The organism is Paraburkholderia sp. BR10936, from assembly GCF_040965735.1.
Taxonomy (GTDB): domain Bacteria; phylum Pseudomonadota; class Gammaproteobacteria; order Burkholderiales; family Burkholderiaceae; genus Paraburkholderia; species Paraburkholderia nodosa_A.
The window spans coordinates 618,957-666,632 of sequence record NZ_JBFRCM010000002.1 but is presented as its reverse complement, the minus strand read 5'-3'; the positions used below and the strand labels follow the sequence as shown (position 1 = coordinate 666,632).

The 47,676-nt window shown below is 66.2% G+C and carries 46 protein-coding genes, 1 rRNA gene and 2 pseudogenes (1 of these 49 cut by a window edge); 27 read left to right on the top strand and 22 right to left on the bottom strand.

The features are described 5' to 3' along the window. From AB4Y36_RS06515 to AB4Y36_RS06480, 8 genes are all read right to left on the bottom strand, one after another. Positions 1 to 66 (bottom strand): 16S ribosomal RNA (locus AB4Y36_RS06515); the annotation flags it as partial. 511 nt (positions 67 to 577) lie between these two features. Beyond that, positions 578 to 1,132 carry a phosphonate degradation HD-domain oxygenase gene (locus AB4Y36_RS06510; protein ID WP_368682582.1) on the bottom strand — a complete coding sequence of 185 codons (555 nt, stop codon included), beginning with the start codon at positions 1,130 to 1,132 and terminating at the stop codon, positions 578 to 580. Positions 1,133 to 1,205: 73 nt separating this feature from the next. Beyond that, a complete protein-coding gene (locus tag AB4Y36_RS06505; RefSeq protein WP_368682581.1) occupies positions 1,206 to 1,889 on the bottom strand; it encodes a GntR family transcriptional regulator in 684 nt (227 codons plus the stop codon). A gap of 73 nt (positions 1,890 to 1,962) precedes the next feature. Continuing rightward, positions 1,963 to 2,838 carry a 2-aminoethylphosphonate ABC transport system, membrane component PhnV gene (gene phnV / locus AB4Y36_RS06500; RefSeq protein ID WP_069261818.1) on the bottom strand — a complete coding sequence of 292 codons (876 nt, stop codon included), beginning with the start codon at positions 2,836 to 2,838 and terminating at the stop codon, positions 1,963 to 1,965. Next, positions 2,828 to 3,742, bottom strand: a complete 915-nt coding sequence (locus AB4Y36_RS06495; RefSeq protein ID WP_069261817.1) for a 2-aminoethylphosphonate ABC transporter permease subunit — start codon at positions 3,740 to 3,742, stop codon at positions 2,828 to 2,830. Before AB4Y36_RS06495 ends, phnV begins: the two co-directional genes overlap by 11 nt. Beyond that, positions 3,720 to 4,838: a 2-aminoethylphosphonate ABC transport system ATP-binding subunit PhnT gene (gene phnT, locus AB4Y36_RS06490; protein ID WP_368682580.1), complete on the bottom strand. Its 1,119-nt coding sequence runs from the start codon at positions 4,836 to 4,838 to the stop codon at positions 3,720 to 3,722. Before phnT ends, AB4Y36_RS06495 begins: the two co-directional genes overlap by 23 nt. Before the next feature lie 218 nt (positions 4,839 to 5,056). After that, positions 5,057 to 6,139, bottom strand: a complete 1,083-nt coding sequence (gene phnS / locus AB4Y36_RS06485) for a 2-aminoethylphosphonate ABC transporter substrate-binding protein (protein ID WP_368682579.1) — start codon at positions 6,137 to 6,139, stop codon at positions 5,057 to 5,059. A gap of 427 nt (positions 6,140 to 6,566) precedes the next feature. Further along, entirely contained in the window at positions 6,567 to 7,322 is a 756-nt protein-coding gene (locus AB4Y36_RS06480) for a DeoR/GlpR family DNA-binding transcription regulator (protein WP_069261815.1), read from the bottom strand. Between the two features lie 179 nt (positions 7,323 to 7,501). Between AB4Y36_RS06480 and AB4Y36_RS06475 the strand changes: the two genes are divergently transcribed. Both AB4Y36_RS06475 and AB4Y36_RS06470 read left to right on the top strand, forming a co-directional pair. Next, complete coding sequence (locus tag AB4Y36_RS06475) at positions 7,502 to 9,076, top strand: ABC1 kinase family protein (protein ID WP_368682578.1); 1,575 nt, start codon at positions 7,502 to 7,504, stop codon at positions 9,074 to 9,076. Between the two features lie 203 nt (positions 9,077 to 9,279). After that, positions 9,280 to 10,194, top strand: coding sequence for a DMT family transporter (locus tag AB4Y36_RS06470; RefSeq protein WP_342947156.1), 915 nt, complete (start codon positions 9,280 to 9,282; stop codon positions 10,192 to 10,194). Positions 10,195 to 10,228: 34 nt separating this feature from the next. Here AB4Y36_RS06470 and AB4Y36_RS06465 read toward each other — a convergent pair whose 3' ends face one another. Next, positions 10,229 to 11,371 carry a L,D-transpeptidase gene (locus tag AB4Y36_RS06465; RefSeq protein ID WP_368682577.1) on the bottom strand — a complete coding sequence of 381 codons (1,143 nt, stop codon included), beginning with the start codon at positions 11,369 to 11,371 and terminating at the stop codon, positions 10,229 to 10,231. Between the two features lie 293 nt (positions 11,372 to 11,664). On the opposite strand from AB4Y36_RS06465, the gene nadE reads away from it, so the two are divergent. After that, entirely contained in the window at positions 11,665 to 12,543 is an 879-nt protein-coding gene (nadE, locus tag AB4Y36_RS06460; protein WP_368682576.1) for an ammonia-dependent NAD(+) synthetase, read from the top strand. A gap of 17 nt (positions 12,544 to 12,560) precedes the next feature. Here nadE and AB4Y36_RS06455 read toward each other — a convergent pair whose 3' ends face one another. Continuing rightward, positions 12,561 to 12,830, bottom strand: a complete 270-nt coding sequence (locus AB4Y36_RS06455) for an RNA-binding protein (RefSeq protein WP_069261810.1) — start codon at positions 12,828 to 12,830, stop codon at positions 12,561 to 12,563. Between the two features lie 352 nt (positions 12,831 to 13,182). Continuing rightward, a complete protein-coding gene (locus AB4Y36_RS06450) occupies positions 13,183 to 13,779 on the bottom strand; it encodes a hypothetical protein (RefSeq protein WP_368607022.1) in 597 nt (198 codons plus the stop codon). A gap of 351 nt (positions 13,780 to 14,130) precedes the next feature. Between AB4Y36_RS06450 and AB4Y36_RS06445 the strand changes: the two genes are divergently transcribed. Continuing rightward, a complete protein-coding gene (locus tag AB4Y36_RS06445) occupies positions 14,131 to 14,637 on the top strand; it encodes a DUF1993 family protein (protein WP_368616703.1) in 507 nt (168 codons plus the stop codon). An 89-nt stretch (positions 14,638 to 14,726) separates the two neighbouring features. Here AB4Y36_RS06445 and AB4Y36_RS06440 read toward each other — a convergent pair whose 3' ends face one another. Then, a complete protein-coding gene (locus tag AB4Y36_RS06440) occupies positions 14,727 to 15,353 on the bottom strand; it encodes a LysE family translocator (RefSeq protein ID WP_368682575.1) in 627 nt (208 codons plus the stop codon). 135 nt (positions 15,354 to 15,488) lie between these two features. Here AB4Y36_RS06440 and AB4Y36_RS06435 point away from each other — a divergent pair, with 135 nt between their 5' ends. Together AB4Y36_RS06435 and AB4Y36_RS06430 are read left to right on the top strand one after the other, a co-directional pair. Next, on the top strand, positions 15,489 to 15,953 hold the full coding sequence (locus tag AB4Y36_RS06435; RefSeq protein WP_069261807.1) for an Lrp/AsnC family transcriptional regulator: 465 nt from the start codon (positions 15,489 to 15,491) through the stop codon (positions 15,951 to 15,953). 37 nt (positions 15,954 to 15,990) lie between these two features. After that, entirely contained in the window at positions 15,991 to 16,224 is a 234-nt protein-coding gene (locus AB4Y36_RS06430; RefSeq protein WP_069261806.1) for a hypothetical protein, read from the top strand. A 38-nt stretch (positions 16,225 to 16,262) separates the two neighbouring features. On the opposite strand, the gene AB4Y36_RS06425 is transcribed toward AB4Y36_RS06430, so the two are convergent. Next, the gene (locus tag AB4Y36_RS06425) at positions 16,263 to 17,450 is read right to left on the bottom strand and encodes a pyridoxal phosphate-dependent aminotransferase (protein WP_368607023.1); all 1,188 of its coding nucleotides are present in this window, start codon (positions 17,448 to 17,450) and stop codon (positions 16,263 to 16,265) included. Between the two features lie 198 nt (positions 17,451 to 17,648). Between AB4Y36_RS06425 and AB4Y36_RS06420 the strand changes: the two genes are divergently transcribed. Further along, on the top strand, positions 17,649 to 18,395 hold the full coding sequence (locus AB4Y36_RS06420; RefSeq protein ID WP_069261804.1) for an IclR family transcriptional regulator: 747 nt from the start codon (positions 17,649 to 17,651) through the stop codon (positions 18,393 to 18,395). A gap of 35 nt (positions 18,396 to 18,430) precedes the next feature. Here the strand turns inward: AB4Y36_RS06420 and AB4Y36_RS06415 are convergent, their stop codons facing one another. After that, entirely contained in the window at positions 18,431 to 19,426 is a 996-nt protein-coding gene (locus AB4Y36_RS06415; protein WP_342946670.1) for a LacI family DNA-binding transcriptional regulator, read from the bottom strand. A gap of 301 nt (positions 19,427 to 19,727) precedes the next feature. On the opposite strand from AB4Y36_RS06415, the gene AB4Y36_RS06410 reads away from it, so the two are divergent. Further along, positions 19,728 to 20,561: an oxaloacetate decarboxylase gene (locus AB4Y36_RS06410; protein WP_368682574.1), complete on the top strand. Its 834-nt coding sequence runs from the start codon at positions 19,728 to 19,730 to the stop codon at positions 20,559 to 20,561. Positions 20,562 to 20,566: 5 nt separating this feature from the next. Here AB4Y36_RS06410 and AB4Y36_RS06405 read toward each other — a convergent pair whose 3' ends face one another. Beyond that, entirely contained in the window at positions 20,567 to 21,538 is a 972-nt protein-coding gene (locus tag AB4Y36_RS06405) for a LysR family transcriptional regulator (RefSeq protein ID WP_368682573.1), read from the bottom strand. A 103-nt stretch (positions 21,539 to 21,641) separates the two neighbouring features. On the opposite strand from AB4Y36_RS06405, the gene AB4Y36_RS06400 reads away from it, so the two are divergent. Next, positions 21,642 to 22,328, top strand: a complete 687-nt coding sequence (locus tag AB4Y36_RS06400; RefSeq protein ID WP_368682572.1) for an NADPH-dependent F420 reductase — start codon at positions 21,642 to 21,644, stop codon at positions 22,326 to 22,328. 202 nt (positions 22,329 to 22,530) lie between these two features. Here the strand turns inward: AB4Y36_RS06400 and AB4Y36_RS06395 are convergent, their stop codons facing one another. Next, complete coding sequence (locus AB4Y36_RS06395; RefSeq protein WP_069261799.1) at positions 22,531 to 22,965, bottom strand: hypothetical protein; 435 nt, start codon at positions 22,963 to 22,965, stop codon at positions 22,531 to 22,533. A gap of 144 nt (positions 22,966 to 23,109) precedes the next feature. After that, positions 23,110 to 24,591, bottom strand: a complete 1,482-nt coding sequence (locus AB4Y36_RS06390) for a methyl-accepting chemotaxis protein (RefSeq protein ID WP_083245010.1) — start codon at positions 24,589 to 24,591, stop codon at positions 23,110 to 23,112. A 263-nt stretch (positions 24,592 to 24,854) separates the two neighbouring features. Here AB4Y36_RS06390 and AB4Y36_RS06385 point away from each other — a divergent pair, with 263 nt between their 5' ends. Further along, entirely contained in the window at positions 24,855 to 25,436 is a 582-nt protein-coding gene (locus tag AB4Y36_RS06385) for a cytochrome b (protein ID WP_083245009.1), read from the top strand. Between the two features lie 12 nt (positions 25,437 to 25,448). Here the strand turns inward: AB4Y36_RS06385 and AB4Y36_RS06380 are convergent, their stop codons facing one another. Further along, complete coding sequence (locus AB4Y36_RS06380; RefSeq protein WP_368605706.1) at positions 25,449 to 26,348, bottom strand: LysR family transcriptional regulator; 900 nt, start codon at positions 26,346 to 26,348, stop codon at positions 25,449 to 25,451. A 145-nt stretch (positions 26,349 to 26,493) separates the two neighbouring features. Between AB4Y36_RS06380 and AB4Y36_RS06375 the strand changes: the two genes are divergently transcribed. From AB4Y36_RS06375 to AB4Y36_RS06350, 6 genes and pseudogenes are all read left to right on the top strand, one after another. Then, positions 26,494 to 27,948 carry a M20 family metallopeptidase gene (locus AB4Y36_RS06375; protein ID WP_368682571.1) on the top strand — a complete coding sequence of 485 codons (1,455 nt, stop codon included), beginning with the start codon at positions 26,494 to 26,496 and terminating at the stop codon, positions 27,946 to 27,948. 24 nt (positions 27,949 to 27,972) lie between these two features. Next, positions 27,973 to 29,253, top strand: coding sequence for an MFS transporter (locus tag AB4Y36_RS06370; RefSeq protein WP_368682570.1), 1,281 nt, complete (start codon positions 27,973 to 27,975; stop codon positions 29,251 to 29,253). Between the two features lie 232 nt (positions 29,254 to 29,485). Continuing rightward, the gene (locus AB4Y36_RS06365; protein WP_368682569.1) at positions 29,486 to 29,809 is read left to right on the top strand and encodes an ArsR/SmtB family transcription factor; all 324 of its coding nucleotides are present in this window, start codon (positions 29,486 to 29,488) and stop codon (positions 29,807 to 29,809) included. A gap of 100 nt (positions 29,810 to 29,909) precedes the next feature. Continuing rightward, on the top strand, positions 29,910 to 30,971 hold the full coding sequence (locus AB4Y36_RS06360; RefSeq protein WP_069261792.1) for an alkene reductase: 1,062 nt from the start codon (positions 29,910 to 29,912) through the stop codon (positions 30,969 to 30,971). Positions 30,972 to 31,240: 269 nt separating this feature from the next. Beyond that, the gene (locus tag AB4Y36_RS06355) at positions 31,241 to 31,441 is read left to right on the top strand and encodes a DUF3562 domain-containing protein (RefSeq protein WP_028202533.1); all 201 of its coding nucleotides are present in this window, start codon (positions 31,241 to 31,243) and stop codon (positions 31,439 to 31,441) included. 263 nt (positions 31,442 to 31,704) lie between these two features. After that, positions 31,705 to 31,935 (top strand): annotated as a pseudogene (locus tag AB4Y36_RS06350) (DUF2866 domain-containing protein); the annotation flags it as partial. A 189-nt stretch (positions 31,936 to 32,124) separates the two neighbouring features. Here AB4Y36_RS06350 and dapA read toward each other — a convergent pair. Together dapA and AB4Y36_RS06340 are read right to left on the bottom strand one after the other, a co-directional pair. Beyond that, a complete protein-coding gene (dapA, locus tag AB4Y36_RS06345; RefSeq protein ID WP_368682568.1) occupies positions 32,125 to 32,979 on the bottom strand; it encodes a 4-hydroxy-tetrahydrodipicolinate synthase in 855 nt (284 codons plus the stop codon). 137 nt (positions 32,980 to 33,116) lie between these two features. Further along, positions 33,117 to 33,242, bottom strand: a complete 126-nt coding sequence (locus AB4Y36_RS06340) for a hypothetical protein (RefSeq protein ID WP_256094458.1) — start codon at positions 33,240 to 33,242, stop codon at positions 33,117 to 33,119. A 189-nt stretch (positions 33,243 to 33,431) separates the two neighbouring features. Between AB4Y36_RS06340 and AB4Y36_RS06335 the strand changes: the two genes are divergently transcribed. Next, positions 33,432 to 34,727 carry an aspartate carbamoyltransferase gene (locus tag AB4Y36_RS06335; protein ID WP_069261789.1) on the top strand — a complete coding sequence of 432 codons (1,296 nt, stop codon included), beginning with the start codon at positions 33,432 to 33,434 and terminating at the stop codon, positions 34,725 to 34,727. A 74-nt stretch (positions 34,728 to 34,801) separates the two neighbouring features. Here the strand turns inward: AB4Y36_RS06335 and AB4Y36_RS06330 are convergent, their stop codons facing one another. Next, entirely contained in the window at positions 34,802 to 35,881 is a 1,080-nt protein-coding gene (locus AB4Y36_RS06330; RefSeq protein WP_368682567.1) for a zinc-binding dehydrogenase, read from the bottom strand. Positions 35,882 to 35,944: 63 nt separating this feature from the next. Here AB4Y36_RS06330 and AB4Y36_RS06325 point away from each other — a divergent pair, with 63 nt between their 5' ends. The 7 genes from AB4Y36_RS06325 (at position 35,945) to AB4Y36_RS06295 (ending at position 43,889) form a co-directional block, all read left to right on the top strand. Continuing rightward, entirely contained in the window at positions 35,945 to 36,913 is a 969-nt protein-coding gene (locus tag AB4Y36_RS06325) for a LysR family transcriptional regulator (RefSeq protein WP_368682566.1), read from the top strand. Between the two features lie 504 nt (positions 36,914 to 37,417). Further along, positions 37,418 to 38,134 carry a (2Fe-2S)-binding protein gene (locus AB4Y36_RS06320; protein WP_368682565.1) on the top strand — a complete coding sequence of 239 codons (717 nt, stop codon included), beginning with the start codon at positions 37,418 to 37,420 and terminating at the stop codon, positions 38,132 to 38,134. A gap of 16 nt (positions 38,135 to 38,150) precedes the next feature. Next, positions 38,151 to 39,167, top strand: a complete 1,017-nt coding sequence (locus AB4Y36_RS06315; protein WP_368682564.1) for a xanthine dehydrogenase family protein subunit M — start codon at positions 38,151 to 38,153, stop codon at positions 39,165 to 39,167. Beyond that, the gene (locus tag AB4Y36_RS06310; protein WP_368682563.1) at positions 39,164 to 41,395 is read left to right on the top strand and encodes a xanthine dehydrogenase family protein molybdopterin-binding subunit; all 2,232 of its coding nucleotides are present in this window, start codon (positions 39,164 to 39,166) and stop codon (positions 41,393 to 41,395) included. The genes AB4Y36_RS06315 and AB4Y36_RS06310 overlap by 4 nt, the downstream gene beginning before the upstream one ends. A 142-nt stretch (positions 41,396 to 41,537) precedes the next feature. Continuing rightward, entirely contained in the window at positions 41,538 to 42,125 is a 588-nt protein-coding gene (locus tag AB4Y36_RS06305; RefSeq protein ID WP_069261784.1) for an NTP transferase domain-containing protein, read from the top strand. Positions 42,126 to 42,246: 121 nt separating this feature from the next. Beyond that, positions 42,247 to 42,396 (top strand): hypothetical protein, encoded by a 150-nt coding sequence (locus AB4Y36_RS06300; RefSeq protein WP_176732810.1) that lies wholly within the window; start codon positions 42,247 to 42,249, stop codon positions 42,394 to 42,396. A 263-nt stretch (positions 42,397 to 42,659) separates the two neighbouring features. After that, positions 42,660 to 43,889, top strand: a complete 1,230-nt coding sequence (locus AB4Y36_RS06295; RefSeq protein ID WP_368682562.1) for a PepSY-associated TM helix domain-containing protein — start codon at positions 42,660 to 42,662, stop codon at positions 43,887 to 43,889. A 17-nt stretch (positions 43,890 to 43,906) separates the two neighbouring features. Here the strand turns inward: AB4Y36_RS06295 and AB4Y36_RS06290 are convergent, their stop codons facing one another. Then, positions 43,907 to 45,007, bottom strand: a complete 1,101-nt coding sequence (locus AB4Y36_RS06290) for a porin (protein WP_368682561.1) — start codon at positions 45,005 to 45,007, stop codon at positions 43,907 to 43,909. 441 nt (positions 45,008 to 45,448) lie between these two features. On the opposite strand from AB4Y36_RS06290, the gene AB4Y36_RS06285 reads away from it, so the two are divergent. From AB4Y36_RS06285 to AB4Y36_RS06275, 3 genes and pseudogenes are all read left to right on the top strand, one after another. Then, on the top strand, positions 45,449 to 46,336 hold the full coding sequence (locus tag AB4Y36_RS06285) for an N-formylglutamate amidohydrolase (protein ID WP_368682560.1): 888 nt from the start codon (positions 45,449 to 45,451) through the stop codon (positions 46,334 to 46,336). An 8-nt stretch (positions 46,337 to 46,344) separates the two neighbouring features. After that, positions 46,345 to 47,115 (top strand): IclR family transcriptional regulator, encoded by a 771-nt coding sequence (locus tag AB4Y36_RS06280; protein ID WP_069261780.1) that lies wholly within the window; start codon positions 46,345 to 46,347, stop codon positions 47,113 to 47,115. 23 nt (positions 47,116 to 47,138) lie between these two features. Continuing rightward, positions 47,139 to 47,676, top strand: a pseudogene (locus AB4Y36_RS06275) (SLC13 family permease) (it continues 920 nt past the right edge of the window).

Sequence of the window (47,676 nt, the reverse complement as noted above, 5' to 3'; positions counted from 1 at the left end):
TTCGACTTGCATGTGTAAGGCATGCCGCCAGCGTTCAATCTGAGCCAGGATCAAACTCTTCAGTTCAATACCTGTTACTGTTTTCGGTCTCTCTCGAGACCGGTCGCTCACTCAAAGCTGACAGGTTCTGAATAAATTCAAAAACCTGACTTACTTTAGTGTGAGACTCTTGATACTTTTGCCGCTCCCGATACCGCTCCGAAGAACACTATCGGGTCGCCACCGCATCAAGCGCCCACACTTATCGGCTGTAAATTTTTAAAGATCGATCGCGAAAGCGCCGTTAAAACTGCTCAACTACCGGCTTCTTTCTGCGTTGCTGCGTCAGCAGCAGAGAAACGAGATTATGAAGACTGTCTGGCGATCTGTCAACAGGTTTTTTTACTTCGTTCAACCTGCCGCTCAACTTCGAATCACCCGCAGACCCAGCCGCCACAAGGCTTTCGCCCCAGGCTTCCCGTCTCCCCGCGCCTTCATCGAAAGCGCGAAAGACCGGAATTCTAGTCACGCAGATGACATCTTGCAAGCGGTTTTTTGACTCGCGTGAAAATCGGAAAAGCGCGGGAGCGCAATCGCCTCAAACGTGGCGTTGCATGACGCGTTCGACGAGATGTAGATAGTGGTCGAGATCCGGCGTCGGTTTGCCCGCCACCTTCGCGAGATCGTCCCAGCGGCGCAGGCGCACCGCGTCTTCGGCGTGGGGGCGTGCAGCGAAATCGCGCGCCTCATCTTCATTGAAGATGCCACCCTGCAATTCGAGGCTGCGCACCGAGTCTGCGGAGAGGCAGCCGAAATACGCTTCATCGACGGCACAGAGGTAGCGCTTCGCATCCACATGCAGGCGGATAGGTTCCAGCACGCTATCGGGCAACACGGGCCGCAGGAACGGCAACGCATAGTACTGGTGCAGATCGTCGATGCCGCGTTCGGTCGGCGTTTCGCCCTGACGATTGAGCAGGTGACCCAGATCATGCAGGAACGCCGCGGCGGTCAGTTCTTCGGTCGCGCCATCTTCTTCTGCCAGCGCACCGCTTTGCAGCGCGTGTTCGAGTTGCGTGACCGGTTCGCCGCTATAGGCCAACGCACCATACGTCTCGAACAGCCCACGAATATCCGCGAGGCTCAGTGCCATCTTCTTCAACTCCTCTATGACGTGAATTCGGCGACGGCCCACACCTGAGCGCCGTCCATCGTTCCTTCCGCTCTCAGTCGCCGCAGGACTCGCGCATGCGCGTGGCCGATTCGTCGGCGTCGCGCGATGCGAGCGCGCTCAACAGCGCGCGATGCCCTGCATACGATGCATCCATTGCGCTGTGCGTCGGTGCTGCACGCTGCGAAGAGAGCCGCAATTCGCTCACGGTCCGCTCATAGGTCTCGCGCAGCCTGGCGTTGCCCGCCGCTGCCAAGAGCGACGCGCGAAACGCGTCGCGCGCTTGCAGAAACGCCTCACCCTTCTCGGCGACCACCGCGTCGCGCATCGCATTGAGATGCTCGCGCAACTCCGCGACCTGCGTCGCGTCGATGCGCGGCGCCAGCATCCGGCATGCCGCTTCGCGCAACGCTGCGCACACTACGCCCAGTTCCTGAGCCTCAGCCGCGCCGACACTGCGCACGAACACACCGCGATGTTTCTCGTTGCGCACGAGACCTGCCTGCTCCAGCGCGCGAAACGCTTCGCGCACCGGCCCGCGCGAGACGGCGAGGCGTGCCGCCCAGTCGGCTTCGTTGAGTTTGTCGCCGGGTGCGAGCACGCCCGCCGCGATGCGTCGCTCGATCTCGTCGCGCACCAGGGCAGTCAGCGAATGCTGGCGCACCATGGCAAGCGGCGTCATGTCGGACAATGCCTCAGGATCGCCCGCGTTGCCGCTACTCGCACGCTCATCGCTCATCGGATCTTGCATGCCCTGCCTTGGCCGTCTGTTGCGCGCCTGCGGCGCATCGAACCGCATGGCATCCATCCGCTCAGTCCGCTCGCCGGCGCGGCACACGCGCCGCGATCAGCAGCAGCGCCCCCAGCGAGACGAGCAACAAGACCAGTGATAGTGCCGATGCCGGCAGGTAATAACCACGCTCGACTGCGCCCACCACGACGATCGGCACCGTCGCAAACCCCGGCGGATACACCGTGAGCGTCGCGCCCAGTTCGCCCAGCGACAGCGCGAAGCCCAGCGCGAGACTCGCGCGGATGGCCGGCACGAGCTGCGGCAGCACCACGCGGCGCAGCACCATCGAAGGCGGCGCACCGAGACTCGCTGCCGCTTCGCGCAGCACGGTCAGCTCGGGACGCAGCGCGGCCGAAGCGCATCGATAGCAAAACGGCAGCACCAGAGCCAGCTGCACGAACACGACGATCGCAGCAGAACTCGACAGATCCACAGGCGCCTTGTGATAGGCGATCAACACTGCGAGGCCGAGCACCACGCTCGGCACGCCGTTGGGCACCATCGCGAGCGTGTCGACGACCGCGCCCAAACCGCGCCGGTCGCGTCCTTCGAGCGCGAGTGCGAGCCACAGACCCAGCGCGGTGCCGAGCACCGCCACGCCGAAGCCGACTTCGAGACTCGTTGCAAGCGCATCGAAGTCGGTAGAGCCGAGGCGCTCGAACCAGCGCGTGCTGAAACCGTCGGGCAAGATCGTGCCCGACCAGTGCGACGCGACGCTCGACAGCGCGACGACGATCACCGGCAACACGAAAAGCCAGAAGCACAGCAGCGCCGCGAAGCCAAGCAGTGTCGCGCTGGCAATGCGCGAGAAGAGGCTGCGCTCGACGGGCTGCGCGCGAAGATGCTTGGGCGGCAGCGCGATACGGTCGGAACCGGCGACGGGATTAGTTGACATTGCGCGCGCCTCCATGACTGCGTCGATTCACGCGCCGATACAGCGCATACAGGGAAAGCGACATCGCGAGCATGACCACGGCGCCTGCGGCGGCCGTCGGCAGATCGAGGTCGACCGTGGCCGAACTGTAGATCGCCACCGGCAGCGTGATGAGGTGCGCGCTGCCGAGCACGAGCAGAATGCCGAACTCGTTGAACGTCAGCAGAAAACACAGGATCGTGCCCGCCGCGATACCCGGCCACGCGAGCGGCAGGATCACGCGCAGGGCGACCATGCGGCTGTTCGCACCGAGACTGCGTGCGGCTTCGATCAGGCGCATGTCGAGCAGCGCGAACGCGGCGAGCGTCGGGCGCACGACGAACGGCGCGTAGAACACCACTTCCGCGAGCACTACCCCGCCGATGCCGAACAGGAAGTCGAGAGGCGGCGCCTGCAAATGAAAGAGCCGTTGCAGCCCGATGCTCACGGAGCCCTGCGAGCCGTACAGAAAGATCAGCGTGAACGCGACGAGAAACGACGGGAACGCCACGAACAGTTCCAGAAAACGCGTGACGAGCTGTGCGCCCGGAAACGGTTTGAAGAACAGCAGCGCGGCGAGCGCGACACCCAGCACGGAAGCCAGACCCGCACTCAGGAACAGGATCCACAGCGTCGTGGCGATCACGCCGCGCGAATCGGGATTGCCGAAGAACGTCTCGTACGCGTGGAAGCTCAAGCCATGCGCGCCAGAAAGACTCAGCAGCACGAGCCGCACGAGCGGATAGACGACCAGCGGCCCGAGCACGAACACGAGCAGAAACGCGATATGCCATTGCGCACGCCGTTCGCGGCGGCGCACGGCGGCCGCGTGCGCATCGGCGCCGGGCAGAGCCTGGGCGGAATCAGGGGTTGATAAGGACGACATCGTCAGCCTCGTAACGCAGGGACACACGCATGCCTTTCGCCGGCGTCATGCCGTGGCCGCGCTGCATGGTGACGAGCACCGGTTCGTTCGGCATCGCGTCGAGCAGCACCGGCACCGACAGCACCGAGCCATACCACTCGACCGATTCGATCGTGCCGTGCAGCGAGCCTTCGCCGAGCGGCACGATGCGCAGGCTTTCGGGACGCAGGCATGCGAGCTTGTCGCGCACGTCGTGACGCGCATCGCCCACCGGGAACGCGACGTTCGGTGGCAGCAGGTTCGCCGCGCCCAGATAACGGGCCACGTAGGCGTCGTTGGGCGTGTCGTAGAGTTCCTGCGGCGTGCCCAGCTGCGCGATGTGGCCATCGCGCATGAGCAGCGTACGGTCGGAGAGCACGAGCGCGTCGTCCTGATCGTGCGTCACACAGACGATCGTCAGGTCGGGCAGCCGCTCGTGCAGCGCCTTCAATTCGGAGCGCACCGAGGCGCGCAGATTGGCGTCGAGCGCCGAGAGCGGCTCGTCGAGCAGGAGCACGTCCGGCTCGATCACGAGCGCACGCGCGAGCGCCACGCGCTGCTGCATGCCGCCCGAGAGCTGCGCGGGCATGATGTGCCCCGCGTCGCCGAGCTGCACGAGCTTGAGCGCGTCGGCCACGCGCCGCGCGATGTCGCGCGACGGTACGCGGCGCGCCTTCAACCCGAACGCGACGTTCTCGAACACCGAGAGATGCGGAAAGAGCGCATAGCTTTGGAACAGCAAACCCAGGTTGCGCTGAAGCGGCGGCACATGGGTCAGATCGTGGCCCGCCACGGTGAGCGTGCCCGCGAGTCCGTCGGCTTCGATGAACCCCGCGATGAAACGCAGCAAGGTCGTCTTGCCGCAGCCGCTGCGGCCCAGCACGGTCAACAGTTCGCCGCGTCGGATCGTGAGCGACAGATCGTCGAGGACAGTACGCGCGCCGAAGCGCACGCTCAGGTGGTCGATCTGCACGCCCGCAGCGCCGGAGGCGTCCGTGGCGTCAGTCAGTCCGGACACATCCGGCAGCGCGCGGGCCATGCCGGCCGGCGCGAGGCTTGCGGTATTCACCGGGTTCATCTCCTATCGACCGGAGTGGGCGCTTTAACTGTCGACCAGAGTTGGCGCTTTAGCTGTCGACCAGAGTTGGCGCTTTAGCGCTTACTCTGGTCCCATGCAAAGCTCCTTACTCCGGTCCCATGCAAAGCGCCTGACTCTGGTCCTATGCAAAGCTGTCGATGGGACCTGGCGCGGAAGCACCAGGTCCCATCCCATACAAAATTACAAATTGCTGCTGCTTACTTCGGCTTCACGACTTCGAGCTGCTTGCCCGACGAGCCGATCACTTCGGTCTTCCAGCGCGTCGTCCAGTCGGCCTTCTTCGCCATCACCTGGTTCCAGTCCACCGGGATCAGCTTCACGCCCTGGATGGCCTGCTTGACGGCTTCGCCGTTCTTGCCCGTGAGCGCCACGTCGGTGCGGCCCGGAATACCGAAGATGTCCGGCACCTTCGACTGCACGTCCGTCGACATCAGGTAGTCGATCAGCTTCTTGCCTTCAGCCTGGTTCGGCCCGTTCTTGATCAGGCCGATAGCGTACGGCAGCTGGAACGTCGTGGGATGACCGCCAGCGTCGGCCGCGAGGAAAATCGGCTTGAGCGAGAGGCCGCCGTTGGCTGCGTCGTCGAGATCCATCTGCAGGTCGCCGTTGGCCACCGCGATTTCGTTGCGCGAGAGCAGCACGTCGAGGTAGCCCGTGCCCTTGGTGTGGAACTTCGCGCTCTGCTCGAGCTTCTTGAGGTAGTCGAACGCCTTGTCTTCGCCCATCAGCGAGGTCGTGAGGATGATCACGGCCATGCCGTCGCCAGCCGTGGCCGGGTTCGAGTACGCGACCTTGCCCGAGTAGTCCGGGTGCAGCAGGTCAGCAAACGTCTTCGGCTCGTTCTTCACGACATCGGGATTGATCGCGAACGAGAAGTAGTTGTTCACGAACGTCGCCCACGAACCGTCGGTCGCCTTCGCGATCGTCGGCACGTTCTTGTAGTTCACGCTCTGGTACGGCTGGAGCAGGCCGCTCTGCTGCGCCGTCTGGATGAACGGCGGCAGCGTGACGATCACGTCGGCCTTCGGCGAGTCCTTCTCGACGTTCGCGCGGTTCACCACTTCGCCGCTGCCCGCCGTGACGATGTTGACCTTGACGCCTTCCTTCTTCTCGAAGGCCGGCAGCACGTCCTTGTAGAGATTTTCGAGGCCGTCGGCCGTGTACAGCACGACGGCGTCGGCGGCATGCGCGCTCGCTGCAGCGCCCAGAAGCGCCGCGGCGGCCGCGATCGGCAGCAGCTTGCGTGCAAAACCCGCGCGATGGGAATTCGTGTGGTTCATGTCACTCTCCGAAGGCAAAACCAGGTGCTCGGGATACCCGATGCGTTTGTTGAATGGATCGAACTGAGCTGAACAATCCGAACTTCGGCGGACTGCGCCGCCTGTCATTGCCCGCCTCGCGGTGGTCTCGTATCGCGATTGCAGATTGTCTACAATCCGACACTTTCCACCTGAACCAGCCGGCCAAGCGAAGCCGCGGAATTGCCGCTCGCCTCGCTGACCGGCCCATCTGGACGGGCCCCGCAAGAATCACAGGTTTTGATGACACGCGCATGACGATTGTGGCGTTTGTCAAAAAATTCCACAATTCGCCAATATTCGACAAGCCACATAGGCGTGCTGATTCTGCCGGGAAGGTGCTGACGGCAGCCATGCAGGCGTGTAGACGGGCAAGCGCAGCGCGCGCCACGCCGCGCCGCAGGGAGAGTCAGGCGATGACGAGTTCGGGCCCACGCGCCGTAATCGCGCGCGCGATGCTCTTTTCGGGCGCAAGCTCGGTGATGACATAGCGTGCCTGCTCGAAGCCGTTGATGCGCACGGGCGTGACGCGCCCGAACTTCGAATGGTCGGCGACGACGATCGCGCAGGCCGTCGCCGCGAGCATGCGGCTGCGTACCTCGGCGACCATGCGCGAGTAGTCGGTGAGCCAGCCGTCGGCGGTGATGCCGCCCGCGCCGACGAACGCGAAATCGGCGTGGTATTGGGCAAGCTGCTGCACGGTGTCGAGGCCGAAGGTGGCTTCCTCGTGGTCGGACAGCTCGCCGCCCAGCAGCGTGACGCGGTTCTCGTTGCGGCGGCCGAGCAACAGCGCGATGCGCCAGTCGTTGGTATACACCGTGAGCCGATGGCGGTCCGTGAGCGCGCGCGCGAGCGCATGCGTGGTGCTGCCCGAATCGATGATGACCGAGGCGCCGTCGGGCACGAACTCCGCCGCACGTTCGCCGATTGCGCGCTTGGCGCTCGCGTTGGCGGCTTCGCGCACGTCGAGATCGGGCTCCCGGCGGTCGCTCGAGAGCGCGCCGCCGTGGGTCGTGACGAGCAGCCCTCGCTCTGCGAGCGTATTGAGGTCGCGCCGGATCGTCTCGCGCGAGACGCGCAGTTCGCGCACGAGATCCGCCACGGAAAGCGCGCCTGTCCGGTTCACTTGCGAGAGGATGTATTGGTGACGTTGTTCTGCGAGCATCTCGGTGGGCGCGGGGTAGTGCGTGGAAATAACGCTGGGAATGATGTGAGTCCGACGTGAATGCGGAAAAGCCGCCGTATTGTATTACGCATGCGCAGAACGAGACTGCCCTGCCATCGCATCCCCATCCCTGCTAATCTCGTGGGGACCGCGCGCTCACGCGATGACCCTTGAAATTCATGCGTTCACGACTTCGTCAATTGCGTCTGCTGTTTTGTGCACTGCGTTATGGCTTCAGGCTGATCTGGCTCGCCGCGCCCGAGCATCACAAGCTGCACTGGTTCCTCACGCTCGCCTCGAACCTGCACGGCGACCCGCGCCTTGCCTCGCGCCTGCACGGTTCGCTGCCGCGTCTCGCGCCGCTTGCCGCGGCCTTCGCGCAAACGCTCGCCACACGCCCCGAACTCGCGGGCGCGACCTTGCACGACGCGATCGACGCCATCGAGCATTTCGAAGAGCCCCTCGCGGGCGAGGCGCTCGATACCACGCTGCGCGCCGCGCTCGGCAAGCCGCCCCAAACGGTGTTCACGTGGATCGACCCCAAGCCGGCCCATAACGGCTGGTGCGAGCAGACGCACATCGCGCGGCTCGCGCTGCCGGTGAACGGCCACCAGACGATCACGCTGCGCGTGCTGCGCGCCAAACAGGTTCAGGAAGTCGACGACGACGCCGCGCTCCTGTGCGCCGTGGCCCGCTGGATAGAGCGCTTTTCGCGCGCCGCGCGCAAGCTGCAGTTGCACACGCTCGCGCAGGCGCTGCGCGACGACCTGCAGCACCGCTTCGACCTGCGCGCCCAGGCCGCGAACCTGAGCCAGAGCGGCCACCAGCTTGGCGACGATCCGCGCATCGTCGTGCCGGACGTGATCTGGGACCTCTGCACCCCCCAGACGATCGCGGTGCAGCACATCGACACCGTGCGCGCGACCGACATCGCCGGGCTTGCCGAACACCACATCAACGTCACGCAGGTGGCGGCCCATCTGATCGAAGTGGTCACGCGCCAGGCGTTCGAGCACGGGTTCTTCCATGCGGCCCTCGACGCCAGCCGGGTCGCGGTGAGCGTCGAACCCGAGACGCGCGGCCGCCTCGTGCTCGCGGGTGCGGCGCTGATGACGAGCCTTTCTTCGCCTGAACGCGAATTCTTCGTGCACGGTGCGACCGCGTTGTTCGAACAGGACTACGGCCGGCTCGCCACGCTGCATCACGTGGCCGGTCATGTGCCCACGCATGCACGCACCGAGCAGATCGAGGCCGAATTGCGCACGCGCAGCGAAGCGCATTTCGCGAGCGACACCGACGAGCGCAGCGCGGGTGCGCTGTTCCATCATCTGCTGCATTCGGTGCAGCCGTTCGGAGGTGAAGTCTCGCCGCGCCTCGTGGCGGCGCAGCGCGCGTTCGGCCAGGCCGAGCAGCTGGCCCGCTCGATTCATCCGGGCGTCGACGCGTGGGGCATCGCACGGCACACGCTCGCCGACATCGCGCGGCGAGATCTCGGCCACCAGGGCTGGATCCGGCGACTCTCGCAGGAGTTGCCCCATCTTGCGCAAATCGCCCCGCGCGTGCCGCAGATGGTGTTCCGCTTCCTCGAGCATCAAGCGAAGGGCGGACACGGTCCCGCCGCGGGACAGGCCGCGCAGCAGGCCGCCTTGCTCGATGCCTGGCGCCGCGAGCATCGGCGCACGCGCGCGCTGCTGCTCGCCTGCGCGCTCTGCGGCGGCTTGATCGGCGTGACCGCGGTATTGTTTGGAAGCTAGCGGCCGCTAGTGTTTCCGCCTTGACGTCGTTTGCATTGGCTGGCGCGGCACGGGCTAGGCAGTTAGTTGCATTCAACTCATCTAGCGGCGCCGGCCCGGACCAGTGCAGTCCTGAACAAGACCGCCACCCGCACGTTGCGCGATACTCCGAGCCTTTCGTGTTTCTCCGCGCGCGGCGTCAGCGCGCGTCCACTTCGACACCGATGCTCGCCACCTTCGCACCCACCCTTTTCGTCTTCCTGTGGTCGACGGGTTTCGTCGTCGCGCGCGCCATTGCGCCCTACGCCGATCCCAACCTGTTCCTGCTCGCGCGCTTCGCAGGCACGGCGGCGCTGTTCACGATCGTCGCGCTGGTCATGCGCGCGCCCTGGCCGCGCGGACGCGAAATCGGCAAGCATCTCTTCGCCGGCGCGCTCCTGCAGGGCGTCTATCTGGGCGCGGGCTACTGGGCGGTCGCGCAAGGTTTGAGCGCGGGCGTGATGGCGCTCCTCGGCGCGCTCCAGCCGCTCCTGACGGCCGCCATCGCGGCACGCACGTTCGGCGAGCGCCTGCCGCCGCTGCGCTGGACCGGCATGTCGCTCGGGCTCGCCGGCGTCGTGCTCGTGCTGAGCCCGAAGCTGTACGCCGCGATGCACGCAGGCGGCGGCGCGATCGCGGACGCCGCTGCCGCGACCGCGCCCATGCACGCTCATGCGAATCCGCTGCTCGTGGTGGTGGTCGCGGTGGTATCGGTCGGATCGATCACGGCGGGAACGCTCTATCAGAAGACGTCGCTCGCGCAAGCCGACATCCGCAGCGCGAGCGCCGTGCAGAATCTGGGCGCGGCGATCGTCGCCGCCGTGCTCGCGCTCGTGCTCGGCGAGACGCGCTGGATCGCCACGCCGACCCTGTGGTTCTCGCTGGCGTGGGGCATCGCGATGCTCTCGGGCGTGGGCGTGACGCTGCTCGTATGGATGGTGCGCCACGGCGACGCCGCCCGCGCCACGGCGCTGCTCTTTCTCGCGCCGCCGCTTGCGGCGCTCGAAAGCTGGCTGCTGTTCGGCGAAACGCTCACGCCCGTGCAAATGGCGGGCTTCGGCGTCGCGCTAGCGGGCGTGCTGCTCGCGCGGCGCGCGTAGCGCATGCGCTGGCGCGACCGCCCGGATGACACGCTTAGTCAGCGGTGTCGGCGCCGGCCGGCACCTTCGCACGCGCCTTGCCGCCGGGTGCGGGCGACCACGCCGGACGCGTCTTGCGCTCCGAATCGACCACGACGACGAAGCGTCCCGCCCACGGTGTGATCTCGCGGTCCGAGTGGAGCACCCAGAGCGACTTGCCCGCATCGACCAGCGCCTGGTATTCGGCGTCGATGATGCCGTAGTGGTCGATGAACGCGTTGAGCGTCGCGGGTATCCGCACGCAGCCCTTCGAGTGGCGGATGCCGAGCAGCGGCTCGAGGCGGTCGGGGTCGGTGGCGTGCATCTGGAAGCGCATCTGCGAATAACCGCCCTTGCCCCAGCCGCGTTCGCCGTCCACCCAGCCGAAGTCATAGATGCGCATGTCGCGCCGGCCATAGCCGCGGATGTTGTTCTGGTTCATGGTGCCTTCCGCGCGGAAGTCCATGTTCAGCGGCGTGTGCTCGAACACGCCGAGCGGCGTGAGGAAGTGGTCATACTCGCCGGGGCGTCCCGTCGCGACCGGCGACGCGCCGATCATGAGCCACGGCTCGTCGGGCATCGCGCGGAAGTAGATGAAGAGCGCCTGCACATTCGCGCTGCGATCGACGAGGATAACGAACTCGCCCGCCAGCGCGCCGAGGTTCTTCTCGTCGAGCGCAGCCTGCAGGCGCTGGCCGTAGGCGCGCTGCTCGGCCAGCGGCACATGCAGCCGCCGGTTGACGTCGCGCGCGAAGCGCTTGCGCATTTCGAGCGCGCCGCGGGTTTCCTCTGCGGCTTCCTCCGGCGTGAGCATCCGGTGAACGGGCAGCACCAGCGCGGGAGGCGCGGAAGCGGCCAACGCGGCCGAGGCCGCGGAAGCCGGCTGTGCCGACGAAGCGGCAGACGCACTCGAAACGCCCGAGGCCGCCGAAACAGGCTCGGGCGTGGAAGCAGCGGAAGCTGCCGACGCCGCTGTGGCAACCGGCCGAGCCGCCGGCGCGCCCGAAGCAGCCGATGCAACGGATGCGCCCGAAGCGGCCGGCTTCGACGCCGATTGCGCCGGCGCGCTGCGCACGGTGCCCGAGGTAACGTGAGCGCCGGAAGCCGTCTCGGCATCGGAGGCGTAAGCGGCGCTTGCCGCCCACGAAGCGCAAGACAAGGTGCAGAGTACGGTCGCTATTGCGCGGCGCGCCGGCGCGCCCAACCACCGCGTTCTATGATGGGGAAGTTTCGGGGCGTCGCCCCGGACGCCACCGCGTACGCGAGCGCCCATGCGCCGCGAAAAATTGTCGTTCATCGTGAGTCCGGCCGATTGTGCGTCTTGTCTGAAGTCGGATACGTCGGGCGCCGTGCCATGCGGCGTCGCTGACAGCGCCACGACCACCCGACATTAGACCAGACAACGCAGACTGCGCGCGTATGTCGCGTGCGCAGCCAATTGAGGAACCGCTCATGCTCCCCCAATCGGACGCCAACCCGGAAGCCGATCGCCTCGCCCGCCAGCACCGCATCATCGCCGAGCTGAACGTCGCCGCACACTTCGACGCACATGCCGAAATCGAGCAGCGCGTGCGCTTTCTCGGGCAGCGCCTCCTGGCGAGCGGGCTGCACACGCTCGTGCTGGGCATCAGCGGCGGCATCGACTCCGCGACGGCGGGGCGCCTCGCGCAACTGAGCGTGGAAAGGCTGCGCGCGCAGGGCCAGACGTCGGCACGTTTCATCGCGATGCGTCTGCCCTACGGCACCCAGCGCGACGAAGCGGACGCCGCCGCCGCGCTCGCCTTCATCGCGGCGGACGATATTCTGACCGTCGACATGCGCCCCGCCGCCGACGCGATGCTCGCCTCGCTCGCGGCAAGCGGCCTCGCCTTCGCCGACGGAAGCGAGCAGGACAAGCTCCACGGCAACATCAAGGCGCGCGAGCGGATGATCGCGCAGTACGCGGTGGCCGGCGCGCGAGCGGGACTGGTGATCGGCACGGATCACGCGGCGGAATCGCTAATGGGCTTTTTCACGAAGTTCGGCGACGGCGGCGCCGACGTGCTGCCCCTCGCGGGCCTGAACAAGCGCCGCGTGCGCGCGCTCGCGCGGGCGCTGGGCGTCCCGGCCACGCTGGTGGAGAAAACGCCAACTGCAGATCTGGAAACGTTGCGCCCGCTGCATCCTGACGAAGACGCCTACGGGATCGGCTACGACGAGATCGACGACTTTCTGGAAGGTAAGCCGGTGAGCGAACGCACGTACGAGACGATCTTTCGCTTTTACGAGTCGACGCGCCACAAGCGGGCGTTGCCCTATACACCGTACGACCGCGCCGACGACGGCCGCTGAAGCGCGGCGCGAACGGCTCAGTTGCGTTGCGGCGGCTCTTCGTCTTCGAACGGCGGCGCGCTCACCCTCAGCGCAACGCCTGCGAGGCGACGGGACTGAAGCTCGCGCGCCACGGCATCGGCCACGTAGGGCACTTCGGAATCGAGTTCGACGTCCGCGTGCGCGTTGGGCGTGCCCGCGTCATAAACGGTAATGCCCTTGGCGTACTTGCCGAGTTCGCGCTCGAAAAAGCTGCGCACGTCCTGCTCGCTGCAGGTTTCGGGAACATTCCAGACGGTCAGATGCATGACGGCCTACCTCGCGGGATTTTCGGACCCGACGTGCAGCGTTTAGCGGAACCGGCGCGGTTGCGTCGCGCGTACGCGCACGGGCTGCAGGCTCGCACGAGCGCGAGCACGGGTCCACGCCACCTGGCCCAGCACGGCAGCGACGCCAAGCAATAAAAGGCTGGACGTAAGCATTGTTGTGACTCCCTGTTGTTGATGAATGTCAGCATAGTCGCATTTGCTGAGCGGTGCGCTGCGGCATATTGTCTGGCGCCAGATGGCTAACCGTTGCCGCCCGATTGTCTGCTGCCCATGTGTGCTCTGGCCGCAATCAGCGTGCCCGAGGGAGGAAAAGTGCGCGCGAAACTGCGCTTCAGGACCCGTCGTCGCGGCTTGCCGAGGTCGTTTCGTCTGCCGACCCGCCGCACTCCATGCGGGTGAGGCGATCGTACTGGTGCACCCAGTTGCCGGTGATCGCGGCCTGCGCCTGGGCCAGGGTCATGCGCCCCGCGCACACGCAACGCTTCAGGCGCACCGTGAGCAGCGACTTGCGGCGCTCGCCGGCGTGGCCGCCCCATGGGATGAGGTCGAAGTTGGCGGTGGCGTCCGGCGACCCGCCGAGGACGATCGGCACGTGCCGGTCGAGCGCGTAGCCCACACCGTCGTCGGCGTCGATGCCGCGCGCCGCGAGCATGCGATCCTTCAGTGCCATGGTCTCGTCGAACGGCGGCGCCACGGTGTCGGCGTAGCCCGGACGGCAGATCGTGTCCGTCACCGATTCCTGTGTGACGCGCGTATCGAGTAGCCGAGGATCCTGCGCGAATGCGGACTGTGCCGCGCTGCCAGTCGCGAGCGCCAGCAGCGAAACACGCAACACTCGCGCGCGCCAGTGCGACGCGCCAGTGCGACAAACACTGCCTTCTGCCATGCGGCGCGCGATGCGGCGTATTGCTGCCTTTTCTGCGTTCATGGTTGATCGCATCGTGCAGCACGATGCGCAATGGATGGTTGGTGCCGGGCTATTAAACCACAATCAAATATTGTCAGGGCAATTGCGCACATCGGCCCGTGGGCATGCTGTTCCGCACATCGCGCGCCAGCCCCCAGCGCCTCGCCGCAAGCGCTCGCAACCTCGAGGTTTGACAAGGAATTTTTGCTCTGTAATCCCAGGTAATCCATGCGCCCGCCCAGATGCCTGGCCGTCGCGCTCATGCTGGCCATTTGGCCGATGGCAGCACGCGACGCGATAGCGCATAATGGGCCGCCCGGTCAGCTCCAAAGCGGAGCGTATCGCGCGCATTCGAAGAAACGAGGAAACCCCATGTCCATTTCCATGTATCAAGCATCGGTGCCCGTGCTCGTGCGCGGCCTCACCAATCTGCAAAACATCATCGGCAAGGCGCAGGCGCACGCGGCGGAAAAGCAGATCGACCCCTCCGTGCTGACGGGCGCGCGGCTCTTCCCCGACATGCTGCCGCTCATGCGTCAGATCCACATCGCCACCGACACCGCAAAGGGCTGCGCGGCGCGCCTCGCCGGTGTGGATGCCCCGAAATTCGAGGACGTCGAGGTCACCTTCGACGAATTGCACGCCCGTATCCAGAAGACCATCGAGTATCTGAACACGTTCAAGCCGGAGCAGATCGACGGCACGGAAGCGCGCAGCATTACGCTCAAGATGCGCAGTGGCCCGATCGAGTTCACGGGCCAGAGCTATCTGCTGGGCTTCGTGCTGCCCAACTTCTTCTTCCATGTCACCACGGCCTACGACATCCTGCGTCACAACGGCGTGGAACTCGGCAAGCTCGACTATCTTGGCGGGCGCTAACGCGCGCCGCGAAACACGAGCAATAAAAAAAGCGTGCGGCGCCTCGCGCGCCGCACGCCTTCTTGCAACCGCCTTTGCCGGCGGCGGCTTCAATCGAGCGAAAGCCGCAGCGCGAAGCCGATCAACGCGGACGAAAACGCCCACTTCTGGACCGTCTGCGCGAGCGGATTGCCGCGCAGCCACACCGCGATGCGCGCGGCGCCCAGCACATAGATCACGTCGAAGAGCGCGCACACGGCAACCAGCAGCACGCCCAGCACCGACACCTGCAGCCAGACCGAGCCCGCCTCCGGTCGGATGAACTGCGGCAGCAGCACCGAGCAGAACAGTAACGCCTTGGGGTTCAGCAGGTTCGTGAGCAGGCCCTTGGCGAAATCGGCGCGGCGCGGCCGCCCCACCGCCCCGCCCTCGTGTTCGGGCATCGCGAACGCCGGCGCGCGGAAGATCTGCACGGCGATCCACGTGAGATACGCTGCCCCCACGTAGCGCACGACTTCATAAAGCCACGGCGCGTTGCGCAGCAAGGCGGCGAGACCACAGGCCGACAGCGTCACGTGGGTCGCGCGCGCGAGCCCCAGGCCGCAGGCCGCCGCGAAGCCGCTGCGCGTGCCGCGGCTCATGCTGGTCTGCATCACGAGCGCCATGTCGGCGCCGGGCAGCGCGCAGACGATAATCAGCGCGACAATGAACATCAACAGCAGGTGGGCGGAAATCATGGTGGGCTCGCGTGAAAGAGGCTCTATCTTGCCGCTACACGCAGAGCGATTTCTGGCGATTTTCATACCACTTTCGCCAGATATTGGTGGAATGCGCTAAGATTTCGGAATCTGCACCAGAATTCCCCAGCCATCATGAGCGACCTCGACAAACTCGACCGGGCGATCCTCGGCGCGCTGCAAACCGATGGGCGCATGCCGAACGCACGCCTCGCCGAAACGGTGGGCCTGAGCGAAACGCCGTGCGCGCGGCGCCTCAAACGCCTCGAGCAGGAGGGCTATATCGAGCGTTACCGGGCCGTGCTGTCGCGCCGCGCGCTCGGCTATGGCGTGGTGGGATTCGTCTCGGTGCGCTTCGCCGTGCACGACCGCGCGCTCGCCGACCGCTTCGAGCGCGAGGTGCTGGCGATCGAACGCATTCTGTCGTGCCACAACGTATCCGGCACGGCGGACTATATTTTGCAGGTGGTGGCCCGCGATCTCGACGACTATGGCACCTTCATGCGCGACCAGCTGCGCAGCTTGCCCGGTGTCACCTCGGTCGAATCGGCGCTGTCGCTGCGCGAAGTGAAGGCCGAGGGCGGACTGCCCCTGCCCTGAACGCACCCAACCCATTCACGCAATAACGGAGCTTTCGATGACCCCAGAACAGGCACGAGCCGAAGAAGCCGCCGCCATGGAGCGCGTCCTGACCGCGACCCAGCGCGTCAAGTCGGCGTTCACCTCGCTGCAATCGCAGTTTCCGCCGGAAGGCGACGGCAAGCCGTCGCAGTTCGCACTGCAGACCTTCGACATGGCGCTCCAGGAACTGGAAGACGCCCAGGCCGCCTTCGACGAGATGCTCAACGATCTTTTCGACGGCGAACGCTGAGCTTGCCCGCGTTTGCTGCGCGCCCGGCGAAAGACCCGCTAGCGCGTCGCGGCTGCGGCACGCTCCCGGACAAACGCCGCGATCCGCTCGCAGGCCTCGACGAGCCTCGCTTCGTCCACGACGAAACCCAGCCGCACATAGCCGTTTGCGGTCTCTCCGAACGCGCTCGCGTCGAGCACGGAAACCTTCTGCGCTTCGAACAGCTGCCAGGTGAACGCGTGCGTGTCGAGGCCTGTGCCGCGGATGTCGATCATCATGAACATGCCCGCTTCCGGCAACAGGCACTCGAGCCCCGGCACGCCCGCCAGCCGCGAGTAGACGATGTCGCGCCGGCGGCGATAGATCTCGCGCATTTCGGCGACGATCTGCGCGCGGTTGTCGAGCGCCGTGATCGCCGCCTCCTGGATGAAACCGGGCAACCCGTAGAGCATGCAGAGCGCGAGCCGCGCCAGATGCGCAATCATCGTTTCCGGCGCGATCACCCAGCCGAGGCGCCAGCCCGGCATGGCATGCGACTTCGAGAGACTGCCGAGCGTGACCGTGCGCTCCGCCATGCCGTCGAGCGCGGCGATGCTGACGTGCTCGCGCTCGAACGTGAGGTCGGCGTAGACCTCGTCGGAGAGCACCCACAGGTCGTGCCGCTTCGCCAGTTGCGCGACGCGTTCGAGGTGCGCGCGCGGCATCACCGCGCCGGTGGGGTTGCACGGCGTCGCGAAGAAGATCGCGCGCGTGCGCGGCGTGACCGCTGCATCGAGCGCGTCACAGTCGAGATGAAAACCGTTTCCGGGATCGACGGGCACCGGCACGAGCGTTGCGCCCGAGGCGCGGATCGCGGCCTCGTAGGTCAGGTACATCGGCTCGGGCACGAGCACTTCGTCGCCGACCTCCAGCAAACAGAGCGACGATGCGAACAAGCCGTTCTGCGCGCCCGCGCAGAGAATCACGTTGTGCGCCCCGACCACGCGCCCGCTTTGCTGCGTATGCTCGCGAGCAATTGCTTCGCGCAGCGGCTCGCGGCCCATGATGGCCGAGTAGTGCGTATCGCCTTCGCGCAGCGCGGCCACGGCGCGCTCGACGATGGGCGCGGGCGTGCCGAAGTCCGGGTCGCCCACGCTCAGCACGATCACGTCCTCGCCACGCGCAGCGGCCTGCACCGCTGCGTGATGGATCTCCCACGCTGTCGTGCGACGGCCCTGCAACCGCTCGACCAGATTCGAATACTTCATCTTTCGCAACTCTCCCGAACATGCGGCGCGCCTCGCGCGCCATGGCGTTCAAACCGTTCCCGTTGATGCGTGTGTGCAACGATACCAAGGAACGATGCCGCTGAGAAATGTCGATGCGCTCGTGCGCGCATCCAACGTGGTGTTAGTATTTCCAGCCTGTTGGATGATCTTTTGCCGGCAAACCCGGCACGCAGCTCCATGTCCTCACCCTACGAAGTCCCGGCGCTCCGGCGCATACACGATATTCTCGACGTGCTGGCGCACGCTCAAGGCCCGATGCGCGCGGCGGCAATCGCGCAGGCCACCGGCCTCTCGCGCAGCACGCTCTACCTGATGCTCGACTCGCTCGAGCGCCGCCGCTGGATCGAAAAGCGCGCCGACGGCTATATCGTCGGTCTCACGTTGTTCGAGCTAGGCAGCGCTTACGTGCGGCACGATCGGCTCCAGGAAGTATTCCGCCAGGAAGCGACCGTTTTCGTCGCGACGCATAACGAAGTGGTTCAGCTTGCGGTGCTGGACGGCGCGGAGGTCGTGTATCTCGCGCGCGAGGACCCCGCGCGACCCGTGCGCCTCGTCTCCGATCTCGGCTCGCGGCTGCCCGCGCACTGCAGCGCGCTGGGCAAGGCGCTGCTCGCCAGTCTTTCCGATGATGAGGTCAACGCCATCCTGCCGCGCCAGCTGCCCGCTGTAACGGCCAACACCATCACGCGCAAACAGGACCTCATTGCGGCGCTCGCGGCGATACGGCGCTCGGGCCTCGCGCACGAGCGGGAAGAAGTGACGGCGGGCATCGCGTGCTTCGCGGCGTTCGTCGGCGTGACGGCGCTCGGCAAGCGTGTGGCGGTCAGCGCGAGCCTGCCGCTGGAGCGGCTGGACGCGCGGCGCGAAAAACGGCTCGCCATCGCGGTGGTCGAGATGGCGCAGCGCATCGCCAAGGGACTTTAACGACGCGAGCGCTTGAGCACGCTCGCGTCGCGTGCTCAAGCGCTCTCGCGCGGCATGACGGCGTACTGGATGCGTGTCTTCAAGGGATGCGACGCACTCGAGCCGTCCGCTGCCGCGAGGGCCGCGACGATCGCCTCGCCGGTGCGCTGACCAATGCCGTAGGCATCGACCGAGATCGTGGTGATCGCCGGATGGCAGCACGCCGCGATCTCGAAGTTACCGAAGCCGGCAACCGCCATATCGCGGGGCACGCTGAGGCCGCGCCGCTGGCACTCCATGATCGCGCCGAACGCCGACATGTCGCTCACGCACATCACGGCCTGGGTGTCGGGCCAGCGCTCGAGCAGTTCCGCCATGGCGGGTGCGCCGTGGCTCATCGTGACCGGCGAGTCGCCGAGTTGCACGACGCGGTGCCTTTCGAACCCGAGCGCCTTCATCTCCATCTGAAAGCCCTTGAGGCGGTCGAGGCCGCGCCGGTCCAGGTCGCCCGCGCCGCCAAGAAAGCCGATGCGGCGATGACCTTTGTCCGCGAGATAGCGCACCATCTCGCGCGCGGCGCTCACGTTGGAAAAGCCCACGGCCATGTCGATCGGCTCCGTCGGCAGGTCCCACATTTCGACGACCGGTACGCCCGAGCGCTGCAGCAGCGTGCGCGTGGCGTCCGTATGCTGCGCGCCCGTGAGCGCGATGCAGCGCGGCTGGTGGCGCAGCATCTGGCGCACGAGACGCTCCTCGCGATCGAGGAAGTAGTCGGTGTCGCCGATCAGCAGTTCGAGCCCTTGCGGTTCGAGCACGGCGGTCAGGCCGCTCACAGTGTCCGAGAAGTTGGAGCTGGAAAGCGACGGCACGAGCACGGCGACGAACGACGAGCGTCCCGAGGAAAGCGCGCCGGCGGCCGCGTCGGCCACGTAGCCCAACTCGTCGATGGCGCGCTGCACGCGCTCGCGGGTCGCCTCCGACGCGCTGCGCCCTGCCATCACGCGGGACACCGTCATCTTCGAAACGCCCGCGAGACGAGCGACATCGGACATGCGGGGCGGCGTGGGTTTCGGAGCGCTGGTTTTGGACATCGCGGCTGGGCGGCAAAATAAAAAGAACGCATATCATAACGGCTGCGCCCTTCTTTTCCTCGTTTCGCCCCTTTGCATGCCATCGCCTTCGTAGGCGTTCATTTAATTCGCCATCCTTATCTTCACCGAAATCGCGGCGCAGGCGAACGCCGTTCGATTCGGGAATCCAGGAATTCGGTCACAATCGGTGACGGGCGCCAGAGAATACGCACGCCTGCGCAGACACCCCGCCGCCCACCCACGAGCCAGGAGGAAACTTGCCATGTCAGGACCCGCCCGCACCATCGCCGAGAAACGCGCCGAGTTTCGTGCGCTGCACGCCGCCGGTTGCTTCGTGCTGCCGAACCCGTGGGACGTGGGCAGCGCGCGTTATCTCCAGAGTCTCGGCTTCAAGGCGCTCGCGACTACAAGTTCCGGGTTCGCCTGGTCGCGCGGCCACGCCGACAACACCTTGCCGCGCGACGCGATCCTCGCGCACCTGCGTGAGATCGTCGCGGCAACCGACCTGCCCGTGAACGCCGACTTCGAAAGCGGCTTTGGCGCCGATCCCGCAGGCGTCGAAGCAAGCGTCGGCCTCGCCGTCGAGACCGGCGTCGCCGGGCTTTCCGTGGAAGATTCAACTGGCGACGACGCAGCGCCGCTGCTGCCGATCGAGATCGCCGTCGAGCGCATGCGGGCGGCGCGGCGCGCCATCGACGCGCGTAGCGGCGACACCGTGCTCGTCGGCCGCGCGGAGAACTTCGTGGCGGGCGTGCCCGATCTCGACGACGCCATCGCTCGCCTGCGGGCGTACGCGCAGGCAGGCGCGGATTGCCTCTATGCGCCCGGCATCCAGACACGCGAGCAGATCGTGGCCGTCGTCACCGCTGTCGCGCCGAAGCCGGTGAACGTGCTGATCGGCGCGAAGTCGGCCTTCACGCTCGACGATCTCGCCGCGCTGGGCGTGCGCCGTGTGAGCGTGGGCGGCGCGCTCGCCCGCACCGCATGGGGCGGCTTCATGCACGCGGCGCAACGGCTCACCGAAGGGCGTTTCGACGGCTTCGAAGGCGCGGCCCCCGGCGCGACGCTCAATGCCGTCTTCCGTAGCGAGAGCTAATCACGCTATGTGCGTTCGGTGCGCGGCTTGCGCGCCGAACGACGAACGAGCGGGGACGCAGGCGCCCGCGCGCCGGCGACGCGGCCCGCTTCGCCAAAGCACGCCAGCGCCCACGCCACGAACGCGCGCTGCTTGGGAGCCTGCGCGCGGCGATCCGCGTAAAGCAGATGCATGGGCCGTACCGGCGCGGCATACGCCTCGAGCAGCGGCACGAGCCGCCCCGCCGCCACCGAAGGCGCGAGGTTCGGCTCGCCCGCCAGCACGATTCCCACTCCCGCCTCCGCCGCCGAGACCAACGCGCGGGTGTCGTTGCTGCGCAGCTGGCCGCGCGGCTCGACTTCGATCTGCGTGTCGCCGTCCTTGAAGATCCACGTTTGGGGCGCCGGAAAGCTGTCGAATGCGTAATCGAGGCACACGTGCTGCGCGAGTTCGCGCGGATGCGCCGGCGTTCCGTGCGCGGCGAGATAGGCCGGCGCGGCACACGGCACGAGCCGATAGGGCGCGAGCGGCCGCGCGACCAGTTGCGAGTCGGGCAGCGCGCCGATACGAAACGCGACATCGAAACCATCTTGCAAGAGGTCGAATTGCCGGTCGCTCAGCACGAGATCGACTTTCACGTCCGGGCAATCCGAGAGAAAAGCCTTGATTTCATGCGCAAGCCGGAAAGCGCCGAACGAGACGGGCGCCGTCACGCGCAGCGTGCCTTGCGGGTGGCCGGTCTGCGCGAGCGCGACGGCCTCCGCGGCGGCCGCCTCTTCGAGCACACGGCGGCAGGCTTCGAAATAGGCGCGGCCGGCCTCTGTGAGCGCGTGCTTGCGCGTCGAGCGCTGCAGCAGCCGCACGCCTAGCGTCTTTTCCAGCGCGTCGACATGCTTGCCCGCCATTTGCGGCGTCATCGCGAGCATGCGTGCCGCCGCCGTGAACGAACCGGATTCGGCGGTCTTCACGAACACGGTCATGCTGGTCAATTTGTCCACGATTGGAAATCTAACGTTTCAAGTGTTTCACCGGGGTGTCCGATTATCGCATGACAGTTTCGGCGCTACGCTGGAGGCTCCATTGCAAACCACGGGGCTTCCCATGAACGAACATCGATTGGCTGTCGGCATTCTCGGCGCGGGCGAGATCGGCTCGACGCTGGGCAAACTGCTCGCGCAGGCGGGGCATGAGGTGATGCTCTCGTCGCGTCATCCCGAGGCGCGCGCGGAAGAGGCGGCGGCGCTCGGCTGCAGGATCGGCACGCTGGAGCAAGCCGCGTCGTTCGGCGAGATCGTGATCGCGGCGCTGCCGCTGGCCGCGCTCGGCGAGATACCGGCCAAAACGCTCGCGGGCAAAGTCGTCATCGACACCATGAACTACTATCCGGCCCGCGACGGTGCCATTGCCGCGTTCGACGAACACCGCGAGGCGACGAGCGAACGCGTTGCGCAGCAGTTGAATGGCGCACGGGTGGTCAAGGCGTTCAGTGCGATTCTTGCGTACGACCTGCCGCGCGAAGAGCGGCCGCCTGTTGAAGGCGGACGGCGCGCGCTACCCGTCGCGGCAGACGACGAAGCGGCGAAGGCGCTCGTGGCCGCGCTGCACACACAGCTCGATTTCGATGTGCTCGACGCAGGTTCGCTTGCCGACAGCTGGCGTTTCGAGCGCGCGAAACCGGCCTATTGCATTCCGCTTAACCAGACGCAACTGCGCGCCGCGCTCACCGCGGCCGAGCGAGACAAGGAACTGCCACATGGCTCGTGGCGCCGCAAACCGCGACAGGATTGACGTTCACCGATACCGGGGAAATCGCCTGGCATACCGAATCAAACAGCACGAAGCCAACGCGGCCAGGCACCCGGATGCGGTCTAGCATAAGCAGGGAGGGAGTTGCGCGCGGGCCAGAACGGCCCGGCGAGCGCCGCGGGATACAGCGGCGCGAAATGACGAGGCGCAGCGGCGCTTAGCCGTTGCGCCCGGCAAGCTGTGCTTAGTCGTAGTGACGGTGCTTGTGGTGCTTGCCGTGATAGCCGCGCGAATAGTCGTCGGCGTACGAGTTCGATCGCGAGACATTGCCGCCGAGCGCCGAACCCGCGCCGCCGCCCACGGCCGCGCCGATCAGGCCGCCGGTGCGGCCGCCCATGGCATTGCCCGCGGCAGTGCCAGCGCCGCCGCCGAGCGCGCCGCCGATGATGGCGCCCGTGCGTTCGCGACGATTCGAGGTGACTGCGCCACCCGCGCCGCCGCCCACCGCGCCGCCGATCACCGCGCCGGTGCTGCCGCCCACGGCGCCGCCCAGAGCCGCGCCGGCGACGCCGCCCAGCGCGCCACCCAGTGCGTTGTTCATATCGCCGGCGAGCGCCGGCAGCGAGGCTGCAGCAGTCAGCGCAGCAACGGCAACCATCTGGATGATTTTCTTCGACATAGTTGTTCTCTTACGTTTTTGAGACGGAACCGAGTATAGCGGCCAACGTGAAAGGGCTTTGTAACGCCGGAGGCCAAGCGCCGTAAGAGGTGTAACAAAATGGTCTTCTTCGGGTCGCGCCCCGAAAACGCGTCGCGACGCCGCTCAATCCAGTCTGAACACCTTGACCGCGCTGGCGAGCAAGGCCGTCTGGCGATGCTGCTGCTCGACCTGCTCCACCGTGTCGGCGACATGCGCCGCGTTTTCTCGTATCGCCGCGTCGATGTGGGCGATGTTCTCGCCCAGCTGGTCGATGCCCGCGCGCTGCGCGCCGGTGGCCGTCGCCATTTCGTGAACGATGGCCGACAGACGCGTGACGCTTTCGAGCACCTCGCCCACCGTATTGCCCGCGCTTTCGACGAGACCGTTGCCCGTGCGTGCGCGCTCGACCGACTCCCCGATCAGCGCCCGGATCTCCTTCGCAGCCGAGGCGCTGCGCTGGGCCAGCGTGCGGACCTCCTCCGCCACCACGCCGAATCCCCGCCCCTGATCGCCCGCGCGCGCGGCCTCGACCGACGCGTTGAGCGCTAGAATGTTGGTCTGGAACGCGATGCCGTCGATCACGCCGATGATGTCGGTAATGCGTTCGCACGAACGATAAATGTCGCCCATCGTATCGATCACCGCCTTGATCGCCCCGCGCCCCTGGGTCGCGACTTCGCTCGCGGAGCCCGCCAGCTCGCTCGCCGCCATTGCGTGATCGACGCTCTCATGCACGCTTTGCTTGAGCTGCTCCATCGCCGCGACCATGCCTTCCAGAGAATGGCGCTGTTGCTCGGTCCGCTCGGAAAGGACGGCGTTACGCGCGCTGGTTCCTGCTACGGACTCCGAAACTTCACTCACGCTGTCGCGCACCTGCAGCAGCGTTTTACGCACGGCAGCGAGCGTGGCGTGGAATGCCCCGGCCACATCGCTCGCGGGCCGGCTCGTTTGCTCGCCCAGCGTGATGTAACCCGAGGCCTGGCCGATCCCCTCCGACATGGCCGCGAGTTCGCCCGCGATGTTTGCGTCGCGCTCCTGGCGCGCCGAAATCGCCGCGATGAACAAGGTTTGCAGCCAGAGAAACGCCCAGTGCTGCGCCACGACGTCGAAGCCCGTCTGCGAATAGACCCTGACCGGCCAGCCCCAAGCCTGAAAATAGTTGAACGCGAGTTGCTGGATGGAGATGAAGCCGGTAGCGAGCAGCACCACCTGCACGTCGCGATAGGCGAGCAGCAGCGAGAGCAGGATGAACACGACGAAGTGAAACTCGTCCTGCCCGCCTCCCACGTCGATCAGTAGGGCCGCGCCGCCCATGAAGGTGAGCGCGGAACCCATTCTGGTGATCTTGAGCCCCGGCAACGCAAGCGCGAGCGCCGTGGAAACGAGCGCTAGCGGCAACCCGACGACGAGCACGGGCGTGAGCGCGTCGAAGTGCAAGCCGATCCCCAAGGCGCCCGCCAGAAGAATCCAGTTGACCAGCGCGCAAGCCCTGTCGGCTCGTTTGCGCGCGTTCATGAGCGGGCTTTCGACGGCCGCTACCCGTCGAGCGGCATTGGCTGGGGCGTAGGCCTCGCCAAACGGGGCTTCTGCGAAATTGCTGGGCATGGAATTCTCGACTCCTGATTGACAATGCAACTTATGGCCAGAGTGAGGCAGACAGGCCGAATCACATTACGCAGTTATCGGCAGGCGTACCGGCAGCTAGATAAGGGAAATCCATTGAGGAATTATGGTTGACTTATCATCCAATGTCATTTTGACGCCAGCCGTTGTAACGGGACCTAACAAAACTGCATCGCCCGGGGATGTTCCGCAGTGCTGTTTTTGTGGCAGGCTAGGTCAATTCGATCGCGAAAAGGCCCTCTACCATGTCCCGAAGCCCGCAATCCGTTTCTGCGTTGTCGTTCGCACGTCCCACCTATGGCTTGACGCTGCGCGTGCTGCACTGGCTGAGCGCGCTATGCATGTTCGTAGTGATCCCGGTGGCGTGGTACATGACGACGATGGACCGTCATGACCCGTCGCACGGCAGCTGGGTGAATTTCCACAAATCGATTGGCCTGACCGTCCTGCTGCTCACGCTGATCCGCGTGGTGACGCGGCTTGCGGGCAATGCGCCGCCGCTGCCGCAACGCATTCCGGCGTTCGAGCAGAAGCTCGCGCATATCGGCCATGGCCTGCTGTATCTGATTCTCTTTGCCATGCCGATCAGTGGATATATCAACTCGTATGGCGGCGGCCATCCGGTGAACTGGTTCTGGCTGTATCAGGTCCCCGCCGTCGTGCCGGCAGACAAGGCGCTCGGCCATCTCGGCTCGAAGATCCACTATTGGCTGGCGTACCTGACGTACGTACTGATCGCCGGGCACGTGCTCGCGGTGATCTACCATCAACTGGTGCAGCGCGTGGACATCCTGGGACGCATGACGGGGCGCGCGGGCAAGCGCTGAGGCGCCGGTCCTTCACAACGCCCGTTCGATCGCACCGATCAGCGCCCTCAGCACCCCTTCGATGGGGCGTGAAAGCCGCCGGTCGCGCATCGTCATCACACACAGGTTGCGCTGGTTGAGCGTCGGTTCGTCGAAGCGCTTCGCCACCAGCGAAAGATCGTCCGCGAGTCCCGACAGCGAGAGCCGGCTGCCGAGCGTGATCGCGCCCGCCAGCGCAGCGAACGCGTGCAGCGCGCTCGAATTGTTGCTCGTGAGAATGGGTTCGAGCTTGATGCCGTGCCGCGCGCAGCATTCGTCGAATAGCTGGCGCGCCGTGTTGCCGCGTTCGAGCAGCGCGACGGGATAATCGCGCAGGTCCGCGAGCGTGAGCGAGCGGCGCTGCGCCAGCGGATGCCCCGGATCGAGCAGTGCGCAGACCGGCGCCTGTGCGCTGTACTGCACGTAGACCTTCGCGGGGTCTCCGCTCGAAAACGCCAGCCCCAGGTCCGCCTCGCCCGTGGCCACCCACTGCTCGACCTGCGAAGGCGTACCCGAGCGCAGATTGAAATGCACGTGCGGCGCGGCGGCGTGATGCTGCGCGAGCACGTGGGGCAGAAACGAGCGCGTAAAGCCCTCCGTGCAGCCGATTCGGACGATGCCGTGCCCGAGCGCCTTGGCCGTGGCGATTTCGGCGAGCACCGCGTCACCCTCCAGCAGCGCACGCCGCGCGTGCTCGGCCAGCCGCTCGCCCGATTCGGTCAGCACCATCCCACGCGGCATGCGCTCGAAGAGCGCCGTCCCCACGTCCTCCTCCAGCTTGCTGATCTGCCGGCTGATCGCCGAGACGGCGACGTGCAGGTTCTCCGAGGCCGCGGCTAGCGACCCGGTGCGCGCGACCTCGACGAAGTAGCGCAAGGCGATTCCATGAAGCATCGGCTTATCCGTTCAGTGGGCGCTCAGTGGGCGTTGTTTGTGTTGCCGTTTCGGCAATGCTATCCGCAAATTTTGAAATTGTTGCGAATTTTTGGCATTCCTAGACTGCTTTCATTCCCTGCACCCAGGCATGAGAGGAGCCCTTTTGAACGAGACCCGACAAACCGCCATCGACCGCGCCGTGCGCGTCTATGATTCCGGCGCTTTCTTCGCCGACCTCCAGCGCCGCGTGGGCTTTCGCACTGAAAGCCAGAATCCCGAGCAGGCCCGCGCGCTCGTCGCCTATCTCGCCGACGAGGTGATGCCCTCCCTCTCGTCGCTCGGCTTCACGTGCCGCGTGGTCGAGAATCCCGCAGGCGCGCGCGCGCCGTTTCTGATCGCCGAGCGCATCGAAGACCCCGCGCTTCCGAGTGTGCTGACCTACGGCCACGGCGACGTCGTGCGCGGCTACGACGAGCAGTGGCGCGAGGGTCTCGCGCCCTGGACCGTCACCGTGGAAGGCGACCGCTGGTATGGCCGCGGCACCGCCGACAACAAGGGCCAGCACTCCGTGAACTTCGCCGCGCTCGCCGCGGTGATGGACGCGCGCGGCGGCAAGCTCGGCTACAACATGAAGGTGATCTTCGAAACCGGCGAGGAAATCGGCTCGCCGGGCCTCGACGCCGTGTGCGCCGCCCATCGCGACACACTTGCGGCGGACGTGTTCATCGCCTCCGACGGCCCCCGCGTGCTGGCCGAACGCCCCACGTTGTTCCTCGGCTCGCGCGGCGGCGTGACGTTCGAACTGCTCGTCGATCTGCGCCGCGGTGCGCATCACTCGGGCAACTGGGGCGGCGCGCTGCGCAATCCAGCCATCGTGCTGTCGCACGCGATCGCGAGCCTCGTCGACCGGCGCGGCGCCATCGCCGTGGACGGGCTGCGTCCGCCGCCCGTGTCCGCAAGCGTGCGCGAGGCGCTTGGCGACATCGTGCTCGGCGGCGACGACGACGCCCCCGCGATCGATCCCGACTGGGGCGAGCCCGGCCTCACGCCCACCGAGCGCGTGATCGCCTGGAACACACTCGAAGTGCTCGCGTTCAAGACCGGCAACCCCGACGCGCCCGTCAACGCGATCCCGCCCACGGCCAAGGCCACTTGCCAGTTGCGCTTCGTGGTGGGCACGGACGCCGCGCGCGTGGGCGAGCATCTCGAAGCGCACTTCGCGCGGCTCGGCTTTGACGACGTGCAGGTGCGCGTCACGCAGACGTCCGCCGCGACGCGGCTCGACCCCGACGACGCCTGGGTGCACTGGGCGCTCGATTCGCTGCGCGCGTCGACCGGAAAGAAGCCGGCGCTGTTGCCGAACCTCGGCGGCACGGTGCCGAACGACGTATTCGCGTACACGCTCGGCCTGCCGACGCTCTGGGTTCCGCACTCGTATCCGGCCTGCGCGCAGCACGCGCCGAACGAACACCTGCTCGGCTCCGTCGCACGCGAGGCGCTCGCCGTGATGGCCGGACTCTGGTGGGACCTCGGCGACGACGCCGCGCGTCTCGCCGCAAGCCGCGCATCGGCGCAAGCGCAAGCACGCGCGACGCAACCCGCCGACGCCTTCGCCTGACGACCCAATAAGGTGCATGCCGCCATGTCCGCAAAACAACCCGTGAGCCTTGCGAGGCTCGTCATCGCCACCTCCGCCGGCAACGCGCTCGAATGGTTCGACATCGCCATTTACGGGTTCTTCGCGGTGTACATCGGCAAGCACTTCTTTCCGGCGGTCAACGAGACCGTTTCGATGCTGCTCACGTTCGGCACCTTCGGCGCATCGTATCTCGTGCGGCCGCTCGGCGGCGCGGTACTGGGCGCCTATGCCGACCGTAGCGGACGCAAGGCCGCGCTGATGCTCTCGGTCAGCCTCATGATGGTCGGCACAGCGATCATCGCGCTGATTCCCGACTACGCGACGATAGGCCTTGCCGCGCCGCTCGCGGTGTTCGCCGCGCGGCTCATCCAGGGCTTTTCGGCGGGCGGCGAGTTCGGTGCGTCCACGGCCATGCTGATCGAGCATGCGCCGCACCGTCGCGGTTTTCTCGCGAGCTGGCAGTTCGCGACGCAAGGCCTCGCCACGCTGCTCGCGGCCTCGTTCGGCTATGGACTCGCCCGCCTCATGGCGCCCGCCGATCTCGCCGCCTGGGGCTGGCGCCTGCCGTTTTTCTTCGGATTACTGATTGGTCCGGTGGGCCTCTATCTGCGCCGCTTCATTGAAGACGCCGAGGACTTCAAACGCAGCGCGCGTACCGAAACGCCCGTGCGCGAAGTGCTGGGCCAGCAAAAGCGGCTCGTGCTCACGGCGATCGGCCTGATGACTGTCTCGACGGCGGTCAACTATCTGCTGCAATACATTCCCACGTTCGCGATCCGCCAGTTGCATCTGCCTGCGGCAACCGGCTTCGCGGCGACGATGGCGGGCGGCGTGATCCTCACCGTCGTCACGCCGTTCGCGGGGCATCTGTCCGACCGCATCGGGCGGCGCACGCAGATGACTTGTGTCGCGCTGCTCTTCCTCGCGAGCGCGTACCCGGGCTTCGCCTGGGCAACCGGCCATACGAGTGCGGTTGCGCTCTTCGTGCTGATTGCGTGGCTCGCGCTGCTGAAGTCGATCTATTTCGGCGCCCTGCCCGCGCTCATGGCCGAGATCTTCCCGGCCGCGACGCGCGCCACCGGCATGTCGATCGGCTACAACATCGGCGTGACCGTGTTCGGCGGCTTTACCCCAGCCATCGTCACGTGGATGCTGAGCGCCACCGGCGACAAGAGCGCGCCGAGTTACTGGCTGATTGCGACCGCCATGATCAGTTTGTCCGCGCTGGCGTATGTGAGCCGCGTGCGCGTCACGACCAGGGTTGCGCAGCAGGCGACGGCTTGAATCGAATGCGTGCGGGTCGCTGCTAACGCAGCGGTGATCCACGCGATGCAATGGGCTCGGGCCGGCGAATTTACCGACTGCCAGGCGTTGTTTCCCGGTGTTGTGCATCGCGCTAGACCACGCGAAAGCGGGGAGCGAACGCGAGATGTACCGACAACCCTATTGAAATCAGTGCCATCGCCCATATCGTAGAAATCCGATATATGATTCGGACAGTTACGATGCAGCCTCGATGAAGAATTCCCCTTCCACTCCCGCTCTAGACGTCGACGCGATCTGCAAGGCGCTCTCCAATCCGGTGCGCCGCGAGATTCTTGCGTGCCTGCGCGAGCCGCAGGTGCACTTTGGCGACCAGGAGCTGCCGCTCGAAAACGGCGTTTGCGCGGGCAAGATCGACGCGCATTGCGAGCTTTCGCAATCGACGGTGTCCGCGCATCTGGCCGTTTTGCAGAAGGCGGGACTCGTCACGTCCAAACGCGTGGGGCAGTGGGTGTTCTTCAAGCGCAACGAGCCGGTCATCGAGGCGTTTATCGCCCATATGAACGCGCAGTTGTGATGCTTCAGCGACGAAACATCTGCTGAATACGCATCGTCCGTTTCGATTCCTGTATCGCTTTTCAGCCCGCGGGCCGCGCCCGCAGACAAGGTGACCCTACATGGCAACGCTTTTCGACCCCATCCAGATCGGCGACCTCACGCTGCCGAACCGCATCATCATGGCCCCGCTCACGCGTCAACGCGCCGGTGAAGTGCGCGTGCCCAACGAACTCATGGCGAAGTACTACGCCGAACGCGCCACGGCCGGCCTCATCATCAGCGAGGCGACCTCGGTGACGCCGCAAGGCGTCGGCTATGCCGAAACGCCGGGCATCTGGTCGCAGGAGCAAGTGGAAGGCTGGAAGATCGTGACCGATGCGGTGCATGCCGCGGGCGGCCGCATCTTCTTGCAACTGTGGCACGTCGGTCGCGTGTCCGACCCTGTGTTCCTGAACGGCGAACTGCCGGTGGCGCCCAGCGCCATTGCGCCGCAAGGCAACGTGAGCCTCGTGCGTCCGCAACGCGGCTTCGTCACGCCGCGCGCGCTCGCAACCGAAGAGATCGCCGGCGTGATCGCCGCGTTCCGCCAGGGCGCGATCAACGCGAAAGCGGCCGGTTTCGACGGCGTGGAAATTCACGGCGCGAACGGCTACCTGCTCGACCAGTTCCTGCAGGACACCACCAACCAGCGCACGGACGCCTATGGCGGCTCGATCGAAAATCGCGCGCGCCTGCTGCTTGAAATCACCGACGCGTGTATCGATGTGTGGGGCGCGGATCGCGTAGGCATGCACATCGCACCGCGCGGCGACGCTCACACGATGGGCGATTCGAATCCGGCGGCGACGTTCGGGTATGTGGCGCGCGAGCTTGGCAAGCGCAAGATCGCGTTCCTGTTCGCGCGCGAATCGCTTGGCGACAACCGTCTCGGGCCGCAGCTGAAGGCCGAATTCGGTGGTCCGTTCATCGCGAACGAAAAGTTCTCGCTCGAATCGGCGCAAGCGGTGCTCGCGGCAGGCGAAGCCGACGCGGTCGCGTGGGGGCAGCTCTTCATCGCCAACCCCGACCTGCCGCGCCGTTTCGAATTGAACGCGCCGCTCAACGCGCCGAATCCGTCGACGTATTACGCGCGCGGCGAAACGGGCTACACGGACTACCCGTCGCTCGAAACCGCGGCGTAAGGTGACATAAGCAGAGCGCGTGCGGCCCATGGCCGCATGCCATCAGGCGGCCACGGCGCAGACATTCTGGCTCGCCGTGGCCGTTTTTGCGCTGGAAGCCCCGAAAATACAGGGCTCGCGCGAGCAAGCGTCAATGCTCAGACAGTTCACGCTTGTGATGCGCGTATGGCGGTTTTGCGCGATAGGTGGATTCAATTGGTATCCCGCGTCCGGATGTCCTTGAATTGAAACCCGCCTGCCAACCCCACCTCGCTGACCGGAGCCAAGTCATGCCGAAGACCGCCGATGCTTCCGAGATCGTCCATACCATCGCCGAAGAAACCAACACGCCGGAGGAAACGGTCGCGCGCATCTACGCCGACACGCTCAATGAATATCGAGCGCAAGCGCGCATCCAGGACTATCTGCCGCTTTTCGCCGCCCGCAAGACGCGTGCGACGCTGCGGCAAAATGGCACGAAACCGCACTAATCGCCGTCTGTCAGCTTGTCTTTGCGCCGGCCACACGCAGGCCGGCCGCTCCGCCCCACAGCATTTTTCTGGCTGGTGCGCGCCCGCATAGGGCTCGCGCCGGCGCCGCCATCGGCCGTGCCGGTCACACTCGGGCTGCCGGCGCCCAAGCCCTCTCTTAAGGTTGGTTTAATTCTTTGCTGCAAACATAGGCTCAACCCCTGTTGAGCCGCCGGAACATCGGCGGCGTTTTTTTGCGCGGCAAGCTTAGGAGGAGCGAGGTCATGGTTGAAGACGATGTACTAGTGCACCTGCAGTCCCTGCTGCGCGACGGCGCCGCTTCGACGGTCGCGTCGTGCCGGGTGTCCACGCCGCTCCAGCATCCGTGGGGCCGCGCTTACCGGCTCGTCGAATGGACGACGCCGCTCGATGACAGCGCCCGCCGTCAGGTCGTGCCCGCCGAGAGCACGGCGCTCGATATCGCCCGCCTCGTTGCGCAGCACGTGCCCGGCCGCCGCATTCTGCTGAACGGCGAACCCGCTGCAGTCGAACGCCCTCGCTCGCGCCGCCGCCGCGCGTCCGGCGCCGCGAGCGCACGCGCGGCGCGCTAGACGCGCCGCTTCCGGGCGGCGCACAAGAACCGGCGCACGCCGCACCTGCCCCAGCATCTCATCCCACCACGCACCCTTCCCGCACGGGCAGCGTCAAACCACGAGGCGCACCAGCGACGCCTCCAGCTCATCGCTCACACGCGTCATCGGCGCGCGCAGTTCATTGCGGATACGCCCGCACGCAGCGAGCCCCGCCTTCACCGGGCCCGGATTCGGCTCCGCGAACGCCGCACGCACGAGCGGCACGAGTGTGTGCCAGATCGCGCGCGCATCGGCGAGACGCCCTTCCTGCAACGCGCGCGCCATCCCCACGAAACGCTCCGGCCGCCAATGCGCCGACGCCGCAATTGCCCCGCTCGCGCCCGCGCACATCGCGCCGAACATGTCGATGTCCTCGCCGCAGAGCACCTGCAAACGGCCGTCGAGAATCAGCGCGAGCGTCTTGTCGAGCGAGCCGCCGCAGTCCTTCACCGCGACGATGCGCTCGTGCGCCGCGAGTTCGAGCAGGCTCGGCAACTCGATGCGCACGCCCGTGCGCGCGGGAATGTCGTAGACGATCAGGGGCTTGCGGCTTGCATCGGCGAGCGCCGCGAAGTGGCCGATCACACCCGCCTGCGATGGGCGGATGTAGTAAGGCGCGGCCGCCAGCACGCCCGCGATGGGCTGCTCGTTGAGCGCCGCGATCCGCTCGCAGACGGCCGCCGTGTGATTGCCGCTCACGCCCGCCACGACTGGCAGGCCGCCCGCCGACGCCAGCACGGTGGCGAGCACGTCGTCCGCTTCCGCGTCGCTCAGCGCGGCGGGCTCGCCGGTCGTGCCGAGCGCGACGAAGCCGGCCACCCCGGCCTCGACGTAGTGGCGCACGAGCGCGTCGAGCGCAACGTGATCGACTGCACCGGCGTTGAACGGCGTGATGAGCGGAATCCAGATACCCGAAAACTCAGACATGACTTTCCCTTGAACTCGACCGTATGGAAGGTCCGTTCAGCGGTGCGCAGGAGGGAAGCAAGCCGTGAGTGAGGCGGAAGGCAGGGCGCCTTCGACTGGCTATTCCGTCGCACATCTGACGGAACAGCAGACTCCGGTCAGATGAGCGGCTGTTTTTTGGCTTTGGCTTTCACCCACACCGAAGTGGCCTGCGCGAGCGACGACACCGCGCGCGTGGCGGCGGTGAGATTCGGCAGGTCGTGGCGGAGCGGGTTACGTAGCATGTCGCGCAGTTTAACCCGAGATCGCGCAGTTGCGGGCGGGTGCCAGCAAGCGGCGGGCTGCGCGAGCGGCACGGTCTCACGCGCGCAGAACGGTTTCTCGAGCGCTCCTCCGACAAAAGAACTTGACTTCTCACACCGCCGAACTAATATACGCACCGCGTACATTAACCAGAAATCACGGGTGCCAGCATGAGCGTTCCGCAACAAGCCTTCCTCCGTGACGCCATGCGGCGTCTGAACATGACCCGCGACGCATTTGCGAGCCGCATCGGCGTGTCGCGTCGCGCGCTCGACACGTGGCTGCTGCCCGAGGAGTCGCAGGAATCGCGCGCCATGCCGGAGATCGTCGAGCGCTTCGTTTCGGAAATCGTCGGCAACGGCGAGCCGCGCGAAGACTATACGCAAAGCGTAGACTCGGCGCGTTCGCTCGCCAGCCAAATGCAGTTCGAGGGCAAGCCGCAACTGCTTTCCGTGGACCAGTTCTCGCGCGACTCCGTCGAGGCCCTGTTCCGCGTGGCCGACATCATGCAGCCCATCGCGCGCCGCCGGAAAATCTCGCGCGTGCTCGAAGGCGCGGTGCTCGGCAACCTGTTCTTCGAAGCCAGCACGCGTACACGCGTGAGCTTTGGCGCAGCGTTCTGCCGTCTGGGCGGTTCGGTGTGCGACACGACCGGCTTCACGTTCTCCTCGATGGCCAAGGGCGAATCGATCTACGACACGAGCCGCGTGATGGCCGGCTACGTGGATGCGATGGTGATTCGGCATCCTGATCAAGGCTCGGTAGCCGAATTCGCGCGCGCCGTGAACATCCCCGTGATCAATGGCGGCGACGGTCCCGGCGAGCACCCGAGCCAGGCGCTGCTCGATCTCTACACGATCCAGCGCGAGTTCTCGCGTCTGGGCAAGATCGTCGACGGCGCGCATATCGCGCTCGTGGGCGACCTCAAGTACGGCCGCACGGTGCACTCGCTCGTGAAGCTGCTCGCGCTGTATCGCGGCATCAAGTTCACGCTCATTTCGCCGCCGCAGCTCGAAATGCCGGCGTACATCGTCGACAAGATCTCGACCAACGGCCATGTGGTCGAGCAGACGCACGACCTGCGCGCGGGTCTGCGCGGTGCGGATGTGGTGTACGCCACCCGCATCCAGAAGGAGCGCTTCGCCGACGAGTCGTTCGAAGGCTACACGCCCGAATTCCAGATCAACCAGGCAACGATGGACGAGTGCTGCAGCGCTGAAACGCTCGTGATGCACCCGCTGCCGCGCGATAGCCGCCCGGGCGCCAACGATCTCTCGACCGATCTGAACCACGATCCGCGCCTCGCGATCTTCCGCCAGACCGACAACGGCATTCCGGTGCGCATGGCGATCTTCGCGGTGCTGCTGGGCGTGGAAAATCTCGTGCAGCACTCGATGCGCGACGCTGTCTGGCGTCCGCCTGCCTACCTCGGCCCGGACGACGCCGTGTTCCACGGCATCGACTGAACCTCGCTGCACTCGCAACGTCATCGGCCCGCAAGCGTCAATCGCGCTTGCGGGCCGATTTGTTTATGGCGCGCTCAAGCGCCTTGCGAGGTGCAGACCGTCACGCAGGTCAGCCCTTCCGCCTTTTCCGCCGCGTCGATCGCGGTCTCCAGCGCATCGAACGGGTGACGTTGGACTTCGATCGCATCGAGCGGCAGTTGCCCGGACTGCACGAGCGCGATCAGCGCACGGTAGTCCGCACCGCTGTACATGAAGTGGCCCATCAACTCCCAGTTGTTGATGAGCATCTCGCCATACTTGATCGGCAGATCCACCTCCATGCTGCCCATCAGCACCATGCGGCCGTTGCGGCGCAGGCTGCGCAGCGCAGCGAGCGTAGCGCCCGGGTCGGTGGCGTGGCCCACCATGTCGAAGGCGAGATCGGCGCCGCCGTTCGCGGCCGCACGGATGGCCTCCACGTCGCGCGCCATCTCACCGCTGAGCGCGACGGTGACCACACGCCCGCCGCCGAGCTTCGCGAGCGGCGCCAGCGCCGCCGCGCGCCGTCCGAGCGCCACCACACGGCCTGCGCCGAGTGCGAGCGCATCGAGCACGGCCGCCGAGCCGAACGCGCCGGCCGCGCCGTTCACCACCACAGTTTCGCCTGCCGCGAGCCGGCCGCGCCGCAGGCCGCCGAACGGCACCACGAGCTTGCCGAGCGCCGCGAGCTGCGCCGAAGGAACATGTTCGAGGCCATCGAGCGGAAATACCGTCGAGGCCGGAAACTCGACCGCCTCGCGCAGCGTGCCGTGCGGATAATCGCCGAGCATCGGCCCGCTGTCCGGGCTGATCGCCGTGAGCCCGAGCAGCGCCTGGGCGGGCTCGCGCAGCGCTTCGTCGGCGATCCAGTAGGGGCTCAGCGCGACGCGCTGGCCGACGCGATAGCCGTACACGCCTTCACCGACCGCTAGCACCCGACCGATGCCGTTGGTCCCCGGCGAAAACGGCCCCTGCGGGTAGCCGTAGGGCAGCTTGCCCTGCACGTACTGGCGCGTATAGCTCAGGAGCGGCACGGCCTCCACGCGCACCAGCAGCGCGCCGCGGCGCGGTTCGGGTTGCGGCACGTCGCGCAGTGCGAGCGGTTGACCGGGTTGATCGAGCATCCAGGCTTTCATGGCTTCTCCTAGTGGAAAGGTGTTCATCTGACGGATTGAACTCTAGGCGAGCGAGACGTATTCTTGAAATCAATTGCCGACATTCCACCCATCACCGTGATTGATCTCTCCGGTATCGACCTCAACCTGCTCGTGTCACTCGACGCCCTGCTCGCCGAGTTGAACGTGACGCACGCCGCCGCGCGCTTGAATCTCACGCAGCCGGCTGTTTCGGCGCAGCTTGCCCGGCTGCGCCAACTCTTCGACGATCCGCTGCTCCTTCCCGCCGCCAATGGCCGCGGCATGACCCCCACGGCGCGCGCGCTCGAACTGATGGAGCCGCTGCATGCGGCGCTCAAGACGCTCGAAACGGTGGTGCGCCGCGAGAGCGCCTTCGATCCGTTCACGGGTACACGGCGCTTCGTGGTCGCCGCGAGCGACCAGTGCGTGGCCGTGCTCGGCCTGCCGCTGATGATCGCGTGGCCGCGTCTGGCTGGGCCCGGCCTGCAGTTGGCGTTCATCGCGATTGAATCCGGCTCGCTCGCCGAGCGCTTCGAGCGCGGCGAAATCGATTTGCTGCTCGGCTCCGCGCAACAGGTGCCGCCAACACTCAAGGCCAGAAAGCTCTACGACGAACACTTCGTCGTGGCGCAGCGCAAAGGGCACCCGCGCGGCGCAGCCCCGTTCGACCTGGACAGCTATTGCGCGCTCGAGCACGTGCTCGTTTCGACCAGCGGCGCGAGCTTCTTCGGCTTCATGGACGAACATCTCGAAGCGCTCGGCCGACGCCGCCGCGTGGCGCACTCAGTACAGCACTTCACGCTCGTGCCCGAGGTGCTCACTCGCACAGACTATGTGGCAACGCTGCCTTATCGGCTCGCCGCACGCTACCAGGACCGCGTGGATCTGTTCGAGCTGCCGTTCGAGGCACGCGGCTTTTCGATGCATGCGGCATGGCACCCACGCAATCACGCCGATCCGGCGCTCGTGTGGCTGCGCGAGGCCGTGGCTGCGCTGAGCACCGCCGGCATGGTTAGCGATCCTCTCGATTGACTCGTGCGCAATTCCTCAGTCGATCGATAAGGCGAATGTCTGCAAGCGCACCGCCGCTGCGGTCTACGGCGTGTCGGAAGGACTCCGTACCATTGTGGTCGAGCGTGAAGCACCAGATAGCCAGGCCGACACCTCAACTTTCAGGAAGACCGCGCATAGCGTAGGCGTTGCGCGGAACGACTCGTCGCGCAATCATCTTTCAATACCCTTTTCCCGCCTGCGGCATTGCATTTCTGTCCATGGCGCCAGCTTCGCGCCGGAATGGCGCCAGCCATGCGACAGCGTTGCGCCATCAAGCAATATGCAGCGAAAAATTCACACGTAAGCGCTTTACTTTCGTGTTCGAGAAGTGCACTTTGCAGTTCTGCAGTGCCCGGCCGAGCCACCGCGGCATCGGAATTGCTTCACGAAAGAGGCGCGCCGCTGCGCGACGAAGCCCCCGCGCGGCCAGCGCTTGAAGTCCCGGTTTATGTACTGTCTTCATCCTGGAGTCCGCAGATCGCCATGTCCAACGAACGTCCCCTCGATGCGCCGTGCGATTGCGACGACGCCTCCCAAGTTTCCCCCTCCCGCGCGCCCGCCGACGTCACCCGCCGCCGCTTCCTGCAATCGGCGGCTGCCGCTGCCGCGTTGAGCGCGACGCCTCATCTGCATGCCCAGAATGCACCGCCGGCCAGCGCCCCAACCGAAGCGCCGCCGCCCGCGCCCGCGCAACCGGTCAGGCTCGACATCAACGGCCGCGCCTACACGCTGCATATCGAACCGCGCGTCACGCTGCTCGATGCGCTGCGCGACTACGCGGGACTCACCGGCACGAAGAAGGGCTGCGATCGCGGCCAGTGCGGCGCTTGCACGGTGCTCGTCGAAGGACGGCGCATCAACAGTTGCCTCACGCTCGCGGTAATGCACGAAGGCCAGCGCATCACCACGGTCGAAGGGCTCGCGGGCGTGGCCACGCTCAGTCCCGTGCAGCGTGCGTTTATCGAGCACGACGCCTTCCAGTGCGGCTTCTGTACGCCAGGCCAATTGTGTTCGGCCACGGCATGCCTGAGCGAATTCGCGGCAGGCGCAGCGAGCGCCGCTACGCCCGACGTGCGCACGCGCCCCGCCCAACTGAGCGATGCCGAAATACGCGAGCGCATGAGCGGCAACATCTGCCGCTGCGGCGCCTATGTCAACATCGTGGCCGCCGTGCGCGACGCGCACACGGCCGGCGCCTGAGCACGGAGGCACACAAATGGATGCCATCTCGTACCAGCGCGCCGCCGATGTGAACGGCGCGATTGCCGCCGCGCAGCGTCCCGGTGCGGCGTTCATCGGCGGCGGCACGAATCTGCTCGATCTCATGAAAGGCGGCATCGCGCATCCGGTGACGCTCATCGATATCACGCGCATCGAGGCGCTCGATCAAGTTCAAACGCTGCCCAACGGCGGCCTGCGCATCGGCGCGCTCGTGAGCAACAGCGACGCGGCCAATCACACGCTCGTGCGCACGCGTTACCCGCTGCTCTCGCAGGCGCTGCTCGCCGGCGCGTCGCCGCAGCTGCGCAACATGGCCACCGTGGGCGGCAATCTCATGCAACGCACACGCTGCCCGTACTTTTACGACACCGCGTTCACCCAATGCAACAAGCGTGCGCCCGGCAGCGGCTGTGCAGCGATTGAGGGCTTTAACCGCATGCATGCGATCCTCGGCGCAAGCGCACAATGCGTGGCCGTCAATCCGTCCGATATGAGCGTTGCGCTCGCGGCGCTCGACGCCACCGTGCAAGTGAGCGGAACGAGCGGCGCACGCACCATCCCGTTTGCCTCGTTTCATCGCCTGCCCGGCGACAGGCCCGATCTCGACACGACACTTCAATCAGGTGAACTGATTACCTCGGTCGACCTGCCGCCGCCGTTGTTCAGCGAGCACGCGCACTACCTCAAGATCCGCGACCGCGCGAGCTACGCGTTCGCGCTCGTTTCGGTCGCGAGCGCGCTGCAACTCGACGGCCACCGCATCCGAGCGGCGTGCATCGCGCTGGGCGGCGTGGCGCATCGGCCCTGGCGCGCGAGCGTGGCGGAACAGCATCTCGCCGGAAAGACGCTCAGCGCGTCGACGCTACGCGAGGCCGCCGCGGCGGAACTCGCGCAGGCGAAGCCGCTGAGCGGCAATGCGTTCAAGGTCGGACTCGCGCAACGCGCGATCATCCGCTCGACGCTGCTCGCCGCCACCGGCACGCAAGGCAACAACACCGGAGATTTCGCATGAGCACGCTGACCGGACAACCGATGGACCGCATCGACGGCATGCTCAAAGTCACGGGCGGCGCCCTCTACGCGAGCGATTTCCCCGAAACGCGGCTCGCCCATGCCGTGCTCGTGACCAGCACGATTGCGAGCGGCACGATCACGTCGATCGACTCGAGCCGCGCGCAGTCCATGCCCGGCGTGCTGCTGATCATGACGTACCAGAGCGCGATGCGGCTGCCCAACGGCGGCCGCTCGCCGCTCAAACCACCAGCGGGACGGCACCTCACGCTGCTACAGGACAACGTCGTGCGCTACAGCAACGAGCCCGTTGCAGTCGTGGTTGCCGACACGCTGGAACACGCCACCGATGCCGCGCGTCACGTCGACATCGCCTACGCGCCGACGCAGGCCACGCTCGACTTCAATCGCGCGAAAGGCGACGCGCACGCGCCGCCCAGCCCAATGGGGCGCCCGGTCGAATCGACGCGCGGCAATGTCGAAGCCGGGTTGCATGAAGGCGCCGTGCGCTTCGATGCCGTCTACACCACGCCCACGCAATTCCATAACCCGATGGAGCCGCACGCGACGATGGCGCACTGGGACGGCCCGGATCTCACGCTCTACGACGCCACCCAGGGCGTGAGCGGCGCGCGGGACGCGGTGGCGGCCGTGTTCGGCATCGCGCCGGACAACGTGCGCGTGATCTCGCCGTTCCTCGGCGGCGGCTTCGGCTGCAAGGGTTCGTCGTGGTCGCACGTGAGCCTGTGCGCAATGGCCGCGAAGCAGACGGGACGCCCCGTGAGGCTCGCGCTCGCGCGGCCGCAGATGTTCGGCCCCGTCGGCTCGCGCCCGCACACGGAGCAGCATCTGTCGCTCGCCGCGCGCCCGGACGGCACGCTCACGGGCCTGCGCCACGACACGCTGGCCCACACATCCACGTTCGAAGACTGGCTCGAGATGTGCGGCCTCGTCACGCGCGTGATGTACGCGGTGCCCAATTGCAGCACGAGCCATCGTGTCGTACCCCTGAATGTCGGCACACCGACCTTCATGCGCGCGCCCGGTGAAACCACCGGCTCGTTCGCGCTCGAGTCGGCCATGGACGAGCTGGCGTGGCAACTGAAAATGGACCCGGTTGCGCTGCGCCTGAAAAACTATGCGGAAAGCGAGCCGCAGGACGGCAAGCCGTGGTCGTCGAAAGCGCTGCGCCAGTGTTACGAGGCGGGCGCGCAACGCTTCAACTGGTCACGGCGCATCGCCACGCCGCGCGCCATGCGCAACGGGAACACGCTCATCGGCCTCGGCATGGCGAGCGCGACCTATCCCGCGAACCGCAGCGAAGCCGCCGCCGTGGCGCGCATCCTGCCCGACGGCAACGCCATAGTCGCGTCGGGCACCCAGGACATCGGCACCGGCACCTACACGGTGATGACCCAGGTGGCCGCCGACGCGCTGGGCTTCCCGCCCAACCGCATCCGCTTCGCGCTGGGCGATTCGACCTTGCCGATCGCGCCGGTTTCGGGCGGCTCGCAGTCGGCGGCGAGTGTCTCGCCCGCCGTGCAGGCCGCGTGCATGGCCGTACGCGACAGGCTCATTGCGCTCGCGCGCGCCGATCGCGGCTCGCCCGTCTACGGACTCGCTGCCGACGACGTGACCGTGCAGGACGGCTGGGTCGTAAGCCGCAGCGACAGCTCGCGACGCGACCCGGCCGCCGCCGTCATCGCACGCGCGGGCGGCCAGCCGCTCGAGGCGCAGGTCGCGACGAAGCCAGGCGCCGAGAAGCAGCAGTATGCGTTTCACTCATTCGGCGCGGTATTCGCCGAAGTGCACGTCGATGCCGATACCGGCACGATGCGCGTGGCGCACATCGTCGGCGCGTACGACGTGGGACGCGTGCTCAACGAAAAAACGGCACGCAGCCAGTTGATGGGCGGCATGGTATGGGGCGTGGGCACGGCCCTGCACGAAGAGGGCCTCTTCGACACGCGCATGGGCCGCATTGCGAATAACAATCTCGCGGAATATCACGTGCCCGTGAACGCGGACATCGGCGAGCTGGACGTGCTGTTCGTCGGCGAACCCGATCTGCGCTTCAATCCGCTTGGCGTGCGCGGCATCGGCGAGATCGGCATTACCGGCGTGCCGGCGGCGATTGCGAATGCCGTGTATCACGCCACGGGCGTGCGCGTACGCGATTTGCCGATCACGCTCGACAAGGTCGTTCCACAGATGAATTCGCTTGCGTGACCGGCACCGGTCTGCACCCGCATAGTGCATGCGCAGTCGGCAAACGCAGGACAGAGCAAGGCCTATGCCGCGCGCGGGGCTTGCCTCACGCGCGCTTGCGCCGCACAATCACTGCTCACCCTCTTCGCGGCGTATCACACCCATGGCCTATGCTTCGTTCGCCACCGGCGTGTTGCTCGCCGCCGGCACCGGTTCGCGCTTCGATCCCAACGGACTGCGCAACAAGCTCCTCGCTCCCCTCCCTGAAGGCACGTGCGTCGCGCGCGAATCCGCGCAACGGCTGCTACGCGTCGTACCCAAAGTGATCGCCGTTGTCCGTCCCGGGGCGGAAACACTCGCGCATGTGCTCAACGACGCGGGCTGCGAGGTGGTGTTCGCCCCCGACGCCGCGCGCGGCATGGGCGCGAGCCTCGCTGCGGGCGTGGAAACCGATCATGAAGCGGAAAGCTGGATCGTCGCGCTGGCCGACATGCCCTGCATTGCCGTCGAATCGATCGAAGCCGTGGCGCGCACACTGGATGGCGGCGCGTCGCTCGTCGCGCCGTTCTATCGCGGGCAGCGCGGACATCCGGTGGGCTTCGGCTACGCGCATCGCGCAGCGCTCGTCGCGCTCGACGGCGACGCGGGCGCACGCGCCCTGCTGAGCACCCACCCGCTCACACGCATCGAAGTCGACGATCCGGGCATTCTGCGCGACGTCGACACGCCGGCCGACCTCGACGGGCTCTGATTCGCACGCACTCGCGCGCGGCGATTGTTCAATTGCGAGTGCCAGGCATGCAATCGATCGCCTACGCTATAGGGTGACGCGCACCACACGTCCGCACGCTTTAGCGCAAGAGGACCTCGCGATGATCTGCTCGCACACGAATCCGCTTCCCGATCCACTCGCCGATCCGACACGGGACCCCGAACGCGACCCGCTCACCCCACCGGCACCGGGCCATCACAAGGACGAACCGCAGCAGCCCGAGGGGCCGCCGGACAAGGACCCCGTGTGATCGCACGCCCGGTCGCCGCGGCCGGGCATCGTGTCTCATGGTCGTAGCGGCGCTCGCGACGACATCTCGCAAGCGCCGCGTCCGCTTCTGCGCGCTCCGCGCTTCTTCCGCCCCCATATCCTCGCCTTTCGCAAAGCTTGCGCCTTCGACGGTCGATCCGTAGAATGCAAACGATTCCTATTTGCAGTGTTTTTCAAGATTGCCGTGAGCCCGATCGTGATTGCGTTCGCCCCCGCGCGCCGGCCGGCGAGCCGAGGTTTTGCATGAGACCGATGCTGGTCCGCCTGCACCGCTGGTTCGGTCTTGGCACCGCAGCCTTCCTGTTCCTCGCCGGACTGACCGGCGCGGTGATCGCGTGGGACCACGAACTCGACGCGCTGCTCAATCCAACGTTCTTCCGTAGCGCGACGCCGGGCACCCCGCTGCCTGCGCTCGAACTCGCGAAGCGTCTCGAGGCCGAAGAACCGCATGCGGTCGTAACCTTCATGCCGCTTTCCGTCGAGCCTGGCCATACCTGGATCGCGCAAGTCGCGCCGCGCCTGAACCCCGCGAGCCAGGCGCCCTACGCGCTCGACTTCAACCAGGTCGCGCTCGACCCCGTCACGGGCGAGGAGCAAGGCCGCCGCATGTGGGGCAAGGCTTCGCTTGCGCGCCAGAACCTGATCCCCTTCCTCTACCAACTCCACTACACGCTATTCATGCCGACGAAGATGGGCATCGACTTCGGCGTGTGGACGATGGGCGTGGTGGGGATGGTATGGCTGCTCGACGGCTTCATCGCGATCGTCCTCGCGTTCCCGAACCTGAAAAGCTGGCGCAAGTCGCTCGCCTTTCGCGTGAAGCGCGGCGGGTATGCGCTCACGTTCGATCTGCACCGCTCGGGCGGCGTGTGGCTCTGGGGACTCCTGATCGTGGTGGCCGTGACATCGATTTCGATGAACCTCGGCACGCAGGTCGTGCGCCCCGTGGTGTCGGTGTTCTCGACGCTCGCGCCGGACCCGTTCCGCATCGTCGCGCCGGGCCCCGCGCTCACGCCCGCTGAAGCCACCGCCGCGCGCGAACGCATCGTGGCGGAAGCCGCCGGGATGGGCCGCCGGGAAGGCATCACAGCGCCGCCGGGGGGACTCTTCGGGCTGCCCACCTCCGGCGTGTATGGCGTGGGCTACTTCGAGGCGGGCAACGATCACGGTGACGCGGGCCTCGGCAATGCCTGGCTCATCATGAACGCGCGCACGGGCCAGGTGCTCGGCAGGCAGATTCCGGGCCGCGGCAGCGCAGGCGATATCTTCATGCAGGCGCAGTTTCCGTTGCACTCGGGCCGCATTGCCGGGCTGCCGGGACGTATCGCCATCAGCATTACCGGCGTTGTCGTCGCGATGCTCAGCGTGACCGGCGTGCTCATCTGGCTCAAGAAAGCGAGTGCGCGGCGCAAGCCCGCGAAGCAGGCGAAGGCGGCCAGCACGATCGGCACGCGCGAGCGCGCCGCGAACTGACCGCCCGGGTCAGCCACTCAGAACTTGTGGCGGATGCCCGTCACCGCGAGGAACTGGTTGCCGTTGCTCGATGCGCCAGACGTCCCTTCGATCTGCGCCACGGCGTTCGTTGCGCGCTGATAGATGAGGTCGAGATAGACATCCGTGCGCTTCGAGAGGAAGTATTGCAGCGCGCTGGTCGTCTGCCAGTAGTGCCAGCTATCCTTCTGGCCGTTCGCATTCACGCCCGTCCAGGTTTCGCCGATCGCGGCATGAATGGACGGCGTGATCGCATAGCGCAGGCTGACTTCCGCGTTCTGATAGTGCTGGTATTGACTTTGCGGCGTCAGCTCGAACGCGACGTTCGTGTACATCGCACCCACGCCGAGATTGCCGAAGGTGTACACACCTCCCGCGCCCCAGATGCGCTGCTGCGTAATGCCCTTCAGGAACGTGAAGTAGTTGTCCGAAGGAATCGCGCCGGTCGTGTCCGTGGCCGGATGATCGAGCTGTACATACGCTGCGCCGAACTGCAGCGGCCCGCCCGCATAGCTCGCGCCTACGCTCCATGAACGGTTCGTCCCGAAGTTGCCCGCGTTGTTGCTGAAGCCGTACATCGAGTTGATCGTCAGGCCGTGGAACTTGGGCGTGACGTACTTGACCGAGTTGTCGGTGCGGAACGTGTTGTTCAGGTCGTCGGTATCGAACGGGTGCGTACCGTATTGCGACGTCTCCACGGCCATCTGCAGCGGTTCGAGCGAGTCCTGCGCCGCGTTGTACTGGCGCCCGAACGTGAGCGAGCCCCAGCGGTCGCTCGCGAGGCCCACCCACGCCTGGCGGCCGAAGATGCGACCGTTCGCACTCGCGGTGCCGGTCTGCAGGTTGAAGCCGTTCTCGAGGCGGAAGATCGCGCGATTGCCGCCGCCCAGATCTTCGCTGCCGAGCAGGCCCCAGCGCGAGCCCTGCTCGCTGCCGGCCGTCGCCTGGAAGTTCGACTTGCCGCCCTGGTTGCTCGTGTAGGTGAAGCCGCCGTCGGCGATGCCGTAGAGCGTGACACTCGACTGCGCGTTAGCGTGCGAGGCCGCGAGACCGAGACCGCCGATGACGAGTGCGAGGGTGTGCCGGGATGCGTGAAACATGCGTTTTTCTCCTTCTGGCATTCGATGTGCCGTGAATTGACGTTGATCTCCAGATGCGCGCCGCGAGGTGCGATCTATCTTTTGCAGTCCTGATGAAACGGCATCGCTGTGCAGCGCAGAGCGACGGTTGCCTGCTCGTAGTCCCCGTTAGCGATGCTTGCCCCACCCGCTTGTTTTATTGTTTAAAACAGCGTATTATTAATTATTCGGGCCGGCTTTCCGTCCCGTCAAGAAGCTGTCAAAAACCCGCGACACGACCCAAGGCGTCGCGGCGTCCGCCAAAATCGCTGTAATCCTTTACAGTTGGTTCGTTTCACCGTTTTTACCGAGCCATTCCAGGGGAAACCCCAATCGGCCCAATTTTTACCGCGCGCTACGCTGTCTCTTGAAATTAAAACGCTGTTTTATTCATTAAAACACGCGACAAGTGACTGACTAGCGATGACGAACACCAGCCTTCTTTCCCCCCAGGCAGACGAACACGCGCCCTGCTTCACCGTTGCGGCACAGGCTGCGCCGCTGCCTATCGTGTTCGACTCCCCGCATAGCGGCATTACGCTGCCGGACGACTTCGGCACCGTCGCGCCGCGCGAGGCGATCCTCACCTCGTGGGACGCGTTCGTCGACGAACTGTGGGGCGGCGTTCCCGCGCGCGGCGGCGTGCTGATCGGCGCACGCTTTCCGCGCGCCTATATCGACCCGAACCGCGCCATCACCGACATCGACGCCGAACTGCTCGCCGAGCCCTGGCCCGAGCCGCTCGCGCCCGAGCCGTACACGCGACGCGGCATGGGACTGATCCGCCGCTACGCGCTGCCCGGCATGCCGCTCTACGATCGCAAGCTTTCTGTCGATGAAGTCCGGCACCGCATCGACGCGTATTACCGCCCCTACCGCGCGGCGCTCGCGCAGGCGGCCGAAACGGCTTACGCACAGCACGGCGCGCTATGGCACGTGGATTGTCACTCCATGAAATCGCGCGGCAACGAAATGAACGTCGACTCGGGCGAGGCGCGCCCCGATTTCGTCATCAGCGACCGGCGCGGCACGACGTCGGATCCGGCCTTCACGCAATGGGTCGCCGAGCACTTTGCGGCCGCCGGCTATCGCGTGCAGATCAACGAGCCTTACCAGGGCGGCGACCTGCTGCGCGCCGTGAGCGATCCGGCGCGCAACCGGCACAGCATCCAGATCGAACTGAACCGCGCGCTCTACATGGATGAGGCGACGTGTTCGAAGCATGCGGGTTTCGACACGCTCAAGCGCGACCTCGACGCCTTCGCCGACGCCCTCGCCCACCGGGTGCGCGCGCGACTCAACGCAAAGTGAGCATAACCATGACCTATATCGTCGATGCCGTCGACAACGCGCTCAAACTGCTCAGCTATGTGGCCGAGCATCCCGGCCTTGGCGTAACGGAACTGTCCACGCAGCTGGGTATCAACAAATCGCGCACCTATCGCATGCTCTGCACGCTGGAGCTGCACCGCTATGTCGTGCAGGACGCGCAAACCTCCACCTACGCGCTCGGTCCGCAAGCCTTCGTGTTAGGCGTGGCGGCCACGCAGCAAAACACGCTCGTACGCTCGGCCTCGCGCCACATGCTCGCGCTCAACCAGGCCATCAACGAGACGATCGTGCTGCGGGTGCGCGAGGGCCTCGAGACGGTTTGCGTCGCGCGATGCGAGACCACGCACCAGGTGCGAGCAGTAGGCGCGGTGGGCAACCGCCGGTCGATCAACCACGGCGCTTCGGGCAAGGTGTTGCTCGCGTTCGCACCCGGTGCCGTGCGCACCGACTATCTCGCGCGCATGAAGAAGATGCCCGAGGCGCCGGACCTGATCGCGCTTGTCGAGGAACTCGATGCGATCGCGCGCAAGGGCTACGCCGTGAGTCTCGGCGAAGTGACGGCCGGCGCAGTGGCGATCTCCGCGCCGGTGCGCGATATGTCGGGCGCGACGGTGGCGGCCGTCGCCATTTCAGGGCCGGAAATGCGCATCGGCCGCGCCGAGATTCCCGACTACCTCGAACGTCTTCAAGCCTGCGCCGATGCGATCTCCGCCGAACTCGGCTATGCGGGCGCACGCGCCGCGGCGCTTTCCGCCTGAGTACGCACAGAGGAATCCTTATCATGATCGCCGCTCCGCCCTCTTCCCCGCGCGAAGACACGACGCCCACCGAAGACGCAAAACCGGAAACCAGGCCGCACGGCAAGATGCTGCACCCTGTCGTCATGATGCTCTGGGTACTCGCCGCCGCATTGGCGATGACCTGGTTCGTCGACGCGGGCCGTTTCGAGCGCCACGACAAGCTCGTGGTTCCTGGCACCTACCACATGGTGCCGAAAAGCGGCGATCTTGCCACGCTCGTCGCGCCGGCAGTGACAAAGAGCACGCTGGATCATGCGGCGCCCGCGAGCCTCGTCTCGGTGTTCGTCGCCATGCCGAACGGGCTCATCAAGAACGCGCCGCTCATCGTCATGGTGATGTTCGTGGGCGGCATGTTCGGCGTCATGAAACGCACGGGCGTAGTGGACACCGGCATCGACCGCCTGCTCCAGCTCACCGCCGGCAATGTCTAAGTGCTCGCGCCGCTGCTCATGATCCTGATCGGGCTTGGCAGCACCATGCTCGGATTCATTTCGGAGTACCTGGTCATCATCCCGATGG

What these genes read in the sequence shown, in the direction of transcription:
- AB4Y36_RS06510 (WP_368682582.1), bottom strand. Translation starts at nt 1,132, where the DNA reads ATGGCACTGAGCCTCGCGGATATTCGTGGGCTGTTCGAGACGTATGGT.
- AB4Y36_RS06505 (WP_368682581.1), bottom strand. Translation starts at nt 1,889, where the DNA reads ATGAGCGATGAGCGTGCGAGTAGCGGCAACGCGGGCGATCCTGAGGCA.
- phnV (WP_069261818.1), bottom strand. Translation starts at nt 2,838, where the DNA reads ATGTCAACTAATCCCGTCGCCGGTTCCGACCGTATCGCGCTGCCGCCC.
- AB4Y36_RS06495 (WP_069261817.1), bottom strand. Translation starts at nt 3,742, where the DNA reads ATGTCGTCCTTATCAACCCCTGATTCCGCCCAGGCTCTGCCCGGCGCC.
- phnT (WP_368682580.1), bottom strand. Translation starts at nt 4,838, where the DNA reads ATGAACCCGGTGAATACCGCAAGCCTCGCGCCGGCCGGCATGGCCCGC.
- phnS (WP_368682579.1), bottom strand. Translation starts at nt 6,139, where the DNA reads ATGAACCACACGAATTCCCATCGCGCGGGTTTTGCACGCAAGCTGCTG.
- AB4Y36_RS06480 (WP_069261815.1), bottom strand. Translation starts at nt 7,322, where the DNA reads ATGCTCGCAGAACAACGTCACCAATACATCCTCTCGCAAGTGAACCGG.
- AB4Y36_RS06475 (WP_368682578.1), top strand. Translation starts at nt 7,502, where the DNA reads ATGCGTTCACGACTTCGTCAATTGCGTCTGCTGTTTTGTGCACTGCGT.
- AB4Y36_RS06470 (WP_342947156.1), top strand. Translation starts at nt 9,280, where the DNA reads ATGCTCGCCACCTTCGCACCCACCCTTTTCGTCTTCCTGTGGTCGACG.
- nadE (WP_368682576.1), top strand. Translation starts at nt 11,665, where the DNA reads ATGCTCCCCCAATCGGACGCCAACCCGGAAGCCGATCGCCTCGCCCGC.
- AB4Y36_RS06455 (WP_069261810.1), bottom strand. Translation starts at nt 12,830, where the DNA reads ATGCATCTGACCGTCTGGAATGTTCCCGAAACCTGCAGCGAGCAGGAC.
- AB4Y36_RS06450 (WP_368607022.1), bottom strand. Translation starts at nt 13,779, where the DNA reads ATGAACGCAGAAAAGGCAGCAATACGCCGCATCGCGCGCCGCATGGCA.
- AB4Y36_RS06445 (WP_368616703.1), top strand. Translation starts at nt 14,131, where the DNA reads ATGTCCATTTCCATGTATCAAGCATCGGTGCCCGTGCTCGTGCGCGGC.
- AB4Y36_RS06440 (WP_368682575.1), bottom strand. Translation starts at nt 15,353, where the DNA reads ATGATTTCCGCCCACCTGCTGTTGATGTTCATTGTCGCGCTGATTATC.
- AB4Y36_RS06435 (WP_069261807.1), top strand. Translation starts at nt 15,489, where the DNA reads ATGAGCGACCTCGACAAACTCGACCGGGCGATCCTCGGCGCGCTGCAA.
- AB4Y36_RS06430 (WP_069261806.1), top strand. Translation starts at nt 15,991, where the DNA reads ATGACCCCAGAACAGGCACGAGCCGAAGAAGCCGCCGCCATGGAGCGC.
- AB4Y36_RS06425 (WP_368607023.1), bottom strand. Translation starts at nt 17,450, where the DNA reads ATGAAGTATTCGAATCTGGTCGAGCGGTTGCAGGGCCGTCGCACGACA.
- AB4Y36_RS06420 (WP_069261804.1), top strand. Translation starts at nt 17,649, where the DNA reads ATGTCCTCACCCTACGAAGTCCCGGCGCTCCGGCGCATACACGATATT.
- AB4Y36_RS06415 (WP_342946670.1), bottom strand. Translation starts at nt 19,426, where the DNA reads ATGTCCGATGTCGCTCGTCTCGCGGGCGTTTCGAAGATGACGGTGTCC.
- AB4Y36_RS06410 (WP_368682574.1), top strand. Translation starts at nt 19,728, where the DNA reads ATGTCAGGACCCGCCCGCACCATCGCCGAGAAACGCGCCGAGTTTCGT.
- AB4Y36_RS06400 (WP_368682572.1), top strand. Translation starts at nt 21,642, where the DNA reads ATGAACGAACATCGATTGGCTGTCGGCATTCTCGGCGCGGGCGAGATC.
- AB4Y36_RS06395 (WP_069261799.1), bottom strand. Translation starts at nt 22,965, where the DNA reads ATGTCGAAGAAAATCATCCAGATGGTTGCCGTTGCTGCGCTGACTGCT.
- AB4Y36_RS06390 (WP_083245010.1), bottom strand. Translation starts at nt 24,591, where the DNA reads ATGCCCAGCAATTTCGCAGAAGCCCCGTTTGGCGAGGCCTACGCCCCA.
- AB4Y36_RS06385 (WP_083245009.1), top strand. Translation starts at nt 24,855, where the DNA reads ATGTCCCGAAGCCCGCAATCCGTTTCTGCGTTGTCGTTCGCACGTCCC.
- AB4Y36_RS06380 (WP_368605706.1), bottom strand. Translation starts at nt 26,348, where the DNA reads ATGCTTCATGGAATCGCCTTGCGCTACTTCGTCGAGGTCGCGCGCACC.
- AB4Y36_RS06370 (WP_368682570.1), top strand. Translation starts at nt 27,973, where the DNA reads ATGTCCGCAAAACAACCCGTGAGCCTTGCGAGGCTCGTCATCGCCACC.
- AB4Y36_RS06365 (WP_368682569.1), top strand. Translation starts at nt 29,486, where the DNA reads ATGAAGAATTCCCCTTCCACTCCCGCTCTAGACGTCGACGCGATCTGC.
- AB4Y36_RS06360 (WP_069261792.1), top strand. Translation starts at nt 29,910, where the DNA reads ATGGCAACGCTTTTCGACCCCATCCAGATCGGCGACCTCACGCTGCCG.
- AB4Y36_RS06355 (WP_028202533.1), top strand. Translation starts at nt 31,241, where the DNA reads ATGCCGAAGACCGCCGATGCTTCCGAGATCGTCCATACCATCGCCGAA.
- dapA (WP_368682568.1), bottom strand. Translation starts at nt 32,979, where the DNA reads ATGTCTGAGTTTTCGGGTATCTGGATTCCGCTCATCACGCCGTTCAAC.
- AB4Y36_RS06340 (WP_256094458.1), bottom strand. Translation starts at nt 33,242, where the DNA reads ATGCTACGTAACCCGCTCCGCCACGACCTGCCGAATCTCACCGCCGCC.
- AB4Y36_RS06335 (WP_069261789.1), top strand. Translation starts at nt 33,432, where the DNA reads ATGAGCGTTCCGCAACAAGCCTTCCTCCGTGACGCCATGCGGCGTCTG.
- AB4Y36_RS06330 (WP_368682567.1), bottom strand. Translation starts at nt 35,881, where the DNA reads ATGAAAGCCTGGATGCTCGATCAACCCGGTCAACCGCTCGCACTGCGC.
- AB4Y36_RS06320 (WP_368682565.1), top strand. Translation starts at nt 37,418, where the DNA reads ATGTCCAACGAACGTCCCCTCGATGCGCCGTGCGATTGCGACGACGCC.
- AB4Y36_RS06315 (WP_368682564.1), top strand. Translation starts at nt 38,151, where the DNA reads ATGGATGCCATCTCGTACCAGCGCGCCGCCGATGTGAACGGCGCGATT.
- AB4Y36_RS06310 (WP_368682563.1), top strand. Translation starts at nt 39,164, where the DNA reads ATGAGCACGCTGACCGGACAACCGATGGACCGCATCGACGGCATGCTC.
- AB4Y36_RS06305 (WP_069261784.1), top strand. Translation starts at nt 41,538, where the DNA reads ATGGCCTATGCTTCGTTCGCCACCGGCGTGTTGCTCGCCGCCGGCACC.
- AB4Y36_RS06300 (WP_176732810.1), top strand. Translation starts at nt 42,247, where the DNA reads ATGATCTGCTCGCACACGAATCCGCTTCCCGATCCACTCGCCGATCCG.
- AB4Y36_RS06295 (WP_368682562.1), top strand. Translation starts at nt 42,660, where the DNA reads ATGAGACCGATGCTGGTCCGCCTGCACCGCTGGTTCGGTCTTGGCACC.
- AB4Y36_RS06290 (WP_368682561.1), bottom strand. Translation starts at nt 45,007, where the DNA reads ATGTTTCACGCATCCCGGCACACCCTCGCACTCGTCATCGGCGGTCTC.
- AB4Y36_RS06285 (WP_368682560.1), top strand. Translation starts at nt 45,449, where the DNA reads ATGACGAACACCAGCCTTCTTTCCCCCCAGGCAGACGAACACGCGCCC.
- AB4Y36_RS06280 (WP_069261780.1), top strand. Translation starts at nt 46,345, where the DNA reads ATGACCTATATCGTCGATGCCGTCGACAACGCGCTCAAACTGCTCAGC.